This is a genomic window from Mesoaciditoga sp. (assembly GCF_054006115.1).
Map to the genome: position 1 here is coordinate 57672 of NZ_JBPNHS010000009.1, position 49909 is coordinate 107580.

Consider the following 49909-nt stretch of genomic DNA (forward strand, 5'->3'; position numbering starts at 1 on the left):
CTGGGATGAACCGTTGGCCTTTTCTTACAGAGACAAGCCCGTTGTTTTACCGAAAGATTATCCTTGTTATATAACAAGGACGAATCCCAAGACTCACGATATAATAAGAGAAAATCTGAAGTTCTCTCCCATGTACGGAGAAATCAAGCTAATCCACTCGGTAGGGCCAAGGTACTGTCCTTCAATAGAAGACAAAGTCGTAAAATTTCCTGATAGAGATTCACACCAACTTTTCGTCGAGCCGGAAGGCAAAAACACGTTGGAATATTATTTAAATGGCTTTAGCACGTCTTTACCTTACGACGCGCAAGTTGAAATGCTTCATACTTTAAAGGGATTAGAACACGCGAAAATCGTTAGGCCAGCTTACGCTGTGGAATACGATTTTGCGGATCCAACTCAATTGTTTCCAACACTTGAATCAAAAGTAATTGAGAATCTTTATTTTGCTGGACAAATTAACGGGACAAGTGGTTATGAAGAAGCGGCAGGTCAAGGAATTATGGCTGGCATAAATGCAGGACTAAAGCTACGTGGAGAAGAGCAAATAGTGTTAAAGAGGTATGAAGCTTATATTGGTGTGTTGATAGATGATATAACTTCTAAGGGTGTGGATGAACCGTATAGGATGCTAACTTCACGCGCGGAATACAGATTGTTGTTAAGAGATGATAATGCCCATTTGAGGCTTACAAAGTACGGCTATCGAGTTGGGATGATTAACAAGGATTTTTACGAAAGAACTCTGCGCATTGAGCAAGAAGTCAAAAGATCTTTGGAACGACTTGAAAAAATTCGCATGAAAGTTCCGCAAGAACTGAAGAAAAAGTTGAAGACGGATAAGAACGTTTCACTTCTTACAATGCTTCGTGCTCCGAACGTAACGTACTCAGATGTGAAAAAATACGATTCGGATGCCCTTGAAGATTTTGAGGTGATAAAGGAATTGGAAATAGAAGCGAAGTACGGCGGTTACATCCAAAAGGAATTGGAAAGCGTTAAAAAACTTCAGAAACTCGAAAGAGTAAAAATACCAGATAACTTTGATTACATGAAAGTGGTGGGCCTTTCAACTGAATCAAGGCAAAAGCTGATGAAAAATAGGCCAAAAGATTTGGGAGAGGCTTCAAAAATTCAGGGTGTAACTCCAACTGATTTGCTACTTTTAGAGGTGCATCTAAAGGGGGGAAATTAAAAACGTCTAAAGTATTGATAATAGGTCACAAAAATCCAGACACGGATAGTATTTGTAGCGCAATAGGTTATGAAGATTTTCTCAACCATTTTGAAAAAGGCAAGTACGCTGCTGCCAGGTGTGGAGAGATAAATCCAGAAACCGAGTACGCGCTTTCCTATTTTGGAATAGAAGCTCCTTTGTTTGTAGAGGATGTTGAGGCAAGGGTCTCTGATATGAAATTACCACCAGTGGTTAGTGCTTTGGAAGACGTTCCAACTGTAAACATCGTTTCCTTAATGGATGAATACGATGTGAAGAACGTTCCAATAGTAGACAAAGTAGGGACGCTTAAGGGACTCGTAAGTGAAAGGGGATTGGCCAAGGCGTACGTGCGGAGATTGAAAATAGAACCTTTGCGTGTTGCGCCGATAGAGCTCGAGATTTTGGCAAAAATTTTAAAAGCCAAGCTATTTGTGAAAGCCCATGAAAAATTGAATGGAAAGGTCTATACGGTCGTTGACGCTCTGCACGTGGCGCTTTCAAAGTTATCGCACGAAGATGTGGCGGTTGTTGGAGACAATGAACCGGCACAGCTCGCGTTGATAGGCCATGGAATAGCAGCCCTCATAGTTGCAGACGGCGCTCCGGTTGGAGAAAGGGTAATACATGAGGCGAAGCAGCATAACACTTCTCTGCTTGCCACTTCACTTGATGCGTTTGGCGTGGGAAAGATGATAAATCTTTCACTTCCAGCAAAGATGATAATGACAAGCGATGTTCCCAAACTCAACATGGAAGACACGATAAGCTATGCAAAGGAGCTGGTGTATTCGTCAAAGTTCAGGAGTGCTTGCGTCGTCGACGAAAAAAATAAACTTTTAGGTGTGGTTACAAGGACGACTCTCATGGAAGAAGTGCATAAATCCGTGATACTTTTAGATCACAACGAATTTTCTCAAGCCGTTGATGGAATTGAGGAGGCTGAAATATTGGAAATAATAGACCATCACCGCCTTGGAACCATTAACACGCTCCGTCCCGTTAAGTTTTTGAACGATCCGGTTGGCTCTACTTCTACGATAATATCCAAAAAATTCGTTGATTCTAACATAAAACCTTCCCGGAAGATCGCTGGAGCTCTTTTAAGTGGTATATTGTCCGACACTTTGGTCTTAAAACTATCGACGACTACGGATATCGATGTTAAGATGGCTAAGCATTTGGCAGATATCGCTGAGGTTGATGTTGACAATTACGGAATGAATCTTATAAACGCTGGTATGAACTTAGAAGGACTTTCCCTTGAAGAAATACTAAGCCGTGACGTTAAAAGATACGTTCTTTTTGGGAAAAACATCATGATTTCTCAAGTTATGGTTCCATCGTTTGAATACGATAGAAAAAGATCTCAAGAGATACGAAATGAAATAAAAAAGATCAGAAAGAACGCGGGATTGGATTGCTTTTTTGTCCTATTTACGAACGTCTTCGAAAATGGTAGCGATCTTTTCGTAGATGGGGATCAAGCTTGTCTTAACTCAGTGGTTTCTAGTACTCAACCCGTAACTTTAAAAAATGTCATGTCGAGGAAAAAAGACTTTCTTCCAAAAATAGGTCAAATTCTCAGAAATATGGGAACAAGGTGATCAGCAGGGAGTGTAAATGAATGAAAAGAAATATCGCGTTAAAATTTGTATTGTATTGGTTAGCGATTCCGATAGTGAGCATAACTATTGTTGATATTTACACTTCATTTCATCCTCATTATTGGTGGGGGTGGTTTCTCGTTTTATTTGGGCTATTTTGGAGTGGATTGGCAACTTCTTATTTGGTGATTGTTGGATTGGGTTTGCCATTTTTTGGAAAAAACTCTCCAAAGCTTTTGGTTACATGTGGACCTTATTCCATGTCACGCCATCCAATATATTTTGGTTACTTTGTTTACACTTTGGGATTGTCAATATCTTTTAACTTGTTGTCCCTTCCACTGATCTTATGGGAATTCATAATTTTATTCTTGATAATAATTTTTGAAGAGAAAAAACTGAAGGGTAAATTTCAAGAATTTGAGAAATACAAGAGTATGACTCCATTTTTCTTTCCAATAAAAAAATGGAGTGTTGATGAGGCAAAAGATCCTCCATTTTTATTCGTATTCCTTTACATGATAGGAAAGTTTTTAATAAAATTCTTCTACGATGTTAGAGCTTATGGTAAAGAAAATGTTCCCACTCCACCTTTTCTTGTAGTGTCAAACCACAATTGCTATTTCGATCCATTTTTCATCATGGATGCGATGAACGTGTACATGAAGGCTCCCTTAAGCTGGGCACATTACGATCGTATGAAATGGCTCATAGACAAAGTTGGAATGTTTCCAATTAAACGTTACACAGCAGATTCTTCTGCAGTTATGAAAATGTTGAGAGCCTTGAGAAAAGGTGGCGTGGTTGGAATTTTTGTGGAAAATGAAAGAAGTTGGGATGGAAGGCCATTAAAAGTAAAAAATGGCGTGGATAGGCTGGTTGAAAGTCTAAAGGTACCTGTCTTGCCCGTTAGAATAGAGAGGGCGCATTTGATGTGGCCAAGATGGGCATCTAAATTTCAAAAGGGAAACGTGGATGTTTTTATAGGAAAAGCTGTGAATTTCAGGGAGTACAAGAAGGCTTTCGATTTTATTTTAAAAGATACCGTTCCACCTTCCATAGCTTACAAAGATTATCGTGGAATAGAGAGCTACCTTTGGAGCTGTCCGGAATGTGGCAGCATTTCATCTTTGAAATCATCCAAAAAAGGGTTTTCATGTGAAAAATGTGGTAAAACGTGGATAAAACCAACTGTTAAACAGGTAAGAGAATTGCACGATTCAATTTATCCTTCAAATACTTCAAAACTTCCAGTCGAAGATGAAGCATCCGTAAATGGTAAAGAAGTTAAAATCATTTTGGATAAGGATTCTGTAAAACTTGGAAGCAACGTGTTGCCCCTTTCGGAAATAAAAGCGTTTTTGGTTGAGTCAAGACATGAATTTTATGTTTACGCAGACAGATTGTACGAAGTTCATCCCAATAAAACTTCGCCGTTGATGTGGAAAGAATGGGTTGATTTTTTGAAAAAAGACGATCCTTCGTATTGGTCTTACAGGTGAACATGAAAAAAAATAAGGTGGTTGTACAAAATACAACCACCTTTATTGTTTATTTTGACAAGTACTTCAACATTGAGTATTCGTTATGCTACGAGAGCTCAATCTTTAAGTAGTTTCTTTTTAAATGGTCCAACCCAGAGCGTTTCTACTATAACCGCAGTCAAAACTACTATAACGGTAACGCTCAATATGGTTTCGCCCCAGCTTACGAGCTGTGAATTGTGATAGAGCCTTCCAAGACTAAGTGGTAAGCTCGCAAGAGCGGCCGGCACAACACCTCTAGGGCCTTCAAAGGAGATAAAGAGGTATTCTCTCCATGACCATTTTTTCAACGGTAGAAGCGTTGTTCCGGCGAGTGGCCTCGCGACGAAAATAACTACGCCCGCTATGATAAGTCCAAGGACGAGATTCGCCCCTATGATTTTTAAATCCAAACTCGCACCCAGCAGCAAGAAAATGAAAACCGTTGAGAGGTTTGAAAGTATTTCGTTAAATTTGACTTCAAAATCCAGAGCTTGCTGAACACTTTTAGATTCACCAAATCTCTTGAAGAAAATTTTGTGGTTGCCAAGCACTATTCCAATGGTAGTTGCCACAAGGTATCCAGAAGCCTGGAAGTATTCCCCAATGAAAAATCCTCCAAATGCCAATGAAAGCGCATAAATAACAGGCGTTCTTTCCAATTTTAACCATCTTATGAGCCAATAGCCAAGTATTCCAAGCCCTATTCCAATTGCTATTGACACGCCAACTTCGTAAAGAAAGAAAAGGACGGCTGCGGGGTAAAGACCCGTGAATTTCGCAAAAGATTCCAAGAAGCGAGCGCTTTGTGCGTTTGGAAGAAGGAATGCGATTGCCAAAGTTGTCAAAACTATACCGAGAGGATCGTTGAAAATGGACTCTGTAACTATTACTGTTTTTATATCTTCGTTAACTTTGTGCTGTTTGAAAAGTGGGATCAATGTTGCTGGGTCTGTAGCGGATATGATGGCGCCGAATAAAAAGCCAACGATGAATGGAACATGAAATAACCAGGAAAAAGCGAAAGCGGCTATTACGGCCGTTATGAGTAGGCCAACGGTATCGAGCATGCCTATAGTAGCCATGTGCTTTTTTAACAATGGCCACTTCAAATCATGACCTTCGGTGAAGAGGATGATCACCAATCCAAAAACACGCACGTAATCAAAGATGTAATGAGCCATCTCTCTGTTTATTGTGCCCAAAATTGGGCCAAATATCATTCCGACAACTATCAATATTGGGATGTATGAAATGTGCATCCTTTCACCAAACAGGTACGAGATCATTCCGAGAAACATGACTATTGCCAAAGTGTAAGATAACACGTCAACATTGATCATCACGTATCACTCCTTCATGTTGTGAAATGCACCGAAATCATATTACGCTTTTTTCTATAAGCTTTTTTTAACATTTAAATTTTTTTCGATAAGTTTCTTTTAACATTTTTGGCAAGTGGAAGCAATTCTAAAAAGAAGGGAAAATCAAAGAAAAACGAAGAGAGCCTTCGCTAAAGAAGGCTCATTCTACCACGGACTCTATCCAAAGATCTTTTTCCTTTGATAAATCTACCAACACATCGTCAACTAAAACGACTGGAACCAAAAGACCAGCTCCACTTGTTCTAATAACAATCCCATTTTTCCCGTTGTTCAGTTTTACTTTTGTTCCAGTTGGATACATTCCCAGCACTTTTACAAAGGCGTTTAGTACATAAGGATCGTAATCTTTTCCTGAGCGTGATAAGATCCATTTTAACGCCTGATAAGGGCTCAAATTAAGAGCTTCTGATGTCGTTGATGTGAGAGAATCATACGCGTCTGCAACTTGCACTATTCTGGCGTAAAAGTTTATATCGTCACCTTTTTTTTCAAATGGAATCCCTGTTCCGTCGAATTTTTCATGGTGTTCCAAGACGGCATCCAGTATTTCCCTGTCTTCTATTATCCCCTTTGATGATAATATTTTGTACCCTATTGTTGTGTGCTGGAGCAATTTATCCCTATTAGATGTTCCACCGATGTCAACGTACTTTGGATCCTTGAGAAACATCAAACCTATATCATGAAAAAGTGCCGCTTTCGCAAGCGGAATTAAATGGTACCTGGACATAGAAAGTGCGCAACCTATCATGACAGATAAAATGGAAGTGTTTATTCCATGCTTGTAAAGATAACCGCTTACGTGTTTTCTGAAAAGGTTAACCACGTATTGTTCTTGAGTTATTAAATCGTCTACGACCGAACCAAGGGTCCTCTCAACCGCTTCAGTGTCAACTCTTTCTCCAACCTTAAGTTGATCGGCCAGATCTTTGAAAGAGGTGATGATGCCTCTGTACATTTCATCAGGAACTGAAAGCTTTATTCCAGGAGCTATTGGTTCTTCAACTTTTAAAAGCTCTTCGTCAAAATCTATTGAACTTTTAAGTTCTTCCAGTTCACTTTTTTTGCCCTCAATTGGAAGCCAGAGTATCTCTCTTTTTTCAAGGTTTTTAAGAATTTCTTCGTTAAGCCTCGTTCCTTTGGAAAGCAACACTTTAAAGGACGTGCCGTCGTAAAGATCTTCGGCCAACACATCCCCATCTTTTATATCTTCCAGAGGTTTCCATTCAATTGCCGCCATCAAGATTCACCTCGAATTCGTGCTTTTTTAAGCCTTCAACGTAATTTCCTTCTGGTCCAACTGCCGAAAGTGTCCATTTTTTGCAAAAAAATTCCTCAAAAGCTTTAAGAATGTCGCTTTCTTTTACCTCCTTCAAGAATTTGATGGTTTCCTCTAATTTTCTTACTCTTGAAAGGGTAAACTGATCGTCTATCATCATCAACATGGTGGAAAAGGTTGACTCGGTAGAAGTCAAAAGTTTTCCTTCAAGTCTCTTTTTACCGTAATCCATGTAATTGTGGACTTTTTTTGGGAAGTTAGACAAAACGTTTTTGATCTTGTCAACCGCCTCAAAAATCTTTTGTGGTGAGGTTGAAAAATCTATCGAAAAATATCCACTTAACCTGTTAGATTGATTGGAAGATGATATTGAATACACCAATCCGCTTTTTTCTCTAACTTCTTCGAAAAGCATAGAGCTCATTCCGCCGCCCAATATGGTGGCTATGATGGCGAGTGGATAATTTCTTGGGTCGGACTTTTCAACCGTTGGCACAGCCAAAGAAACGTTGACCTGTTTTAGATCTCTTTTTGTTGTAACGACGTTTAGCGCCTTTGCGGATTTAGGATGACTTTTTGTTTCCATCGCTTTTGAATCTTGAAGCTTTTCCATTCTTTGAACGAATTCTCCTATGTTGCATGCTTCAAGATTTCCAAGAATTGATAACGTCATTTTGAAAGGTACGTAGTGAAGAGAATGAAATTTTTTTAGATCTTGTGAATGTAAGTTTTTCACCGTTTCCACTTTTCCTATTATTGGGCGTCCGTAAGGGCTATCTTCTCCCCACAAAGCTTTGAGAAGGTTTGTGCTTGCCAAATCCATTGGATCGTCTTCGTACATCGCTATCTCTTCCAAAACCACGTTTTTCTCCATTTCAACGTCTTCTTCTAAAAAAAGAGGCGCACTCACAAGATCGTAAATCACGTTAAAAGCATCTTCAGAAGCAAAATCAGGCACTTTTGCGTAAAAAAGAGTGTATTCCCTCGAAGTGAAAGCGTTTAAAGTTCCCCCAACGCTTTCTATTTTCTTTTTCAACGTGTAACCATCGAAGTTCTTTGTTCTTTTGAACACACAATGTTCTATAAGGTGCGAAATTCCACTGTTCTCTTCCACTTCATCTGCGGCTCCAACGTTAACTCCAATCCCTAAGGTAACAGTTCTAAAAAATGGTATGTCTTTTGTAAGAAGTTTCGAACCGTTTTTTAACTCTTCTGAATGAAAATCACTTTTCATCTTTTTTGTCGTTAAGCCTCCCTCTATGTTCTTTGGAGTTGTATGTGTGATTAGAGTTATGATAAGCGTGATGGGCTTTTTCATCTTCGTTTATTATTTGACTTAGCTGTATTTTCCCAGCCGCATCTATGCCTGTAACTTTTACCTTTACACTGTCTCCGACATGGACAACGTCTTTAACATTTCTGACGTGCCTTCCCATCTTGGAAACGTGTACCAAACCTATCTTTCCAGAAAAGAGTTCGGCGAAAAATCCGTATGGTTCCACTCTGGTAACTTTCGCCAAAAATTCTTCTCCCACCTTTACTTCTCTGTTCATATCTTCGATCTCTTTCAAGGCTTCTTTGACTTTTTTGAGATCATTTCCAATGACGAGTACGCGACCATCTTCTTGGATTTGGAGCTCCACATCGTGTTTTTCAGACAAAGCTTTCACATTTCTACCACCAGGACCTATCAGCTCACCTATTTTATCGACAGGTACCCTCGTTAAGTTTATTATCGGAGCGTAAGGTGAAAGATTCTTTCTCGCTTCGGGAATGGTTTCGTACATAAGATCTAATATTTTATTTCTTGCAATTCTTGCTTTTTCTAAAGCAATTTTCATTATTTCTTCAGAAACATTTCCGACTTTAACGTCCATTTGAAAGGCGGTTATTCCCTTTCTCGTACCCGTAACTTTGAAATCCATATCGCCCAAATGATCTTCCATTCCCAATATATCGGTTAACACCACCCATTTATCCGGTTCGAAAATCAGCCCCATGGCAATTCCAGCAACGTGTGATTTTGTTGGAACCCCAGCCGCTCTCAAAGAAAGTGAGCCGGAGCAAACGGTTGCCATGGAGGATGATCCGTTTGATTCAAGAATTTCAGAAACGACTCTTATCGTGTAGGGAAATTCATCTTCTGAAGGTATCATTCTCTTTAAGGCTCTTTCGGCAAGATGACCGTGCCCTATTTCTCTTCTGCCCGGGCTGCCAAATCTTCCGGTTTCTCCAACGCTGTACGGCGGAAAGTTATAATGGAGCATAAAGCGTTTTTCGCCTTCTTCAAGCAAAGTGTCTATGACCTGCACATCCATTTGAGCTCCTAACGTTACAACTCCGAGACTTTGCGTTTCTCCACGTGTGAAAAGCGCGCTTCCATGTGCACGAGGGAGAAGATCTAATTCACAAGTTATGGGCCTAATATCGTCTGGAGTTCTTCCATCAACCCTTTTGTTTTTTTCAACTATCATTCTTCTCATGGTGTGTTTAACCATTTCCTCGAATTCATCGTAAAGAAGTGTTTTCAGGTTTTTTAAATCCTCTTCTTCATAGTTATCCTCTTCTTCAATTTCAGCCATGAGAGAATCTACCACATCGTTTTTGTACGCTTCTATTTCCTTGTCACGTGCCAATTTTCCTTGAGTAAGGAGCCTTTTTTCCAATTCATCGATATTTACCTTTTCTTCCAGTCGCTTTTTGATGTTCTCGTCAAGTGTTGGAGGTGTGAATTCAAATTTTTCAACTTCAAATTCAGAAAGTATTTCTTCTTCGAAACTTATCAATTCTTTTATGGCTTCGTGCGCTTTCATCAACGCTTCTACCATTATTTCCTCTTCTGCTTCATCGGCTTCTCCTTCAACCATGGTAATTGCATCTTTTGTTCCAGCGACGACCAGATCTATTTTTGCGTTTTCCGCTTTTTCATCGGATGGAAAGAAAACGTATTCTCCATCTATTAAAGCTATTCTAACTCCTGCAACTATTCCCTCAAAAGGAATGGAAGAAACATTTAGAGCCAACGAAGCTCCAATAATTCCAAGAATATCCGGCGGATTGTCAGGATCAACGGACAAAACTGTCGCCACTATTTGAACTGGCATTTTGAATCCTTTTGGAAAAAGAGGGCGAATAGGTCTGTCTATCATTCTCGCGGAAAGAATGGCATTTTCGCTAGGCCTTCCTTCTCTTTTTATAAAGCCACCTGGTATTTTTCCCGCAGCGTAAAATTTCTCCTGGTATTCCACAGTGAGTGGAAAGAAATCTAATCCTTCCTTTGCTTTCTTATCCATTACGGCCGTTACAAGCATTTTAGAATCGCCGTAACTTACAACAAAAGCCCCGTCCGCTTGTTTGGCCATCTTCCCATTTTCAATCATAAGTTCATTTCCATGGAATTCTTTTTTCCAAACTCTGTACATCAGATCACCTCTTGAATTCGTCATCGTGAATATCTTGTCAATTCTAGATTTTAGACTTAAAGAGCGGGACATTCCCGCTCTTTGCCGTAAAAAAATTTACCGTCTTAATTTCAATTTCGCGATCAATTCTTTGTAAACGGTTGGCTTTCTTTCTCGCAAATACCTAAGGAGTCTTCTTCTTTTACCAACCATTTTTAAAAGTCCACGTCTTGAGTGAAAATCTTTGGGGTGAGTCTTCAAGTGTTCAGTAAGATGGGAAATCCTGGAAGTTAAAAGTGCTACCTGCACCTCTACCGAACCCGTGTCTCCCTCGTGAATCCTGTAAGATTCGATGATCTTCTCTTTTTCTTGTTTATCCATTATGACACCTCCAAAATAAATATTGAACCAAGAGAGGGTGATTTATCCCGTCTCTGAGTCCAGGTCTAACCAATTCTATCACATTTTTAGCGAAATCCATTTTGCATTTAACAAAAACTACAACGATGGTTATGAAAGCGAAATGATGATAATTCCAATTCGTCTTCAACAGCTTTTTTACGTTAAATTTCTATTTCGACACTTCGATAGTGGTAGAATTTGACTGTACGATTAAGATTTGGGTGGATGAAAGGAGCGTTTAAAATGAGCATATTTGTCGCGATAGTTGGTGGAAGTGGCGCGGGGAAGACAACTGTCGCAAGGGAAATAGTAGAAAATTTTAGTGAAAAAGCCATATGTTTGAATATGGACAATTACTACAAAGATCTGGAAGACGGTGTAGATCCACGCGAAGTGAATTTCGATTCTCCAATGGCTTTTGATTTTGATCTCTTTTTCAAACATTTAAGGGAGTTAAAAAATGGAAAAGAAATAGAAGTTCCAACTTACAGTTTTGTTACCTACAGGCGGAATTCTTCTCAAACAGTGCGTATTTCCCCGAAAAAGTTGGTAGTCGTTGAAGGTATTTTGGTACTTTACAATGAAAAAATAAGAAATCTTTTTGATCTCAGCATATACGTTGATGAAGACGCTGATGAAAGGCTTATAAGAAGAATAGAAAGAGATACAAAAGAGAGAGGAAGATCGGTTGATTCCATCATATCTCAATATAGAAAATTCGTTGCGCCAGCCTTTAGAAGTTTCATTGAACCTCAGAAATATCAATGTGATATTATCTTGCCCCGCGGTGGTGAAAACAAAACTGGGCTTTCAATGATAATGGGAGCTCTTGAAAAGATGATGAATAGCGAAAAATAACAAAAAAGTTTTTAAGATGGTAAAATATCTTCAAGGCGATCCATTTTTTGTTTTCAAACGAAATGAATCAAAATAAATGGAGAAAGGAATGAAAAAAGTTGATTTCTACAATTACCATGAAATGGAATGGTTCCGCTTTGGAACTCATAGATCAAAGAAAATTACCTCATGTTGAGGAGTACGTAAGATGCCAAACTTCCGAATGCGTGGCAAAAGCCATAAAAGATATGATAGTTCGCGGCGCTCCAGCAATAGGCGCTTCAGCCGCCTTTGGATATGTTCTTGGAGCGATGGAAAATGAAAAAGATTTGAGTGTGGCAAAGATGGAAGAAGTTAAAGAAAAACTTGCCAACACACGACCAACAGCGGTTAATCTCTTTTGGGCGTTAAAAAGAATGCACTCCAAATTTCTTGAGATTCATTCTCAGTCTAAGAGTGCAAAGGAGGTTGTATCCCTTTTAAACGATGAAGCGGAGAAGATAGCACAAGAAGACATTGAGGTCAACAAAAGGATGGGAAATTACGGTCAAGAGCTTTTTCCAGAAGATGTAACTGTTATAACGCATTGTAACGCTGGAGCGCTTGCCACCGTAGATTACGGAACCGCTGTGGGCGTCATTCATGCGGCGTTAGATCACGGTAAAACCGTGCACGCTTTTGTTGACGAAACGCGCCCTTACCTGCAAGGTGCTCGTCTGACCGCGTGGGAGCTTTTAAAGCTTGGAGTTGACACAACGTTAATTTGTGATAATATGGCCGGATGGGTTATGAAAACGAGAAAAGTCGATGCGATAATAGTTGGCGCTGATAGAATAGCTGCAAATGGTGATACGGCAAATAAAATAGGAACCTACTCGTTGGCATCTTTGGCCAAAAAACACGGTGTTAAAGTGTATGTGGCCGCACCGCTTTCAACAATAGACGTAAGTATAAAAGATGGTAGCGAGATTCCCATAGAAGAGCGATCGCATGAAGAAGTAACGCACATTCAAGGCGTTAAAATAGCGCCTGATGACGTTAAAGTTTACAACCCGGCCTTTGATGTTACCGATGCAGAGATGATAGATGCAATAATAACAGAAAAGGGAGTTTTAAGATATCCTTATGTTGAATCGATAAAGAAACTTTTTGAGCAAAAATAATTTGGGAGGCAAGAAGTGCGCGTTAATCCGATGGGAAACGAACCTTCTCGCTCGGTAAAGAATAAAAAAAAGGTAAAAGGATCACACGGAAGATATTCAAAAGTTGAAAACAAAGGCTTTGCCGATTTTTTAATCGAAGAGGAAGAGAAAGATTTAAACGCTTTGATGGATGAAATAGTCCAAAGCGGAAATGATTTTTCTCGTTCGCCAACGGAAGAGAACTTTGAAAATTACAAGAAAAAAGTAAAAGAGTTCTTGAAATTAATCGAAAAAAGGCTTTACAGGACGAATGAATTGACTTCCATAGAAGAGAGAAGAGCGAAGTTGTATTTTATAGTTGAAGCCGTTGACAAAGAGCTGGAAGAGATATCAAAGAGATTATTCGAAGCCGAGCGTTCCACACTTTTTTACGCGTCTAAAATTGGAAAGATAAATGGCCTTTTAATGGACATTTACAGGTAATGAAAGATGCAGAAGATGTGAAAAGTATGAAAGCGATTGTTGAAAGGGTAAGAAAAATTGTAGAAAGCGATGGACCAACACGATTGCTTTTAAAGGCAAAAGGCACGTTGGTGAAAAGGTATTTTTTGAAAAAACTTATCGAAAGCGTTGAAGAAAAGGACGCTTCGTACGATCTTTTTTGGTTAAACCGAGATGGAGAAAAGGTAAAAGTTGAAGATGCCAGAAAAGTAGCTGATTTTTTAAGTTATTCTCCGTCAATTGCAAAACATAAGTACATCGTGTCAGAGGAATTCACGAATTCAACGCCTGAGGCGGCATCGGCTCTTCTAAAAATCACAGAAGAACCTCCAGAATATGCGGTATTCATCTTTTTTACGTCCAGTTTTTCTCAAATATTTTCCACTATCAAGAGTCGGTTTATTTCTTTGAATTTGAATATAAAAACCGAAAGCCTGATGGAAAAAGAAAAAGTCGACGCGATAAACGCAAGTGAATTGAAATTCTGGATTGACGATGTGGAACATGCGTTGTACATATCTGAAAATGTTGAAAAGCTTGATAAATTGCTTGTAAGTGCTGTTGATGTTCTATCCATTGTTGAAATTGTAAAAAGCGAAGTGCTTTCCAGTGAAGAGACACTACCTTTCGAATTGGAATTCCTCTTTGAAAAACTTTTACTCTTTTTGAGAGAAGAAGAAGTGGTTGAAGTTTACCAGGCGTTAAAAAGCATGTTAAATCCGAAAAATTCTTTAAGTGTTTTTAATGCCTTTTTGGAAGCCGCACTTGTGATCGTCGAAGATCTTGTAATTTTGAAAAAGACGAGTTACTGGCAGGCATTGAAACGTCCGAATTACGTGAACAATTACGTGGAAATGGAAGAACCAAGTATTAACGATGTGGAGTGGATTTTAAAAATAAGAGAAAAAAAGTATCGTAGCAAGGTGAACGTTGAAGTGGGAATTTTTTTGCTTTTAACGAAATTCGCCACTTTGAAAAGGAAGTGATCTTTTGAATTTGTATGGAGTTGCTTTTGATAGAGTTGGGAAAGTGCATAAATTTTCTTCTGAAGATGAATACAAACGTGGTGAAATGGTCATAGCGGAAAGCGAATTTGGTTTGGAATTGGGAGAAATAGTTAAGGTGTTTGAAGAAAGCGATGAAGAAGTGGAAAAAGCAATTTTGAGAAAAGCAACCTTCGAAGATATGGACACACAAACCCAAAATGACAAAGACGCCAAAATCGCTCTGGAAATATCGAAAGAAAAAGTTATAGAACACGCGTTGCCGATGAAAATGCTTCGTGCGAAATACGTTCTTGATCGTTCAAAACTCGTTTTTTTCTTTTCGGCGGACGGGAGAGTCGACTTTAGGGCTCTCGTCAAAGAATTGGCAACTGTCTTCAAAACAAGAATAGAACTTCGTCAGGTCGGAATAAGAGACGCGGCCAAGATGATAGGCGGAATAGGATTATGCGGAAGACAAACGTGTTGTTCTCTCTTTGAAAGAGATTTTAAGAGCATCACTTTAAAATACGCGAAAGCTCAACAGTTGATGATAAATCCTTCCAAGATCTCTGGAGCGTGTGGAAGACTTTTGTGCTGTTTGGCATTTGAGAATGATACGTATCTTGAAATACTAAAAGATATGCCTGATGTTGGAGAGAAAATAGAGTATAAGGATGAAGAATACGTTGTGAGTGAACTTAACATCTTTCATAAGACACTTAAAGCGAGAAATACCGAAGGTAAAATAATCGTTTTGCCATTTGAAGAAGTCTTAAAGCTCGCAGAAAAAAAAGTTGAAAACGGAGAAAACGAAGAATGCGATTCGAAATCTTAAAAAAAGACAAAGAAGCCAGGAAAACGATTCTACACTTAGCACATGGAGAGGTTAAAACTCCAGTTTTTATGCCCGTTGGAACAAACGGGGCTGTGAAAATGTGTCCCCACGAGTGCGTGAAAAGAGCTGGCAGCCAGATTGTTTTGGCTAACGCTTTTCATCTTTACCTTCGGCCTGGAATGGACGTGTTAGAAAAATTTGGTGGGCTCCATAAATTTGCTTCGTGGGACATTCCAATTCTTACCGATAGCGGAGGTTTTCAGGTTTTCAGCCTTTCAAAACACGTTGAAATAGATGACGATGGCGTTAATTTTCGTTCCCCTTTAGATGGTTCCACACACCGTTTTACACCTCAAAAAGTCATGCGCATTCAACAAACGATAGGTTCAGATATAGCGATGGTGTTGGATGAGTGTTTGGCTCCTGGAAATGATATGAAAGCCACCGAAATCTCTTTAAAACGGACCACCAAGTGGGCAAGAGAAGCATTAGAGTACCATACACGTCAGGATCAGGCGCTTTTTGGAATAACGCAAGGAGGCTTTTTCAGAGAAACTCGTATTGTGAGCACAAAAGAAATAACTTCTATGCCTTTTGATGGTTTTGGAATAGGTGGATTGAGCGTCGGGGAATCTTTTGAGAAAACCATTGAAATGTTAGATGTTATAATGCCTTTGATGCCGGAAAACAAGCCACGGTATTTAATGGGAGTTGGCGATCCGGTTTTGATGCTTGAAGCCATTGAAAGAGGTGTTGACATGATGGATTGTGTCTTGCCAACAAGATTGGCAAGACATGGAGCCGTTTTTACCTCTCATGGTAGATTAAACATTAAATCCGCGGCGTACGCTTTGGATGATTCACCATTGGATGATGAGTGTGATTGCGAAGTGTGTAGAAATTACTCTAAAGCTTACATTCATCATCTTTTCAAGAAAAAAGAATCGACTGCCATGATCTTTGCAACATACCATAACATATACTTTTTACACAAGTTGATGCAAAAGGCAAGGAATGCCATTGAAAATGGGGAATTTTCTGAATTCAAAAGTGATTTTTTAAAGAAGTTCAAAGGAGATTGATCGAAATTAAAGTAAGACTGAAAAAAGGTGTAAAAAAGGTTGGCTGGATCAACCCATGGATATACAAGAACGAAATATTTGAAATTTCTTCGCACAAAAATGGTGAAATATGTGATGTTTTCGATTTTTCAAACAATTACGTTGGAAGAGGTTATGTAAACGATAAATCCGTTATAGCGGTGAGACTTTTAAGCCATTCACCTAAAAAGATAGATAAAGACTTCTTTGTCGAAAAAATAAGTAAGGCGCTTGAAAATAGGAATGAATTCGATGGCGCATTTCGTCTTATTCATTCAGAAGCGGATGGTATGCCTGGCGTGGTGGCCGATCTATTTGGAAAAAATCTTGTAGTTCAATTCAACACGTTAGGTATGGAAAGAAAGAAAGAGGAAATTTTGGACGCCTTTGAAGAACTTTTAAATGTAGATGGAATATTCGAAAAGAGCGAAGGAAGGGCAAGAAAAAGAGAGGGATTAAGCGATTCAATTGGTTGGATAAGGGGAAAAGGTGAAGAACTGATTCCATTTCGTTACGATGGGATAGCTTATTTTTGTGATACTTTAGGGCAAAAAACAGGTTTCTTCTTAGATCAACGTTTCAACGCGAAGGCAATTAGGAATTTTTCGAAAGGCAGAGTATTGGACGTTTTTTCTTACACAGGCAATTTTTCCATAAATGCCATAAAAGGCGGAGCGGATTATGTGCTTTCCATCGACCGCTCTTCGAGGGTGAAATATGTATACGAAAAGATTCTTGACGCTAACAACGTAAAAAGTGGTTACGGGTTTCTTGTCGGAAATGGCTTTGATGAGTTGAGAAAGTTGGAAAAGAAGGGAGAAATTTTCGATCTTATAATTTTAGATCCTCCCGCCTTTGCCAAAAGGAAAAATGAGCTGTCTTCCGCATTGAGAGGGTACAAAGAAATAAATCTTAGGGCAATGAAGATCCTGAAAAATGGTGGATATCTGGCAACATCTTCTTGTTCAGCCGCCGTTGATAGAAACACGTTTTTAAAAGTGGTTGAAAGTGCAGCATCGGATGCCCACAAGAAATTGCAGGTGGTGCATTTTGGTTTTCAAAGTTACGATCATCCCGTTATCGTGGGAATTAAAGAAAGTGAATATTTAAAATTTTTTATCTTCAAAGTGGAGGCGATTTAAATTGAACAAAGACGAGATCATGGAAGTGCTTTCAACAATAAAGTATCCCGGCTATTCCAAAAGCATAACCGACTTTAAAGTCGTAAAAGAAGTAAAGGTGAACGATAAAACCATCGAAATACTTTTGAATCTCGGAACGGCTTCCGACGAAAAGAGAAAGATTATTTACGATGAAATAAGACAAAAATTGGCAAAAGACGGTTTTGAGGTTAAAATATCCACCGTTCAAGAAAAAGGTACAACAGTTGAGCAAAAGCATTTTGTATCAAACGCAAAAAAAAGAATAGCCGTTCTCAGTGCAAAAGGTGGAGTTGGAAAGAGCACATTTGCCGTTTCATTGGCTATTGCGCTAAATCGTAGAGGAAACAAAGTGGGCCTTTTTGACGCCGATATTCATGGTCCGGACGTTCCGAGAATGTTGGGCTTACAACAACCCGCGCGTGCGGATAAAGAAAAGAATATGATAATTCCAAATGAAAAGAATGGAATATATTCCATGTCTTTGGGATACGTCGTAGATCCAGAAACACCAGTTATTTGGAAAGGAGCCATGGTTTCAAAGGCAATTGTAGAACTACTTCAATTTACGGCTTGGCCAGAAATGGATTATTTCATAGTAGACCTTCCCCCTGGTACAGGCGACGCAGCTTTGAGTATAAACCAAAATATGGATCTGGATGCTGCTATCATAGTAACCACGCCAAACTCGTTGGCCATAATGGACGCTGCCCGCGCGACAGCTTACTACAACCAACTTGGTACCAAGGTAATAGGATTCGTAGAAAACAGTGGTTACTTTGTTTGCGATGAGTGCGGGAAGAAATCGTATCCGTTTGGAAATGCAGATCCGGTAGCTATAGAAACGCAACTGAAAGTTCCGTGCCTCGGTGTATTGCCATTTGAACCAAAAATTGAAGAAGCGTCGGATAATGGGGATCTCTTTTCAGCACTGGATACGGAATTCTTCAAAATTATGGATTCCATTGCCGAAAAAATAGAAAAAGATTAAGGGGGTAATCCTTTTGAGATGGTCACAACTTTACGCACCAACTCTTAAAGAAGTACCATCTGATGCAGATGTAAAAAGTCAAGAGCTTTTAATAAGGGCCGGTTTCATACGAAAGACCGTGGCGGGCGTTTACACTTATCTTCCTCTTGGTTTAAGAGTTTTACAAAAAATAACACAAATAGTCAGGGAAGAGATGAATGCCATTGGAGCTCAAGAACTGCTAATGCCTATAATGCAACCGGCGGAAATATGGAAAACAACCGGTCGGTGGGAGGATTACGGCCCTGAAATGATCAAATTTTTGGACAGAAACAAAAGAGAATTCACTCTGGGTCCAACTCATGAAGAGATGATCACGACTTTGGTAAAAGGTGAGTTAAAATCATACAAACAATTGCCCGTAACCCTTTATCAGATCAACACGAAGTATAGAGACGAAATAAGACCTCGCTTTGGGTTGTTGCGAGGCAGAGAATTCATAATGAAAGATGCTTACAGCTTTCATTCAGATGATAAATCCCTGGACTTAACGTATCGTGATATGTACAAAGCGTATTCCAGAATATGTGAAAGGATGGATCTCGAATATTTTGCCGTTGAGGCCGATACGGGAGCGATTGGTGGTAACAACTCTCACGAATTCACAGTTTTGGCCAAAAATGGAGAATCAAACATACTTTACTGTGAAAAGTGTGGCTACGCGGCGACGGATGAAAAGGCTGAATACAAGCCTGATTATCCGATTTCCAATGAAAAAGAAGAAGAACTTAAACTCGTCAGCACACCCGATGTCAAAAGCGTTGAAGATTTGACGAAATTTCTGGGTGTAACCGAAGAAAAAGTAGTTAAGAGTATGGTTTACATTGGGCGAAACGGCATATTTATGGCTTTGATCAGGGGAGATTTGGAAGTGAATGAAGCAAAGCTAAAAGCCCATTTTAAAGATCAAACAATTCGGAAGGCTACTCCCGAAGAAGTACAAAATGCTTTAAAAGTGCCGGTTGGCTATCTTGGTCCAGTGGGCGCTGAGGTTAAAATTTTTGCCGATTTTTCGGTAAAAGGTATGAAGAATTTTGTCGTAGGTGGAATGAAAGAAGGATTTCATTACGTAAACGCCAATTTTGACAGGGATTTCAAAGTTTCTGAGTGGATTGATATGAAAAAAGTGACGGCTGGAGACAGATGCCCTAAGTGCGGCGCTCCCTTAAAAATGAAAAAAGGCATAGAGGTTGGACAAATTTTCAAGCTTGGTTCTAAGTATTCCGAGAAACTCGAGGCCTTTTATGTGGATAAAAACGGGCAACAAAAACCTTTTGTAATGGGATGTTATGGTTGGGGAGTCAGTAGGACTATGGCCGCGGTTGTTGAACAGTATCACGATGAAAACGGTATGATCTGGCCGCGCTCAATATCTCCCTTTGAAGTGATTGTAACAGTGGTTAATTCTTCTAACGAAGAGCAAATGAACTTTGGAAAAGAACTTTACGAGTCCTTGAAAAATTCTGGTTTAGATGTACTGTTAGACGATAGAGAAGTTTCTGGAGGTTTTAAATTCAAAGACGCCGATTTAATAGGAATCCCTTTGAGAATTACCGTTGGTAGAAACTTGAAAAATGGAAAAGTTGAGATGAAATTGAGAAATTCTCAGGACAAATTTGAAATAAAGGCTGAAAAAAACATCGTGGTAAAAGAAGCTGAAAAGATGCTAAACGGTTACAAATTAAAGAAGTGATATAAGTTTATATGAAAAAAGCCTGGGCGTTTTTTAGCAAGATATCACCGGAATACTTGTTGTTGTTAACATTCGCTGCTCTCATATTCACAGGCACATTGCTGTTGATGTTGCCTTTTTCTACCACACACGGGATTAAACCGGTAGACGCTTTGTTCACTTCGACGTCTGCCGCGTGCGTAACTGGTTTAATAGTAGTTGATACTCCGCACGCTTTTACTCTTTTTGGCCAATTGGTGATATTGATTTTAATTCAAATTGGCGGGCTTGGCATAATGACATTGACAACATTTTTTGCCATGCTTTCCGGAAGAAGGATAACGTTAAGAAATAGAATATTGGTTGCCAATACTTTAAACGTAGACAGATATGGCGGCATATTAAGGTTAATAACTTTGGTGATAAAATACACCTTTATGATAGAATCCACCGGAGCGATGATCATGTTTTTCAGGTTCTACCAGGATTTTCCTAACAAGCCGTGGTACGCTTTATGGCAATCTATCTTTCACTCCGTATCGGCCTTTTGTAATGCTGGATTTTCACTTTTTTCAAACAATTTGGAAGGTTTTACTTCCGATCCACTTATCAACATAACCATAATGGCTCTCATTGTATTGGGAGGAATAGGTTTTGCCGTCATATGGGAAATAGAGATTGTTAAATTCAAATGGAGCCGTATGAGCCTTAACACAAAGCTTGTTTTATCAACAACGTTTTTCTTAATAGTCAGTGGGTTTTTGATTTTGCTGGCATTGAATTACGCCTATTTGAAGAAAAGAATGGGGTTTGGAGAGATAAGCTGGATCAGCATTTTTCAAGCCGTAACTCCGAGAACTGCGGGATTTGATACTTACCCAATTTCTCATCTTTCCACACCGGCGCAACTTGTTATAATCATGTTGATGTTCATAGGAGGTTCTCCTGGGTCGACGGCAGGAGGTATAAAGACAACCACTTTTGCCGCTATTTTGTTGAAAACGGTGGGTTTTTTCCGTGGAAAGGATGAAATGACCTTTCTTGGAAAGAACATATCTCACGCCTCTTTTAGAAAAAGCGTGGCGGTGCTTTCTTTGAGTTTATTGGCCGTTTTTACGGGAATATTTTTGTTGGGAGTAACGGATCCTTTTCTACCATTCAAAGACGAAGTCTTCGAAGTTTTTAGCGCATTTGGGACTGTCGGATTGGACCTTGGCATATCATCTGTTTTGAGTTTTTGGGGAAAGATTGTGGTTGTGCTTCTCATGTACGCCGGGAGAATGGGAATAGTCACGATCGTAGCGGCATTCATAAAGAAAAGAAATATACTTTACAATTACCCTTCTGAAGATGTGATAATTGGTTAAGGGAGGAACTTATGTCAAAACAATATGTGGTCATAGGATTAGGGGAATTTGGAAAGAACCTGGCGAAGTATCTTCAAGATATGGGGAACGAAGTTCTGGCGATAGATGGAGCAGATGAAATAGTTCAAGAGCTTTCTTCGGATTTAACGTACGTTGTCAAAGCGGACGCTACTTCTCAAGAAGCTCTGGAAGCGTTAGGCGTGAAGAATTTTGACGTTGCAATTGTAAGTGTTGGAGGAAAAGATGTGCAGGCGTCGATTCTTATTAGCCTTATTCTTAAAGATATGAAAATCCCAACCATAATAGCGAGAGCAAGTACCGAACTCCATGGACGCGTACTTGAAAAAATAGGTGTTAACTTAGTCGTTTACCCGGAAAAGGAAATGGCCTTGAGCCTTGCAAAAAAATTAACCATGCCTAACGTGGTAGAAAAAGCAACGGTTGCTGGAAATTACAAAATATACGAAGTAAAAACTCCCGCCTCTTTTGATGGAAAGAGTTTACAGGAATTGAAACTAAACAAGCGTTACGAAATGACCGTTATGCTTGTAAAGGGCGCAGACGAAAAGATAGAGTTTCCTTCTGCTCAAACCATTTTGCGAAAAGACGATACAATGATAGTTTTGAGCACTGATGAAGGAATGAAAACATTTTCGGAGGAGAACAATGGGGATATTTAATTTTTTCAAAAAGGGTTTAAAAAAGACAAAAGAAGGCTTCTTTGGAAAAGCCATTTCCATATTAAAGGGCGGTCTAAACGATGAAAAATTGGAAGAAATTGAAGAACTTTTACTTTTGGCAGATGTTGGACCTGAAACTTCGAATTACATCGTTGAAAATTTGCGGAAGAAAAAGGGAGAACCAATAGAAATATTGAAATCTACACTTCTTGAACTTTTGGGTGAAAACGAGGATATCTCCTTTTCTCAACAACCCCCAACTGTTTACACGTTGGTAGGCGTTAATGGTTCGGGAAAAACGACCACCGCTGGCAAGCTGGCGTGGAAATTCAAAAAGGAAGGAAAAAGGGTCTCTCTTGCCGCGGCGGACACGTTTCGCGCTGCAGCTATAGAACAGCTGAAAGAATGGGGGAAAAGGGCGAATGTTCCGGTTATAGCGCATCAAATGGGAGCTGATGCTGGCGCTGTGGCGTATGACGCCGTTAATCACGCTATTTCAAACAATATAGACGTTACCATAATTGACACGGCGGGAAGGCTTCACACCAAGGATAATTTAATGCGAGAATTGGAAAAAGTTCACAAAGTTATAAAGAAGCTGCGTGAGGATCAACCAACTGAGGTGTTGATGGTGCTCGACGCCACGATAGGACAAAATGCCATTCAACAGGCGCGCATATTCAACGAAAGCGTTGGAATAACCGGTATCGTGCTTACAAAATTAGATGGAACTGCCAAGGGTGGAATGGTTTTTTCAATAAAGAAAGAGCTTGGCATTCCAGTAAAACTCGTTGGAGTTGGAGAGGGAATAGAAGATCTCAAAAAATTCGACGCCAATGAGTTTGTAAACGCAATTCTTGAATGATGGATAAATTGTCGTCTATTTTAATGCAAAAGATGCTTTCTGAAGAAGGCGAAAATGCCCTTCACGTTGCTAATGTGATAAGAAGATACGGTGTCGATGGATGGAATCAAAAGAAAATGGAAAGAGCTCTTAAGATGATAAACCCAAATCTTAAAGAGCTCTCTCTTTTCTTTGATGTAATTCCATCAGATGTTGAAAAAATTTCAAAAGAAAAGAGAATTTCCCTTTCAAATTTAACCTTTGTTTGCATGGTATTAAAGCCGGCTTCTTTTTTTGTTATGAACGAAGAAACGCTTTTTCTTTCTAAAGAGCTCGGCATTCATTCAAAGAATTACAGCGAATTTTTAAATGCATGGAGAAAACTCCTTAATTCTCATAAGGAATACGTGGACGATTTTTTGGATCTTTACCTACTTTTATTTGGAAAAAATGATAAAAAAATGAGCGATAATTCCATAGTTTTAGAACTTTCAAATATCTTCAAAAACAAAGATTTTCTTTCTTTGACGCAAAAAGATGTGAACGATTTTGAGGAAATATACTCATCTTTACTTCCTTCAGATAGAGAAAAAGTCGCACGCAAGATATCGGATCCTTACGTAAAGGGCGTTCTTTTAAGAAGAGTTAACAGGGCTTTGATAGTTGATGGCAGCAACATCGCCATGGTAAATAGAACAAAAGCCGATCTGGATAACATCTTTTACGTTTTTAAAGCAATTGGGAATATGAAAAAAGTGCCATGGCCTTTTTTTATTGTATTTGATGCCAATTTTCCTTATCAGTTAAAGGCTTTTCAAAAAGTGCTTTTTGAAAGAGAATTCCAGTGCCATCCACATGTTTATCTTCATTCTCCCGCCGATGAAAAGATACTGGAAATGGCTTCTTACATGCCATCTTACGTTTTAACGAACGATAGGTACCTTGATTACCCAAAAGTTGATTTTTTGAGATTGAAATTTGATGGAAAGAAAGTTTGGGAAGATCGTAGATGAGCGTAGAAATATTCTTTGGAGGCGAAAGAGATGTTTCAAAACGTGAATGTTTTAGAAAGCGCGATGAACGTTTCGACTTTAACCGCAAAAGTGATAGCAAACAATATAGCCAACGCCAGCACACCGAATTTCAAAGCAAGCTACGTTGTACCTGTAGTGCGTGATAACCCCTTGCGCGTTGAAGCAAAAGTTGTAACCGATACCAGTAGCTCCATAAGCAATGATGGAAACAACGTTGATGTAAACGCGCAAATGGCGTTACTTTCGAAAAACACCATAAGGTATGAAGTTCTCACGCAACTTGCTTCTATGAGCTTTAAAAGGTATACGGACGTGTTAAGAGGAGTGTGATAAGCATTGTCACTTTTTAACGCTATAGACATATCTTCTTCTGGAATGACGGCTCAACAATTAAGGGTGGATATCATATCGAATAACATAGCCAATGCTGACACAACGAGAACTGCTGACGGTCAACCGTACAGGAGGGAGATACCGATTTTTGCCGAGCGTTTCAGAGAAACGATGAACGGTATGATACCCGCCGGAGTTGAAGTGGTAAAAGTGGCCAAAGACAAATCGCCATTTCGAGAGGTTTACGATCCAACGAATCCAGATGCGGATAAAAACGGTTACGTTAAAATGCCAAACGTTAACGTGCTGAGAGAAATGGTAGATCTCATAGCTGCGCAAAGGACTTATGAAGCTAATGCGACCGTTATAAGCAACGTTAAAGCCATGGCTAGTGCGGCAGTGCAAATTGGGAGGTGAAGATTTTGGTAAGCCCAATTAATCCAATAGAACCAATAAAGCCCATCTCGTCAGAAGCGAATCAAGTGGCGAATAAAGGTGGAACGGATTTCAAAAAAATCCTTGAAAGCGCCATAAATAAGGTAAATGATACCGTTAGTAACGCGGAAAAACTCTCTAACGATTTCGCTACAGGAAAAACATCAGACATCCATTCGGTTATAATAGCCGCTGAAAAGGCGGATATAATGCTTCAATTGACGAATGAAGTGAAAAACAAGATAGTAGAAGCTTATCGAGAGATCATGAGGATGCAGATTTAGGCTTTTGCCTTATTTCATGGATCATGGTTACAAAGCCAAGAAGGATGGGAAGGTAATATGTTGTCAATCTCCACATCAGGATCCCTGTCATAACTGCAGACTTGTTGCCGTATAGTGAAAGAACCGCGTAAAATCCGCCTTCCACGCCACCAGATGATCCCGGAGTGGGCACGTAATATATAACAAATGAAAGAAGAATGAAGACCGCGCTTAAGTTCAAAAAAGAAAGTTGAAAAGGCGCAGAGGCGTTTAGAGAAGAAATGGTAAGGGCGCGATAGAGAATGTAATAAAGTAAAAGAAGAACTAGCACTCCCATACTTCCATCGAATATTACGAGCCATGGCTTTTTTGTCCATATGAGTTTCATGGAAGCGTAGAAATTATCCAATTTCTTTGAAAGATCATCAAGGACGGTATCTGGATCCTTTTTAAATAGCTTTATGGACCATTTTACAATCCCCATTTTTTCGAGCCTTCTCATGAATTTCTTGCCAACTGTTGGAACCAAGAAGAAAAAAACCATTCCTAAGGAAAATATAACGCTTAAGAGAATGACAAGCCATATCATCTTGTTAAGAATCGGTATTCCAACTCGTATGTATGGAAGGTATTTGTTCATGAGAAAAAGCGAAGAAAAGGATAGAAAAATCAACATATTCGACCATCTCGTCAGAATAATGGCAGAAGAATTTTCGGCGCTCATTCCCCATTTTGAAAGATGCCATATTTGATACGGTTGCCCTCCTGCCGAAAATGGGGTTATGTACGTGAAAAAATAACCTAAAATCGAATTTCTGATAGCTACGCTCCATGTTGTTTTTTCATTTAAAAAATGGGATAAAACCAGTATTCTAATGGCATCTATTATGAATATCAAGAAAAAAAGTCCGAACTCTATTGCTATCTCCAGCGGAGGGAAATCTTTTACACTTTGAATTATGTTGCCGCTTTTGGAAAAAATCATTATAACGGCCACAACCGAAAAACTTGATAAAACCGCTATCGTAAGATTTCTTAAAAGTTTCTTGTTTTGAGAATCGTCTTTTTCTGCTACCATTTTGGATTCCTCGGATCGACAATTTTGCCTTTTACGCCTTTTATTCCATCTTCAAAACCACGAAAAGCGTAAGGCTTGGTTTCTGGAGAAACGTAAGCCCAGATATATCTGTCCACAAAAAAATAACTTTTCAACGCAGTGTGTATTAGCATGGAATCTCTCGTTGCGTTGAGAGCATTTCTGAATATGTAATAAACTTTCCACGGTGGGATAGCTGGTTTTGAAAATGGAAAACGAAATATCCTCTTTTGACGTATCCAATCTTTATGTTCTATAAGGCTTGAATGAACCCTCAAAAGTTTCAAACCATGGCGCCTTATTCGCATGGAATATTCGTAGTCATCCGCATATATGAAAAAGCCTTCATCTGGAAGCCCGACTTTTTGCACAGTTTTTGAACTAACTGTGAAACCAACAAATGTGCCAACTCTAGATAAAGAGACCTTTTCTTTTGGCGTGGCGTTTGGAATTTTTACCAATTTGCTCAAAAATGCCCCAATGCTCTCATCTTTTTTGAACTTTTCTATGTGCTTTTCCAATTCCTCAAGCGCGTTTTTGTAGGGCAACGCGTCATCATCCATCATCCAAACCCACTCTGCTCCACGTTCAATGGCTTCTTTCAATCCCCTTGAGAATCCTCCAGATCCTCCTAGATTTTCTTTTAATCTTTTCACAAAAATTCTTTTTTCTTTTTCCATTGTAGATAAAAAATCGCGCGTTGAGTCTGTACTCGCGTTGTCTACAACGAGAATTTCATCTGGAAGGCGGCTTTGATTCAAAAGCGCCTTTATATTCTTTTTCAACCATTCAACTCTATTGTAAGTAACGACAAGCGCCGTTATTTTCATAAAATATTCCTCCACCTTAAAACTTCTTTATATCGCTGAAACCTTCTCCATACGCTTTTTCAACTTCTCCAACAACTATGAAAGCCTGCGGATCTACTTTTCTTATGGTGTGCAAAAGACTCGAAAGTTCCCTTCTCCTAACTACCGTCAATATCATCTTTTTGTCTGTCTTTGTATATCCTCCAACTGCAGGAATGTAGGTAACGCCTCGCTCAAGTTTTTGCATTATATAATCGGCGATCTGATCATTCTTTTCCGAGATTATGTAAACCTGTTTAGACATCTCCATACCACGCATAAGAAAGTCTATTGCCAGTCCATTCAGTATTATGGCAAGCAACGAATACAACCCAATGTTCAGGCCAAACTTAAATCCAGCCAGTATGCCAATGGAAACATCCGCTATCAACACACCCTGTCCCAATGGAACGGCAAAAAATTTGTTCATGAATTTTGCTATTATATCCGTTCCACCAGTGCTTCCATTTTGGGAAAAAGCCAGCGCCATTCCGAAAGCGCCTATAACGTCTCCGAAAATGGTAGCAAGCATCAAATCTCCACCGTTGTAAATTGGAAAGTGCACCATTCTGTTCAAAAAATCAACAAAGAAGGAAAGCAAAAAGGTAGAATATATCGTTTTAAAGCTAAAATCCACGCCCACGAATAAGAGAGAAAGAGCTATCAAAGCGCCGTTTATAATGTACATCCATACACCAACTGGCAAGTTTATAAGGCAATGCAAAACAATTGCCAAACCGCTTGCACCACCACCAGCTATGTTGTATGGCACCAAAAAAGACACAATTGATATGGCGGTTATAAAATCTCCTATAGATATGATGCTGTACTCTTTTACAAAATTCATTACTATTTTACCGCGCACTTTCATTCCTCCTTCCCACCAATTCTAACAAAAAATACGCATTAAAGAAAGCAAAAAACTCTTACATTTTGAAGAATCTGGTTTTTTACACTCATGTTGTGTATGAACATTACGAAGGACAATTTTTTGAAGCCATGTCAGCACTAGTTTGCTCATTTTCCCATCTTGCAATCCAAACGATCCAAAATATGGGGCACTCTCAGAAACTCATTCATGAGTGTCTCACTTTCTCATCACATCCTATACCTCTCAGCCTCATATTCGTGAATCTTCAGAATGGATTTTATACGTTCTGACAAGCATTTTGAATGTATGGTTTGACCACTTTTTGAAATACTTTGTAACATTGATGGTAAACTAAGACTTCTTAACAAAAAAGGCGAAAAACCATCTTGAATCCTGCTATTTTTTATGATATACTACGTGCGAGCCCGGGATGAACTGGGGCGTTGTGAGTAGTCTTTCCGGCCGAACGGAGAGATGGCCGAGTGGTCGAAGGCGCTTGCCTGCTAAGCAAGTGTGGGATTTTCCCACCGTGGGTTCGAATCCCACTCTCTCCGCCATTTATTTGTGCCCGTAGCTCAGCTGGATAGAGCGATAGACTGCGGATCTATAGGCCGGGAGTTCAAATCTCCCCGGGCACGCCAGGTGTTGGTATATGCTTAAATTAAAGATCGATGCTTTGAAACACGAAAAAATCCTCCATGTGGAGGAACTTCTTGATTGGAAAGAACTTGAATTAAACGGCGAAAAATATCCGTACTTTAAGCCTGTGAATGTTAATCTGGAAGCCGCTTTTTCTCGGGGAAGGATAAACGTTAGTGGAACCGTGTCAACGGGAATAATACATCCATGTGATAGATGTTTGGAACCTGTTTACCTTGAAATAAATGGAAAGATAGAAGCGTTGTACCTTCCGCAGGGAAAGAAGCCAAAGTACGTGGAGAAAAGTGTTGAGCTTACGGACTTAGAAAGCACTTTTTATTACTCCGCGAGTGATGAGTACATAGATTTAGAAGAACGAGTTTTAGAAGCCATAGTCATAGAGATTCCCATAAAAGTGTTGTGCAGCGAGGATTGCAAGGGGTTATGTCCACACTGCGGAATAAATTTGAACAAGCACCCTGATCATGTATGCCCGTACCTCGAGAGAAAAGAATCTCCATTTGCCGTGTTAAAAGAAAAGTTCAAGTAAAATGGATAATTCAAAGTTTATTTGATTAAATAATTACTGAATTGAAGGGAGAGTTTACAATGGCGGTACCAAAGAAAAAACCATCGAAAGCCAGAACAAGCAGGAGAAGGGCAACGTACTACAAAGCCATAAAAGTGACAACTGTTAAGTGTCCAAATTGCGGAGAACCAATGTTGCCTCATCATGTTTGCCTCAATTGTGGTTATTACAACGGCAAACAAGTGCTTGAAGTTAAGGAGTGAGCCTTTCATTTGGCAAGGATAGCACTCGACGCATTTGGAAGTGATAACGCTCCCTACGAAGAGACGGAGGGAGCGCTTTTGTTCATTAAAAAGACAAAACATACCGTTATTTTGGTTGGAGACGAAGAAAAGCTCAAAAAGCTCGTCCCTGATGGTACGGAAAGAATAGAGTTTTTTCACGCGCCAAAACGTTTTGGAATGTCGCAAAAGCCCACAGATATTTTAAAAATGAAAGACAGTTCTCTTGCGGCAAGCGCCCAGATCGTTAAAGAAGGAAAAGCGGATGGCTTTGTCAGTGCGGGAAATACCGGCGCGATCTTGGTTTGTGGAACTTTTATTGTTGGAAGGATTAGAGGCGTTGAAAGACCTGCCATAGCCACGACAATTCCATCTGTTTTAGGTGGAACCGTGCTGATAGATTCAGGAGCGAATGCCACCCTTAAGCCTCAAAATTATCCCCAGATTGCCGTTATGGGCTTGGCGTACGCTAAATCAGTTCTCGGAAGGAAGGATCCAAAGTGTGGGCTTTTAAACGTTGGAACCGAGGAAGAAAAGGGAAACGGTACTGTAAAAGAAGCGTACGCGCTGATGCGTGAAAAACTTGGAGAATCCTTTGTAGGAAACGTTGAAGGAAGAGATATCTGCATGGGAAATGTTGACGTTGTGGTAAGCGATGGTTTTAGCGGAAACATAGCGCTCAAAACCCTTGAAGGGGTGGGGGCGTTTTTTTCTAAAAGTCTGAAAGACGCCGTTAAAAGATCGAATATTTTTCAAAAGTTAGGCGCTTTGATGATGAAGGGTACTTTCGATTCTTTTAAGGAAAGCTTCGATTACAGAAAGTACGGAGGGGCTTTCTTGCTTGGCGTTAAGGGAACGGTTGTAAAAGCGCATGGTTCGTCAGATAAATTGGCCATATACAACGCGTTAAGGGTAGCCGCCCAAGGCGTGGAAAATCATATTTTAGACAGGATAAATGAGGGGATATGAATGTGTGGGATATATGGTTTTATTGGGGACGGAAGGGTAGAAGAACTCATTGATGGTTTGAAAAAGCTTGAGTACAGGGGTTACGATTCTGCTGGTATTGCTTACACAAAAAATGGAACCTTGGTTGTGGAAAAACACACCGGAAAGGTGGATGAGCTCAGAAAATTCGTTTCTGAAGGTCTAAGAGAAAGAATAAAAGCCGGTATAGCGCATACAAGGTGGGCGACGCATGGTGCGCCAAATGACTTGAACGCCCATCCACAAACAGATTGCACTAACAAAATAGCGGTGGTCCATAACGGTATAATAGAGAATTTTTCAACTTTAAAAAGCCAACTTGAGTCGGAGGGGCATAAATTCATTTCCAAAACGGATACAGAGGTTATCGCTCATTTGGTTGAGAAGTACTTTGAAGGAGATCTGTTAGAAGCTGTTAGAAGGGCCACACTCGATTTAGAAGGCACTTATGCCATCGGTGTCATCCACGCCGATGTTGAAGACGAAATCGTCTTTGCAAGAAGAAAAAGCCCGTTGGTGCTTGCTACTAATGGGAAAAGGAGCTTTTGCGCTTCGGATGTAACGCCTTTGCTCAGTGAAAGCAGAGATGTGTTTTTTTTGGAAGATGGTCAGATCGCGCGTTTAAAAGCCGGAACATTTGAGATATTCGAAGCTTCTGGAAAAAAGGTAGAAGGCACAAAAAAGCACATTGAATGGGATGAAAAAGACGCACAAAAGGGTGGATACAAACACTTCATGCTTAAAGAGATTCACGAAGAACCTCGCGTTTTATCCGATGCTATAGTTGGAAGAATAAAAAACGATGATGTTATTTTAATGGAACTTGAAGGCTGGGAAAAATTCCTTAAAGATGTGAAGAAAATAAACGTCATAGCCTGCGGAACGAGTTATCACGCCGGTCTCATCTTTAAGTACTTTTTTGAAAGCCTAAGGCCTTTCAACGTGGAAGTTGAAGTTTCTTCGGAATTCAGATATAGGAATGTGCTTGTTGACGATAAAACCCTTACGGTTGCGATAAGCCAATCTGGCGAAACGGCTGACACACTTGAAAGTGTGCGTCTGGTTAAGTCTTTGGGTGGTAAAGTGCTTGCCATTTCAAATGTGGTTGGCTCCACGCTTACCCGCGAGGCGGATAAAACTCTGTACATAAACGCCGGACCGGAAATAAGTGTTGCCTCGACGAAAGCTTACATTGGGCAGCTTATGGTGCTTTATCTGTTGGCGTTTTATATGGAAAAAATTCGTGGCGTTCGCCATCCAAAAATGATTGAGAATATTTCTAAACTTCCAGAATTGGTGGATAATTTTTTGATCTCTTCTGCCGATAAAGTGAAAAATGTTGCCCAAAAGTACGTTGGCTATTCGAATTTCATGTACATAGGGCGTGGAATTCACTTTCCATCCGCTTTAGAAGGCGCTTTAAAGTTGAAGGAAATAAGTTATACAAATGCGGTTGGATACCAGGCTGGAGAGCTTAAACATGGACCAATAGCTTTATTGGACGAAAAATTTCCGGTAATGGCAATTGCCGTGAAGAATAAGTTGAGAGAAAAAATGCTCTCCAATATTCTTGAAACAAAGGCAAGAAATGCCCACGTTGTTGCAATATTGACCGAAGGTGATGAAAGCACTCTCAAGATGATTGACGATGCTATTTTCTTGCCAAACGTTGAAGATTACCTTTATCCTTTTTTAATAGCGACGACTTTTCAACTCTTCGCTTATTATGTGGCTGATGAAAGGAATTTAAACATAGATATGCCGAGAAATCTTGCAAAGAGCGTAACGGTGGAGTAAGCATTTTGGAAAATTTGATGCGGGGAGGCACGAACGTTGGGTATCTTAAAGAGGATATGTGAAGAAATTTCAAAAGATGAAGACGCGGATGTAACCGTTCTCAAGATGACCGAATTGAGTTACATGACCGATTATTTTGTGATTGCCACCGCTGACTCAAACACTCAGATGAAAGCGATGCGTGATAGAATCGTTGAGCTTCTAAAAGAAAATCGCCATCCCATAGTTTTTTACGATAAAGATTCGGATCATGATTGGATGATAGTTGATGCCGAAGAAGTGGTGGTTCACATTTTCACGAAAAAGGCAAGAGAGTTTTACGATTTAGAATCGTTGTGGTCTGATGCCGAAAGAGTGGATCCAGGTAAGGAGGATGAGGATTGAATGTACGATCATAAAAAAATAGACAAAAAATGGCAGGAAAGATGGGAAAAGGCTGGTATCTTTCATACACCAAAAAAGTCTGAAAAGCCAAAGTATTATTCGTTGGTGATGTTTCCTTACCCATCGGGGAGTATTCACGTCGGACACGTGAAAAATTACACCATTGGAGATGTGGTGGCTCGTTACAAAAGAATGAGAGGGTATAACGTCTTGAATCCTTTTGGTTTTGACGCCTTTGGATTGCCCGCTGAAAATGCCGCAATATCTCATGGAAACATCCATCCAGAAGAATGGACAAGAAAAAACATAGAAACGATACGTTCTCAAATAAAAAAGCTTGGTTTTAGCTACGATTGGGATAGAGAAGTTATAACCTGTGATGAAGATTATTACAAATGGACTCAATGGATATTTTTAAAATTGTACGAAAAGGGTTTGGCGTATAAAAAGACGGGGGCCGTTAACTGGTGTCCTCATTGCAAAACCGTTCTGGCGAATGAGCAGGTTGTAGATGGAAAGTGTGAAAGGTGTGGAACGCCAGTTGTTGTAAAGCAACTTGATCAATGGTATTTGAAGATCACGGATTACGCTGAAGAACTGGATGAATTTTTGGACAAACTAGATGGATGGCCAGAAAACGTGAAGACCATGCAAAGAAATTGGATAGGAAAAAGCGTTGGCGCCGAGGTGAATTTTAAGATAGCCGAGAGTGGAAAAGAGCTCAAAATTTTTACAACAAGGCCCGATACCTTGTGGGGAGTAACGTTCATGGCGATAGCGCCAGAGTCACCCCTTCTTGAAGAGCTCACGCTGGAAGATAAGAAAACAGAAGTTGAAGAATTCTTAGCCAAGATAAAAGCTGGCAAAAACAGATTTGAAAGATTTTCTGCGGATGCTCCAAAAGAAGGTGTTTTTTTGGGCACACACGCGATAAACCCGGTTAATGGCGAAAAAATACCGATATACGTTGCAAATTACATATTGTACGAATACGGTACCGGTGCCATAATGGCGGTGCCAGCTCACGATACGAGGGACTACGCTTTTGCCGTTAAATACGATCTGCCCATAAGAGAAGTTGTTTCCTCTGATGGCTGTGATTTGCCATATGATGGGGATGGAATTTTGAAGGATTCCGGGCCGTTTACGGGCCTGAACAACAGAGATGCCATAGAAAAAATATTTGAATATCTTGAAGAAAATAAGATTGGAAAGAAAGCCGTAAATTACAAGTTAAGAGATTGGCTCATTTCAAGACAAAGGTACTGGGGCGCGCCCATTCCCGTTGTTTATTGCGAAAAATGTGGAATAGTTCCCGTTAAAGAAGAAGATTTGCCGGTGAAATTGCCAAAGGACGTTAAATTCGATCCAACCGGAAAATCACCCCTTTCCATGGATGAAGAATTCCTTCACACCACCTGTCCAAAATGTGGAGGACCAGCCATTAGAGAGAGCGATACCATGGATACTTTTGTAGATTCTTCATGGTATTACTTAAGGTACGTAAATCCAAAAGATGAAGACAAACCGTTTGAAAAAGCAGATGTTGATGCGTGGCTTCCTGTGGATCAATACATAGGTGGAGTCGAACACGCGATTTTACACTTGCTCTATTCGAGATTTATAACGAAGGCACTTAGAGACGCTGGAGTGCTTTCATTTGACGAGCCATTCAAGAATCTTTTCACTCAAGGCATGATATACAAAGATGGCGCTAAAATGTCAAAATCTAAAGGAAATGTAGTTTCCCCAGATGAAATGATAGAGAAATACGGCGCGGACACCTTGCGCCTTTACATTCTCTTTATGGGACCACCAGAAAAAGATGCGGAATGGCAGGATAGCGGCATCGAGGGAGTAGACAGATTTGTCACGAAGATGTGGAATCTCTTTGAAAAGATCTTACCTCTTATTCGTGAAGCTAAGGGTAAAGTGGATGAAGAAAAATTGGACGATACAGAACATGAATTGAGGTTAAAGCTTCATTCAATGATAAAAAAGATCACTCAAGATATAGAAGGAGCTTTCAGATTCAACACCGTTGTGAGCGGATTTATGGAACTTGTAAATACTTTTACACTGTACGTGAATTCAACCGATGAAAAGAGTTTAAACGTTGATCTTTTAAGGGAATTTGCTGAAAAATTCGTTCCAGCGCTTTCTCCATTTGCCCCACACATTGCCGAGGAATTGTGGGAAAGAATGGGAAAAGAGCCGTTTGTCACAAACGCTTCCTGGCCAACTTACGATGAAAATGCCTTGAAAGCGAGAAGGGTAAAGATGGCAGTTATGGTTAACGGAAAGGTTAGAGCTCACGTAGAAGTCAATCCGGATTTGTCAGATGATGAAATTGTGAAGATCGCGTTGGAAAATGAAAAAATAAAAAACGCTTTGAATGGCAAAGAGCCTAAAAAAACTTTTGTTGTCAAAGGCAAGCTTGTGAACATAGTTTCGTGATTTTACTAGCGAGGTGAAATAATTATGGAATCGAATAAAAAAATACCATCACCGGTGGCGAAAAGGTTGGCGCTTTATCATAGGTGTGTTGAAACTTTGTTAAGAGCCGGAAAAGAAATGGTCTCTTCCAAGGAACTTGGAGATAGGCTTTCCATAAAATCCAGTCAAATAAGAAAGGATCTTTCTTATTTTGGAGGCTTTGGGAAAAGAGGAACCGGTTACAACCTTCATTCTCTTAAAGACGCCCTGGAAAATATAATGGGCATAAACAGAACGTGGAATATAGGCGTTGTTGGAGCAGGTAACATAGGAACAGCGCTGGCAAATTATGAGGGATTGCTGAAAGATGGATACAAAGTTGTCGCACTCTTTGATAAAAATGAAAAGAAGGTTGGAAAAGTTGTTGGAACACGCAGAGTCCCGATTTATCACGTCAATGAGTTATGTGAAAAAATAAAGGAACTTTCAATAGAAATAGGCGTCATAGCGGTACCAGCGGAGTACGCCCAATCAGTAGCAGATAAGTTAACAAATTGTGCTGGAATAAAGGGGCTTGTGAATTTTGCTCCAGTGAAGATATACACGCATCGTGTGGAACTTGAAGATGTTGATATATCCGTTTCGTTCAAGTCGTTAACGTTTAAAATTTGGGGTGGATTTCTTGGAAGAAAGTGAAAAACTCATAAATAGAATCGTCGATGAACTTGGGAATAAGGCAATTCCCAAGCTTATTTCGTTTCTTTTTGACTCGGATGCTAAAACCGCGGAATTAGCGGCAGAAGTTTTAAAAAATCTTGAAAGCTGTGAGGAAGTAAAAGATGAGCTCAGTAAAAGAATTCAAAACGAAGAAAAGAGCGTGGGAATGTTTTACGCTGCCGATCTTCTTGCTGACATGAATTGCAAGGGTTCGGTGAGTGTTCTTTACCGTTTGCTTGATATGGTTGAAGATGAAAAAGAGGCGATAATCGTTTACTCTGCCTTGCTGAAATTGGGGGAAAAAGAGGCAGAAAAGTACCTCCTTTACGAATTTGAAGAAGATCCGTATATGAGAAAGTCCCTTTTTGATCTTGCGATAGCGTTAGAACCTTCTGATAATCCAGAAGTTTTCAAAGCAATATTGGAAAAAGCAAAAGAGGATGAAGAATTGGTTGAGGTGCTTCAATCAATGTGTAACAGGCATCCAGCCTTTTTTCAGCTTCTACCGGATGATATGAAAGACAGGTTTAGAGAATGAAAAATTTTGCCTTGTATCTAAATGGAATAAATGGCTTTTCTTTGCTTGGGGCGGCCATACTGAATGAACTTGAAAGTGAAAAACTCATACCGTATAGGATATATGCGTGTGGAATTGGAGCGTTGTTTGCTAACGATTTTGCAGCCATGGATGGAAAATTTGAAGAGCGTGTTATATACCGTTTTCCCCATCTTTCAAAAAGTTTTCGACTTTTCATAAATACAGGTGAATCTCTATTTTCAAAGTTCACGAATATGTACAAATTGGCCACAAGTATGACTTCTAAACACATAAAAGGTATGGTGAGAGAAAAAGTGATGCTTTCCAGACTTGAAAACACTTCCAGGCCTCAAATGGATGTTTTCTTTTCCTCGGTGAATATTTTGAAAGCGAAAGAAGTGTTGATAACTTCTCGAGAATGGAAAGCTGGCCTGAAAGCCGCAATGTCAGTTACGCCCATTTTTGTTCCCGCCGATTACAGAAACCAAAAACTCGTTTCTACCACAAGCGTGACAGGTGTTCCTGGATTCTCAACTTTGGATGAGGAAGAGAGCATCAAGATATTTGTGAACACCATGCCTTTGCCGGGGGAGAAAAAAACAACGAGAACATGGGAGATAATGATGAGGGCAGATTACATGAGAACCATTGCCTTGATGGAACATTATTCAAAGAAATTTGACGTTGTTTTCAACTTTTCAAATCTTCCAATCTCAATGTCAGATTTCTCTTTGGATTCATGGACACGAGCGAAAAAGATCGCTAAAGAGGTGCTCAAAGAAAAAGAAATTTCAAAGCTTCTTACTCTTTAACCGCTCCTTGGGTTAAACCCGCGACTATGTACCTTTGCGCAAATGCGAAGACGATTATTGTTGGAAGCAGGGCCACTATTAAACCAGCGCTCATAACATTCCACTGAATGCCAGCTTTTGAAATAAAGGAATTCAACGCTACAGGCACCGTCATCTTTGAGTTGCTATTTATGAATAAAACCGCTGTGAACAGTTCATTCCATGTGTTAACGAAAGAAAAGCTGAATATGGCCGCTATTCCTGGTAAAGACAATGGTAATGTAACACGAAATATGGCCCCTATCCTTGATGTGCCATCCATCATAGCCGCCTCTTCTAGAGAACGCGGTATTCTCGAGAAAAATCCTCTGGCCATTATCGTGCTGAATGAAGCCGCGATGTTCACGTATACGATGACCAATGCCCACAGATTATTTATCATGCCTAACTTTGAAAACATGGTGTATTGAGGAATCATTAAAAGGTAAGCGGGAATCATCTGTGCCAGAAAGAGCGTTATTATCAGGAATTTTTTAAATCTGAATTTGTACCTTGCCATTATGTATCCGCTCAAAATGGAAAAGCTCATCGCCAAAAAAGAGGCCGTTATGGAAACAAAAAGGCTATTTTTGAAGTATTGGGCAAAGTTTGCAAAGCCAAATAGAAATTTGTAACTTTCAAATGAAATATGCTTTGGCCAGTATACTATTGGATAAGCGTAAACTTCTTGAGGAGATTTTACAGACGTTAAAAAGATCCAATAAAGCGGTACAATTGCGGCAATCAAATAAAGCGAAAGAAAGAAAAATCTTAAAACTTTCGATATCTTTTTTTCTTTTCTCATCAAATCTCACCCAATTCGTATGACGATGTGAATTTCAAGTACGTCAAAGCGTAAGCCGTTAAGATGCTGATTATTATAAGGCCAACCGCGGAAGCTTTGCTGTAATCCGACTCAAAATAGACTATGTTTATCATGTAAGTTGCCAATATATTTGTAGAGCCAGCGGGACCTCCTTTTGTCATACCATATATTATGTCAGGAAAGTTCATAACCCATATAACTCTAAGCAAAAGTGTGCTGACAACTGTTGGCTTTATGTAAGGTAACGTTACGTTGAAAAACTTCGAAACGCTACCGGCACCGTCTATTTCGGCTGCTTCGTACAGGGAGTTTGGTATTGATTGCAAAGCTGCAAGTATCATTATGGCAAAAAAAGGAATGCCGTACCACACGTTTACGGCTATTACCGAGATAAAAGCGTAAGACGGGTTTGAAAGAAAATCTATTCCATGATGTATAAGGTGAAGCTTCATGAGAATGTCGTTTATAAGACCAAATTGACCATTCAAAAGCCATGACCATAAAATTCCAAGTGCGAATCCAGAAAGAGCCCACGGGTAGAAAACTATACCTGCGTAGACGCCCCTTCCCTTAAAGGGTTTCCTCATTAAGAGTGCCAGAGCGAATCCTAACACGAATTGAAACGCAACCGATAAGGCTATCCACCATATCGTATTCCACAACGCTATGAAAAAGTTGGGATCGGAAAAGATAGTTTCAAAATTTTGCAATCCAACGAATTGAATATTTTGAAAAGTGAAAACGGTGTAATTTTCAAATGCCAGCAATATGCCCTTTATCGTTGGGTAGTAAGTTAAAACTGCAACTATTGTAAAAGTGGGAAAGAGCATCCAGAAGATGAATTTTTTTAAATTTCGGTGTGCTTTACTTCTTTTCATTTTCACTCCCTATTTTTCACGTTTACAAAATGACGAAATGGCGGCCTCAGCCGCCATTTCATAGCTTTTTACATTCCGAATGCTTTTTTCCAGAAGTTGTACCATTTTGTTGTAAGTTGATCCAAAGTTATCCTTCCAAGAAGCGCTTGCTGCATGGTATCCTGTTGATACTTTGTCCATCTTGTCCAGGCCGGGTTTGCCAGTGGATATGACGTGAAGACGTATTTTTGAGGATCGGCAAACATTTTCTTCCATCCTTCAAAAACACCAGAGCTGAAATATGGATCGTCTTCGTAAACGGATTTTAAGACTGGCAGCGCGCCGTACTCCTTACAGAAATAAGCGGATATCATTGGCGTGGTGAAGAATTTTATGAATTCCCACGCGAGTTCTTTATGTTTGGAGTAATTTGGAATTCCCCATCCTCCAAATCCGTAGCTCGGGTAGACTTTTCCGGAGGGACCTACGGGAAGTGGAGCCGTTTTGTATTGACCTTTTTTGAGCATACTATTTAAAAGACCTGTTGTATCCGGATCCTGAAAGAGAAATGGTGTTGTTCCGGCAACGAACGCGTTTACTTGCGCGTCGAATCCCCAGTTTATGGAATCTTTTGGCGCGGTGTTTTTGTAGAATTTCAAGTACAATTTTAAACCTTCTAAAGCCCGAGGATCCTTGAACCAGAGTTTTCCATTTTTAAGCTTGTACATGTTTGAAGGATCTATGTTATCCAAGTAAGATGTTGTTATTATGTCTATGAAATTGGTGGGAAGTCCAGTTCCTCTGAAATCAAAACCGTATTGATTTTTTGCGGGATTTGTGATCTTCAAGCAGTCGTTGTAAAGCTCTTTCATGGTTGCCGGAGGCTGAGTTATGCCGTACTTTGCAAGTATATCTGGCCTGTAGAAAAGGGCTTTTGCGTAAACACCGTTTGGTATTATGTAAGCTTTTCCTCCAGTTACCCTAACGGCTTTTAAAAGGCCGGGTATTAAATCTTTGGCTCCGGACCACTTGGCAATGTAGGGCTCAAGATTTTCCATTTTCCCGAGTTGAACCACACCTTCAAGTGACCAATCACCAACCTCGACTATGTCCAACGGTTGATTTGTGCTGAGCATGAGATAAACTTTTTGATACGCGCTTTCGTAAGGAGGAGAAATTAGATTTATGTGGACATTCGGATGAAGGGCTTCGAATTCTTTTATAATAGTTTCTAAAACATGAGTTCTTTGGGGACTGGTAAACACTTGAATCATGTTAAGAGTTACCGTGTTGGCGGCAAAACTCATCGCAAACAGCGCAATTACCAAAACGAAAAGCACCACTAAAATTTTCACTTTCACACCCTGTCACCTCCTGATTTTCGATAAATTATTTTAACATGTTTTAAACGAAATTATCAATTTAAAGAATCCTTCTTTTTGCACTTGACAAAACAATTTCTAAATAGTAGAATTGAATAAACATTTTTTCTTTTGAGAAAAAGGAGAGAAACATGAAAGAAATTTTATTGGCAAAAGACAATTACGCTTACTATTACTATTATCACCACCCCCCGTTTGTGAGGTGAGGTAGTTTTCTTTTACCAAAAATTTGCTCACAAATCGGGGATTCTGAAAAAGAATCCCCGATTTTTTATTTGGAATAAAAGGAGATGATGATCATGATAATCGTTTTGAAACCACATGTTTCCGAAGAAGATGTTAAAAAAGTGGTAAACCTTGCTAAGAATTTTGGCTTTGACGTCAACCTATCCAGAGGCGCTGAAAAGACGATCGTTGGAATAATAGGTGAAAATGTTTACGAAAGGCGAGAAAATTTTGAAGCTTTAGATTGTGTGGAAGAGATTATAGCCGTTCTTAAGCCTTTCAAGCTGACTTCAAGGGAGTTCCATCCTGATGACACGATCATAGACATTAACGGAGTAAAAATTGGAGGGAAGCACTTCGAATTTTTCGCAGGGCCTTGCGCGGTGGAATCTATGGAACAGATGGATGAGGAAGCAAGTTTTTTGTCATCACTTGGAGTGAAAATATTGCGCGGAGGTGCCTTCAAGCCAAGAACATCACCGTACTCCTTTCAAGGTTTGGGCTTAGAAGGTTTAAAGATCCTTAGAAAAGTCGGAGATAAGTACGGTATGAAAGTTATAAGCGAGATGATGTCGGTGGATGACTTCGATATCTTTGAAGAATACGTGGATATAATTCAAATAGGTGCCAGAAATATGCAAAATTTCAGGCTTCTTGAGAAGCTTGGAAATTCCAGTAAACCCATCTTCTTGAAAAGGGGATTCATGTCAACAATAGAAGAATGGTTATTGGCGGCTGAATATCTGTTTCATCACGGCAATGAAAATGTTATCCTGTGTGAAAGGGGAATAAGGACTTTCGAGAAATACACGAGAAACACGTTGGATATGTCTGCTGTCCCTCTTGTGAAAATTCTTTCTCATTTGCCAATCGTGGTTGATTTAAGTCATTCTACGGGTAGGAGGGATCTTATACCATCTTTGGCAAAAGCCGTCGTTGCCGTGGGTGCAAATGGAGCCATGATAGAAGTGCATCCCAACCCTGAAAAAGCGCTTTCGGATGGGCAACAAAGTTTGAATTTTGCGGAATTTGAGGAAACGTATAAGAACAGCATGAAGATCTTAAAAGCCTTAGAGGTGACGGCATGAAAATACCTTCATCTTCAAAGATAAGGGGACAAATAGTACCTCCACCAGACAAATCCATAAGCCATAGGATGCTTTTGTTTTCCTCCATTTCCACAGGAAAGTGCACGGTGCATAACTTGCTTCGTTCGGAAGATACGCTTAGAACCATGAATTTCATAAAAAGCATTGGGGCATTTGTAAAAGATGAAGGGGAAAGGATCGTTATCATACCCCCGGTAAAGCTTCAAGAACCTTCTTTCCCAATCGATTGCGGGAATTCCGGAACAACGTCTAGAATTGGAATGGGGCTGTTGGCAAGGGAGAACTTTTTTTCAGTGCTTTATGGTGATGAATCTCTTTCTAAAAGACCGATGAAAAGGGTTGTGAAGCCGCTTAGTGCATTGGGAGCAAAATTTGATGGCAGAAACAACGCTTCAAATTTGCCTCTTTCCATTAGAGGTGGGAACTTACACTCCACACGCTACGTTTCTGAACTTTCAAGCGCGCAAGTTAAATCCGCTTTTATCTTTGCAGCGCTTAGTGCAGAGGGAGAATCTATTTACGTTGAAAATGTTCAAAGCCGAGATCACACGGAAAAGTTCTTGTCCCAATTCGATTTGATAAAAAAAGATGGAAATGAATTGAAGATAATACCAGGAGATATCCCCGCGTTTACTTTTGAAGTTGTTGGGGATTTTTCTTCGGCCGCTTTCTTTTTAGTACTTTCAATTATACATTCAAACGCGCGTTTAAAAATAAACAGGGTAGGATTGAATCCAACGCGCACGGGATTGCTAAAAGTTTTAAAAAGAATGGGAGGAAATATTGAGATAGAGAAGGAAGAAGGTGTTGAACCAGTTGGAAATATAGTGGTGGAAAGTTCAAAATTGAAAGGAACGGAAGTTCTTCCGGAAGAAATACCTTCAATGGTCGATGAAGTGCCTTTAATAGCGCTTTTAGGAGCTTTTGCTGAAGGTGAAACGGTAGTGCACGGCGCCTCAGAGCTACGCAAAAAGGAAAGCGACAGAATAGAGGCAACGGTTAACATTTTAAAAAAGATAGGTGCGAATATAGAAGGTTTAGAAGACGGCTTTCGTGTTCGTGGAAAAACTCCTCTTCATGGTGCGAAAGTAAAATCATTTGGCGATCATAGGATGGCAATGCTTGCGAGCATCGCCGGTGTATGTTCTGATGGCGTAGAAATAGAAGACGCTGAATGTGTATCGATAAGCTATCCCGCTTTCTTCTCAGATTTAAAAGGGGTGATGGAATGATAAAGATTTTGACATCCGGTGATTCTCACGGATACGGACTTTTTGGGATCGTGGAAGGGTTTCCAGCCCATTTCAAGGTGAATATCGAACGAATAAACAGGGCTTTGTTTTCACGACAACATGTTTATGGGCGTGGTCAAAGGATGAAATTAGAAAGTGATCACATACAAATCCTTTCCGGTTTGTGGGAAGGTGAAACCACTGGTGCACCGTTAACTTTTTTCATAAAAAACAGATCTACCACTCCACCGAATGGTAAATCAACGGCTCCAAGACCGGGCCATGCTGACTTTGCGGGAATGATCAAATACGATTTTGAAGATGCGCGCGTTACAACAGAGCGTTCCAGCTCCAGAAGGACGGCAATGGATGTGGCGATTGGTGAATTTTTCAGGCAGGCTCTTGAAGAGTTGGGAGTGAAGATATGGGCATATACACAATCCATAGGGAAAATTGAATCTAAGGCTGAAAGTGTTCGAGAATTATCTTCACAAGCGCATCCCCTTCTTTGCCCAGATAATGAGGCGGAAAAGATGATGATGAGTGAAATAGACGGAGCTTCTGAAAACGGCTACACTTTGGGAGGAAAAGTGAAAGCACTTGCGCAGGGACTTCCAGTGGGATTGGGAACTTTTAATTCGTATGAAAATCGCCTTACCAGCCTCATAGCCAAATCACTTTTTGACATTCCTTCTGTCAAGGGAATCGTATATGGAGACATAGACAAAACGTATAAGCTTAACGGCATGCAAGCTTTGGATGAGATAGGCATCGATGGTCAAAGAAAAACAAATCATGCTGGGGGCATAGAAGGTGGCATGTCAAACGGAGAAAAGGTCGAGATAACCCTTTTCGTAAAGCCCGTCCCAACCCAACGTAAGGGTTTGAAAACCGTTGATTTTAAAAGTGGTGAAGCCGTTCAGACCTCTTACGTGAGATCGGATACGTGCGTTGTTGGGGCTGTTTCCATCATAGCGCAAGCTAAGCTTTCAACCGTCATATTCAAAGAGATGATGAATGAATTTGGTGGATCGACTTTTCAAGAAATGAAGGAAAGGGTGGAAAATTACAGAGCTTCAAGGAAATGGGGGATTTTCCGTGAGAAGAAATAGAGTGGCCCTTATCGGGATGATGGGTTCTGGGAAAAGTAAAGTAGGAGAAAAATTGGCCGGCATATTAGGATTCAAATGGATTGACATGGATGAAGAATTCGAAAAAGAAAACGGCTCTATTTCTGATTTTTTCAAAAAGCACGGAGAAAGTGAATTTAGAAAAAAAGAAAAGGAACTTCTCAAAAGAGTGGCAAAATTGGAAGATATCGTTATTTCCACAGGCGGCGGAATAGTAAAAAACGCTGAAAACAGGGAAATCCTCTCTTCCATGCAAACTTTTTACCTTCATTGTCCAGTAGAAATTCTGTGGAAGAGGGTAAAAGAAAGCGGTAGGCCGTTGGCTGAAAGCGAAAAAAAATTCTTTTCTCTTTTCGAAAAAAGGAAACCGTTTTATGAGAGATTCAAAAAAGTTCAAACTTCCGATTTAAACGAATGGGAAGTAGCCGCGAAGATCGCGAAAGAGATGATAGTTCCATCGTGTGTGAAAATTCCAAGTTCGTTCCAAAAATTGGTTATTTGTGATGATTTTAATTTTCCTCCTTCGGACTTAACAATGGTTTCGGAAAATGTAAAAAGAATATGGGAAATCGAAGGAATAGGTGTGGAAGACGGAGAGACTTTGAAAAGTATTTCCAGCGTGAGTGAGATATGGAAGATGTTTTTAAAGCATAATTTAACGAGAAAATCCGTTGTGAACGCCATAGGTGGTGGAACGGTAACGGACGCGGTGGGTTTCGCCGCCCAAACATTTATGCGCGGAATGAATTTTAACCTTCTTCCAACGACGCTTCTGGGAATGGTTGATGCTGCCGTAGGTGGAAAATTTGCCTTTAATTTTGAAGGTATTAAAAATGTTGTGGGTGTTTTTGGAACACCGGACGTTTTTATAAATCCAATTTTCTCTTTGAGTTTAAAAGAGGAAAGATTCAAAGAGGGAATAGTTGAAGCTTTAAAACTGGGAATAGTTCACGACAAGGAACTTTTCGATCACATAGAAATGAATTTCGATAGCATAATTAAAAGGGAATATGAAAGCGTGAAAAAGCTCATCTTCCTTGCCACAAAGGATAAACTGGAAATAGTTGAAAAAGATCCCTATGATGATAATTACAGGCATGTCTTGAATTTCGGGCACACCATCGCCCACGCCATAGAAAGTGAAAGTGAAAACGCAATTTCTCATGGTCATGCTGTGGCCATCGGAATGAAAGTGGAATCCAAAATGTTCAGCCCACAAATGGCTCAAAAAATAGAAAGCGTCGTTCAAAGGCTGAATTTCCCAAATATAGGGCTCGCCTCAATTAAACGATGGATAGATAAAGATAAAAAACGTGAAGGAAAGTACATCGTTGTCCCGATAATCGACGAGATCGGAAAATCTCACATTGAAAAAATAAAAATTGAAGATATTTTGAACTATTTAATCCCTTGAATGATTTTCATTCTTTTGTGCCTCTATTTTGTTTGCCATTTTTAGAATTTCATTCGCAACTTCTCGAAGCACCTTTGCCGTATTTACACCATTGTACGTGATAAAAACATCTGCAAGCTTTGGATCTTGTTTTGAAAGCCTTGTCATGGACTCATAACCAGGTCCCGCAAATTTTTCATGATTTTTTCCGACCCTTTTCACCGCGATGGAAACGAAATAAGGCGCATGACTTGTATGAGCAAGCGATACATCGTGCTCTTTTGCGGTTGTCCATATTGGATTTGATCCTAAAAGTTTGGCAAATTCTTCGACTGTTTTTTTATCTTCAGAATTGCCATTCGCCTCGACAAGGGCAAATGGCTTTCCTTCAAAGAGATGTGCATCCCATGAATCAGGTCCCACACGTTCGTTTCCGGCAATAGGGTGCCCACCTATGAATCTCAAGCCGGCTTTTTTTGCCATTTCAACCACCTGAGATTTTACGGATGCCGTATCAAGATAAAGGTTATCTTTTGGCAATTCGTTCATGATTTTCAAAAGAACTGGAATGTGAAGAGCTAAAACGATCAAATCATAACCCTTGCCGTCAAAGTTCTTGCAATTCGCATTCAACAAAGAACAGATTTTTGGATCGACATCGAAAAGATCCGCTTTCACTCCAACTTCGCGCAACTTCAACGCCATTGAGCCACCTATTTGTCCCAATCCTACTATGGCTATTTTCATTTTTACTTACCTTCCAAAATTTTAAGTACTTCGTTTGCGAATTCTTCAAGTGAAACGTTGTAAATTTCGCTCGCTTTTGAATCCATGGCGGTTGGGCCTCCATTAACTATGACCAATTCCCCACCATTTCTTAAAACGATTTCCGGGAACATGCCCACCGGGTAAATCGCCAAAGTTGTTCCCATTGCAACCACCAAAGTTGAGCTTTCCAACCACTCGTAAGCTAAACTTACATCCCGTTCTGGTAAGGATTCACCAAAAAAGACTATGTCAGGTTTTATCAAGCCGCCACAGTCACAGTGCGCAACCTTGTCTTTTGAGCTCATTGCCCGCCTTTCCATTTCTTGTAAAGAATATTCTTTTCCACAGCTAAGACAATGGCCCGTTTTCATGCTGCCATGGGCATTTGCGATTTTCTTTGAGCCGGCTTTTTCATGTAGCATATCTATATTTTGCGTTACTATTCCTCTTATCAGGCCAAGATCTTCCAACTTTTTCAGCATAAAATGCACGGAATTTGGCTTGGCATTTTTCATGGTGAAAAGATATTCCAAAGCGAAGGTGTAGAAATACGAGGGGTTTCTTATGAAGTTATTCAAACCGAAAAGTTCCTCTGGATCGTATTTTGAATATATGCCAGTTGGAGAGCGAAAATCCGGTATACCGCTTGGAGTACTTATTCCCGCGCCCGTCAAAACCGTCGTCTTGCCGTTGTGGGATTTCAACTTCTCAAAAAATCTCAGGGCTTTTTCATCTTCCACTTTATCACCTTCTTAGAGATCTCGTTTCCCCTTATGTTAGCATATATCACTTGGTTCAAATTATGCAAATTTAATTTGCACGTCCTGTGCCTCTCAACCTCATATAGGATTCATTTTCTTTTCTCTTTAGCCTCGTATCAATACTATGCCCCCTTTGTCGGCTTCGCAGACACTTCCCCCGCAAGCGGGGGCAGACTTCTTATAGAAATGATTTCATCGTACTTCCTTTGCACATGGGGACAAATTTATATAAAAATGACTCCATCGACATTTCCAATTTAGAGACAGAGTTAATTTCATGTTATCTTCTTTTTAGTCCCCTCCCGCAGAACGGGAGGGGTGGCAACGTTAGTTGACAGGGAGGGTTGATCGAAATGCTCTCAAACCTCAGAAAATTAAGTGTCATATGAAAACATCGTTGTCTTACTGCGGATGATTCTCTATGCGCATCAAGAGCAAATGATGATATACTCCTAAAAACATCGGAGGTGGGAATTTGAAAGCCATAAGAGGCGCCACATTTGTAAAAGAAGATTCTTACGAAGAGATCGAAAGGGCCACGTTAGATCTCACGGAAAAAATCTTTTCGCGGAACGGTTTGAAAGATGATGAAGTTGTAAGCGTCATTTTTAGCGTGACAAAAGATCTTAAATCGATGAACCCGGCAACGATTTTCAGAAAAAGTGGGCATGATGTGCCTTTGATGTGTTTGCAAGAGGCGGATTTTACCGGGGCGGCTCAAAAAGTTTTGAGGGTGTTAATCATAACGGATAGGGACAAAACCACAGACGTTGTGAACGTTTACGATGGCGCTCAATCCCTGAAAAGCTGGAGGTGGGAAAGATGAAAATTCACGTGATAAACGGCCCAAATCTTAACATGCTTTCAAAACGCGATCCAAACATTTACGGAACAACCGGATACGAAGAAATGGTAAAACGGATAAAAAATTGGTGCGATGAAAATGATGTTGACGTTGATTTTTTTCAATCGAATCATGAAGGAGATATCATAGATTACATTCAAAAACTGCCAAACGATGATGCCATCGTGATAAACCCCGGAGCCTTCGCCCATTACAGCTACGCTATCCGCGATGCGCTCGAAATATTCAAAGGAATAAAAGTGGAAGTTCATATTTCAAACGTATTCAAAAGGGAAGAATTCCGCACTCACAGCGTAACAGCACCGGTATGTAATGGCGTCATCTCCGGTTTAGGAATTGAAGGCTACATTCTCGCAGCTCAGTTCATTCTTTCACCAAATTGAATGATCGTCCCTCTTTTTAACTTGACACTCACCTTCCAACAACGCCTTAAATAAGGGGTATGTGATATACTTGTAACAAACTTGGGTCTTCTTTCTTAGCCATTAGGAGGTCAATAACTTGAAAAAAAGAAAATTCACTCATCTTGGCCACACACCTGACGATCTTGAGTATGTACAGTTTGTGATGAAAGAGATCGTTAATGGCACAAAAATAGACGAAATAAAAAGAAAATTCGTAGAGGAAAACCCCTTAGGAATTAAAACTGAGAGCACAAGGAAGGGATACATAAATTGGATTATAAGCGGATACGTTAAAGGCTTTAAACAAAAAGAGCTTGAAATATTTGCAAAGGTCATTTCAGACGAAAGAGTTCATCCCCAAACAAAAAAGGAAATCATGTTTTGGAAGAACTGCAGATCTGACGATCTGGTGCGAAAGATCACTCTCGATTTCACATTCAAAAAATTCCATAACGCGAAATATTTCGAAAGAAAAGAACTTTTCAATTTTGTATCGCAAGAAGTTTCTAACCCCAGCACTGTAAATAAACACGTAAGCGGATACCTTGCACTCTTGCGTGGAATGGGGGTAATTTCTTCAGAAAAAAATTTTCATGAATTCAGATTTTATCGCCCAAACATCGAATCGATGATATTTTTACTTTTCCACCTTTTAAATTCAAAACAAACACCATCTCAAATCCTCAAAGCCGATGATTTTAAATACCTTTTGGTATCGGAAAGAGAGCTAATTTCTATGCTTAAAGAAATACAATTCAGAGGTCTTATTTCATTTGCAATGTCTGGTGATATCATCAAATTAGAACCAAAGATCGATTTTGAGGCGGTGCCCAATGCTATCAGATCCTGACATCAGCCTGAAGGAAAAGATGTCGATACTCGAAGATTTGCTTAAAAGGCCGAATGAAATTAAAGGCAGAACAGAAGGATCAAAAGTCATAATTCTAACCGTTCCCCCGGCAGAAGAGACTAATGCCGTTAAAGACCTAAAAAAAGCCCTGAATGATCAAGCAGCGTACTTAGATAGCTCCGAAATACTTTTGAGAACGCTGGATGAGTATGGCCTGGAAAATCTGAAAGAAGATAAAGAATTCTATGGGAAGGATTACAAAGAAAGCTTTCTGAGAATGCTTCTTAGTTCCATAACGGAAGAAATAGTGAAAAAATCCTCAGAAAAAACCGTTGTAATTCATAGAATAGGCATACTCAACGGTCTTTTAAGGCTCAATCAAGTGATAGAATCCATAACTGAAAATATGAAATTTCCATTGATAGTCGTTTATCCTGGAAAGAGAAAAGACGAAAGTCTTTATTTTCTGAACGCTCGACACGTCACGTCTATTTACCGTGCCGAAATAATATGAACATTTTTAGGGAGTGATAAGATGCCAAAGTTAAGAGAGCTTTTCGCTCTGGATGTTGAGAAAGAGATAAATCTGGTTATCAAGGCGGATGAACAAGATCCCGCTCAAGTTGAGAAAGACATCTCAGAGTACATAGTTACCGATCAAATAGAAGAGCTTCTTGAAACTTTTCTTGAAGATTACACGCTCAATTCCACCAAAAATATTGGAGTGTGGATATCCGGTTTTTTCGGATCGGGAAAATCCTACTTTGCAAAGATTCTTGGCTATCTTATCGCAAACACCAAGCTTGGAAATGGATTAACGGCACATGATAGATTTAGAGAAAGGCTTAATTCGTCCGATAAAAAAGATTTCATAGACGGAAAGATATCCACGTTGGAAAAAATTCCAGCAGAAGTCGTGATATTTGAAATCATAAAAGATATCTCCCTAAGTGAAAACAACACGATACAAAGGGTCATGTTGAAGAAGCTTTTTGAAAAACTCGGGTATTCTAAGGATCTTAACGTCTCATCGATGGAATTTGAGCTTGAAAAACAAGGCTATTATGAAGGGTTTAAAAATTATCTCATCCAAAACAGCCTCGATATCAACAACGTACGAGA

Annotated in this window: 50 protein-coding genes and 2 tRNA genes (1 of these 52 running past the window's edge); 39 read left to right on the plus strand and 13 right to left on the minus strand. The window is 39.8% G+C overall.

What is annotated here, in order from left to right; genetic code table 11:
- The 3 genes in view from mnmG to ACXJIN_RS01600 are tightly spaced (at most 20 nt apart) and all read left to right on the plus strand, a layout consistent with a single transcriptional unit that may run on beyond the window.
- Nucleotides 1-1195, plus strand: partial view of a tRNA uridine-5-carboxymethylaminomethyl(34) synthesis enzyme MnmG gene (gene mnmG, locus ACXJIN_RS01590; protein ID WP_456398957.1) — the 3' portion only. Its footprint begins 650 nt before the window's first position; the window shows 1195 of its 1845 coding nt (coding positions 651-1845); its start codon lies beyond the left edge, outside the window; the stop codon is at nt 1193-1195.
- A gap of 14 nt (nt 1196-1209) precedes the next feature.
- Nucleotides 1210-2823: a putative manganese-dependent inorganic diphosphatase gene (locus ACXJIN_RS01595; protein WP_456398959.1), complete on the plus strand. Its 1614-nt coding sequence runs from the start codon at nt 1210-1212 to the stop codon at nt 2821-2823.
- A 20-nt stretch (nt 2824-2843) separates the two neighbouring features.
- Nucleotides 2844-4325: a 1-acyl-sn-glycerol-3-phosphate acyltransferase gene (locus ACXJIN_RS01600; protein WP_456398960.1), complete on the plus strand. Its 1482-nt coding sequence runs from the start codon at nt 2844-2846 to the stop codon at nt 4323-4325.
- Between the two features lie 98 nt (nt 4326-4423).
- On the opposite strand, the gene ACXJIN_RS01605 is transcribed toward ACXJIN_RS01600, so the two are convergent.
- The 5 genes from ACXJIN_RS01605 to rpsO all read right to left on the minus strand — a co-directional run bounded on the left by ACXJIN_RS01605 (nt 4424) and on the right by rpsO (nt 10792).
- Nucleotides 4424-5689, minus strand: coding sequence for a cation:proton antiporter (locus ACXJIN_RS01605; protein WP_456398962.1), 1266 nt, complete (start codon nt 5687-5689; stop codon nt 4424-4426).
- A 181-nt stretch (nt 5690-5870) separates the two neighbouring features.
- Complete coding sequence (locus ACXJIN_RS01610) at nt 5871-6971, minus strand: HD-GYP domain-containing protein (RefSeq protein WP_456398964.1); 1101 nt, start codon at nt 6969-6971, stop codon at nt 5871-5873.
- Nucleotides 6958-8244, minus strand: coding sequence for a M16 family metallopeptidase (locus tag ACXJIN_RS01615; protein ID WP_456398966.1), 1287 nt, complete (start codon nt 8242-8244; stop codon nt 6958-6960). The genes ACXJIN_RS01610 and ACXJIN_RS01615 overlap by 14 nt, the downstream gene beginning before the upstream one ends.
- The gene (locus ACXJIN_RS01620; protein WP_456398968.1) at nt 8234-10432 is read right to left on the minus strand and encodes a polyribonucleotide nucleotidyltransferase; all 2199 of its coding nucleotides are present in this window, start codon (nt 10430-10432) and stop codon (nt 8234-8236) included. Before ACXJIN_RS01620 ends, ACXJIN_RS01615 begins: the two co-directional genes overlap by 11 nt.
- A gap of 96 nt (nt 10433-10528) precedes the next feature.
- A complete protein-coding gene (gene rpsO, locus ACXJIN_RS01625; RefSeq protein WP_456398969.1) occupies nt 10529-10792 on the minus strand; it encodes a 30S ribosomal protein S15 in 264 nt (87 codons plus the stop codon).
- Nucleotides 10793-11056: 264 nt separating this feature from the next.
- Between rpsO and udk the strand changes: the two genes are divergently transcribed.
- The 16 genes from udk to fliE all read left to right on the plus strand — a co-directional run bounded on the left by udk (nt 11057) and on the right by fliE (nt 25053).
- Nucleotides 11057-11671: a uridine kinase gene (gene udk, locus ACXJIN_RS01630; RefSeq protein ID WP_456398971.1), complete on the plus strand. Its 615-nt coding sequence runs from the start codon at nt 11057-11059 to the stop codon at nt 11669-11671.
- 116 nt (nt 11672-11787) lie between these two features.
- Entirely contained in the window at nt 11788-12813 is a 1026-nt protein-coding gene (gene mtnA, locus ACXJIN_RS01635) for an S-methyl-5-thioribose-1-phosphate isomerase (protein WP_456399091.1), read from the plus strand.
- A gap of 15 nt (nt 12814-12828) precedes the next feature.
- On the plus strand, nt 12829-13275 hold the full coding sequence (locus tag ACXJIN_RS01640) for a YaaR family protein (RefSeq protein ID WP_456398973.1): 447 nt from the start codon (nt 12829-12831) through the stop codon (nt 13273-13275).
- Nucleotides 13275-14279 carry a DNA polymerase III delta subunit-related protein gene (locus tag ACXJIN_RS01645; protein ID WP_456398974.1) on the plus strand — a complete coding sequence of 335 codons (1005 nt, stop codon included), beginning with the start codon at nt 13275-13277 and terminating at the stop codon, nt 14277-14279. The genes ACXJIN_RS01640 and ACXJIN_RS01645 overlap by 1 nt, the downstream gene beginning before the upstream one ends.
- A 4-nt stretch (nt 14280-14283) precedes the next feature.
- On the plus strand, nt 14284-15114 hold the full coding sequence (locus ACXJIN_RS01650) for a PSP1 domain-containing protein (protein ID WP_456398976.1): 831 nt from the start codon (nt 14284-14286) through the stop codon (nt 15112-15114).
- The gene (gene tgt / locus ACXJIN_RS01655; RefSeq protein ID WP_456398977.1) at nt 15096-16196 is read left to right on the plus strand and encodes a tRNA guanosine(34) transglycosylase Tgt; all 1101 of its coding nucleotides are present in this window, start codon (nt 15096-15098) and stop codon (nt 16194-16196) included. The genes ACXJIN_RS01650 and tgt overlap by 19 nt, the downstream gene beginning before the upstream one ends.
- On the plus strand, nt 16193-17356 hold the full coding sequence (locus tag ACXJIN_RS01660; protein WP_456398979.1) for a class I SAM-dependent rRNA methyltransferase: 1164 nt from the start codon (nt 16193-16195) through the stop codon (nt 17354-17356). The genes tgt and ACXJIN_RS01660 overlap by 4 nt, the downstream gene beginning before the upstream one ends.
- A gap of 1 nt (nt 17357) precedes the next feature.
- Nucleotides 17358-18365: an Mrp/NBP35 family ATP-binding protein gene (locus tag ACXJIN_RS01665; protein ID WP_456398980.1), complete on the plus strand. Its 1008-nt coding sequence runs from the start codon at nt 17358-17360 to the stop codon at nt 18363-18365.
- A 13-nt stretch (nt 18366-18378) separates the two neighbouring features.
- Nucleotides 18379-20097, plus strand: coding sequence for a proline--tRNA ligase (locus ACXJIN_RS01670; protein WP_456398981.1), 1719 nt, complete (start codon nt 18379-18381; stop codon nt 20095-20097).
- Nucleotides 20098-20108: 11 nt separating this feature from the next.
- The gene (locus ACXJIN_RS01675; protein ID WP_456398982.1) at nt 20109-21443 is read left to right on the plus strand and encodes a TrkH family potassium uptake protein; all 1335 of its coding nucleotides are present in this window, start codon (nt 20109-20111) and stop codon (nt 21441-21443) included.
- Nucleotides 21444-21454: 11 nt separating this feature from the next.
- Nucleotides 21455-22123: a potassium channel family protein gene (locus tag ACXJIN_RS01680; RefSeq protein WP_456398984.1), complete on the plus strand. Its 669-nt coding sequence runs from the start codon at nt 21455-21457 to the stop codon at nt 22121-22123.
- Entirely contained in the window at nt 22110-22988 is an 879-nt protein-coding gene (gene ftsY, locus ACXJIN_RS01685) for a signal recognition particle-docking protein FtsY (protein WP_456398985.1), read from the plus strand. Before ACXJIN_RS01680 ends, ftsY begins: the two co-directional genes overlap by 14 nt.
- On the plus strand, nt 22985-23980 hold the full coding sequence (locus tag ACXJIN_RS01690) for a hypothetical protein (protein ID WP_456398987.1): 996 nt from the start codon (nt 22985-22987) through the stop codon (nt 23978-23980). The genes ftsY and ACXJIN_RS01690 overlap by 4 nt, the downstream gene beginning before the upstream one ends.
- Nucleotides 23981-24010: 30 nt before the next feature.
- Nucleotides 24011-24331: a flagellar basal body rod protein FlgB gene (locus ACXJIN_RS01695; protein WP_456398989.1), complete on the plus strand. Its 321-nt coding sequence runs from the start codon at nt 24011-24013 to the stop codon at nt 24329-24331.
- Between the two features lie 6 nt (nt 24332-24337).
- Nucleotides 24338-24751 carry a flagellar basal body rod protein FlgC gene (flgC, locus tag ACXJIN_RS01700; protein WP_456398991.1) on the plus strand — a complete coding sequence of 138 codons (414 nt, stop codon included), beginning with the start codon at nt 24338-24340 and terminating at the stop codon, nt 24749-24751.
- A gap of 65 nt (nt 24752-24816) precedes the next feature.
- On the plus strand, nt 24817-25053 hold the full coding sequence (gene fliE / locus ACXJIN_RS01705; protein ID WP_456399093.1) for a flagellar hook-basal body complex protein FliE: 237 nt from the start codon (nt 24817-24819) through the stop codon (nt 25051-25053).
- On the opposite strand, the gene ACXJIN_RS01710 is transcribed toward fliE, so the two are convergent.
- The 3 genes from ACXJIN_RS01710 to ACXJIN_RS01720 are packed head-to-tail and all read right to left on the minus strand — an operon-like array spanning nt 25034 to nt 27847.
- Nucleotides 25034-26110, minus strand: coding sequence for a lysylphosphatidylglycerol synthase transmembrane domain-containing protein (locus ACXJIN_RS01710; protein ID WP_456398993.1), 1077 nt, complete (start codon nt 26108-26110; stop codon nt 25034-25036). The genes fliE and ACXJIN_RS01710 overlap by 20 nt on opposite strands.
- Nucleotides 26104-26958 (minus strand): glycosyltransferase family 2 protein, encoded by an 855-nt coding sequence (locus tag ACXJIN_RS01715; RefSeq protein ID WP_456398994.1) that lies wholly within the window; start codon nt 26956-26958, stop codon nt 26104-26106. The genes ACXJIN_RS01710 and ACXJIN_RS01715 overlap by 7 nt, the downstream gene beginning before the upstream one ends.
- A 16-nt stretch (nt 26959-26974) precedes the next feature.
- The gene (locus ACXJIN_RS01720; RefSeq protein ID WP_456398995.1) at nt 26975-27847 is read right to left on the minus strand and encodes a YitT family protein; all 873 of its coding nucleotides are present in this window, start codon (nt 27845-27847) and stop codon (nt 26975-26977) included.
- 468 nt (nt 27848-28315) lie between these two features.
- Here ACXJIN_RS01720 and ACXJIN_RS01725 point away from each other — a divergent pair.
- From ACXJIN_RS01725 to ACXJIN_RS01775, 11 genes are all read left to right on the plus strand, one after another.
- Nucleotides 28316-28404 (plus strand) — tRNA-Ser (locus ACXJIN_RS01725).
- Nucleotides 28405-28411: 7 nt separating this feature from the next.
- Nucleotides 28412-28488, plus strand: a tRNA-Arg gene (locus ACXJIN_RS01730).
- 11 nt (nt 28489-28499) lie between these two features.
- Nucleotides 28500-29036 carry a YceD family protein gene (locus tag ACXJIN_RS01735; RefSeq protein WP_456398997.1) on the plus strand — a complete coding sequence of 179 codons (537 nt, stop codon included), beginning with the start codon at nt 28500-28502 and terminating at the stop codon, nt 29034-29036.
- Nucleotides 29037-29095: 59 nt separating this feature from the next.
- On the plus strand, nt 29096-29278 hold the full coding sequence (gene rpmF, locus ACXJIN_RS01740; RefSeq protein WP_456398999.1) for a 50S ribosomal protein L32: 183 nt from the start codon (nt 29096-29098) through the stop codon (nt 29276-29278).
- 9 nt (nt 29279-29287) lie between these two features.
- Entirely contained in the window at nt 29288-30265 is a 978-nt protein-coding gene (plsX, locus tag ACXJIN_RS01745; protein ID WP_456399001.1) for a phosphate acyltransferase PlsX, read from the plus strand.
- A complete protein-coding gene (gene glmS, locus ACXJIN_RS01750) occupies nt 30266-32080 on the plus strand; it encodes a glutamine--fructose-6-phosphate transaminase (isomerizing) (protein WP_456399003.1) in 1815 nt (604 codons plus the stop codon). It begins immediately after the preceding gene.
- A gap of 36 nt (nt 32081-32116) precedes the next feature.
- Nucleotides 32117-32464 (plus strand): ribosome silencing factor, encoded by a 348-nt coding sequence (rsfS, locus tag ACXJIN_RS01755; protein WP_456399005.1) that lies wholly within the window; start codon nt 32117-32119, stop codon nt 32462-32464.
- The gene (gene leuS, locus ACXJIN_RS01760; protein ID WP_456399007.1) at nt 32465-34921 is read left to right on the plus strand and encodes a leucine--tRNA ligase; all 2457 of its coding nucleotides are present in this window, start codon (nt 32465-32467) and stop codon (nt 34919-34921) included. It abuts the gene before it with no gap.
- Nucleotides 34922-34945: 24 nt separating this feature from the next.
- On the plus strand, nt 34946-35596 hold the full coding sequence (locus tag ACXJIN_RS01765) for a redox-sensing transcriptional repressor Rex (RefSeq protein ID WP_456399008.1): 651 nt from the start codon (nt 34946-34948) through the stop codon (nt 35594-35596).
- Entirely contained in the window at nt 35583-36155 is a 573-nt protein-coding gene (locus tag ACXJIN_RS01770) for a HEAT repeat domain-containing protein (protein WP_456399010.1), read from the plus strand. Before ACXJIN_RS01765 ends, ACXJIN_RS01770 begins: the two co-directional genes overlap by 14 nt.
- Nucleotides 36152-36967: a hypothetical protein gene (locus ACXJIN_RS01775; protein WP_456399011.1), complete on the plus strand. Its 816-nt coding sequence runs from the start codon at nt 36152-36154 to the stop codon at nt 36965-36967. The genes ACXJIN_RS01770 and ACXJIN_RS01775 overlap by 4 nt, the downstream gene beginning before the upstream one ends.
- Here ACXJIN_RS01775 and ACXJIN_RS01780 read toward each other — a convergent pair.
- From ACXJIN_RS01780 to ACXJIN_RS01790, 3 genes are all read right to left on the minus strand, one after another.
- Complete coding sequence (locus ACXJIN_RS01780; RefSeq protein ID WP_456399013.1) at nt 36957-37790, minus strand: carbohydrate ABC transporter permease; 834 nt, start codon at nt 37788-37790, stop codon at nt 36957-36959. The genes ACXJIN_RS01775 and ACXJIN_RS01780 overlap by 11 nt on opposite strands.
- Nucleotides 37790-38689 carry a carbohydrate ABC transporter permease gene (locus tag ACXJIN_RS01785; RefSeq protein ID WP_456399015.1) on the minus strand — a complete coding sequence of 300 codons (900 nt, stop codon included), beginning with the start codon at nt 38687-38689 and terminating at the stop codon, nt 37790-37792. Before ACXJIN_RS01785 ends, ACXJIN_RS01780 begins: the two co-directional genes overlap by 1 nt.
- A gap of 68 nt (nt 38690-38757) precedes the next feature.
- Nucleotides 38758-40029, minus strand: a complete 1272-nt coding sequence (locus ACXJIN_RS01790) for an ABC transporter substrate-binding protein (RefSeq protein WP_456399017.1) — start codon at nt 40027-40029, stop codon at nt 38758-38760.
- A 320-nt stretch (nt 40030-40349) separates the two neighbouring features.
- Here ACXJIN_RS01790 and ACXJIN_RS01795 point away from each other — a divergent pair, with 320 nt between their 5' ends.
- The 4 genes from ACXJIN_RS01795 to ACXJIN_RS01810 are packed head-to-tail and all read left to right on the plus strand — an operon-like array spanning nt 40350 to nt 45160.
- On the plus strand, nt 40350-41363 hold the full coding sequence (locus ACXJIN_RS01795) for a bifunctional 3-deoxy-7-phosphoheptulonate synthase/chorismate mutase (protein ID WP_456399019.1): 1014 nt from the start codon (nt 40350-40352) through the stop codon (nt 41361-41363).
- Nucleotides 41360-42616 (plus strand): 3-phosphoshikimate 1-carboxyvinyltransferase, encoded by a 1257-nt coding sequence (gene aroA / locus ACXJIN_RS01800; RefSeq protein WP_456399021.1) that lies wholly within the window; start codon nt 41360-41362, stop codon nt 42614-42616. The genes ACXJIN_RS01795 and aroA overlap by 4 nt, the downstream gene beginning before the upstream one ends.
- The gene (gene aroC / locus ACXJIN_RS01805) at nt 42613-43728 is read left to right on the plus strand and encodes a chorismate synthase (RefSeq protein ID WP_456399023.1); all 1116 of its coding nucleotides are present in this window, start codon (nt 42613-42615) and stop codon (nt 43726-43728) included. The genes aroA and aroC overlap by 4 nt, the downstream gene beginning before the upstream one ends.
- Nucleotides 43715-45160 (plus strand): shikimate kinase, encoded by a 1446-nt coding sequence (locus tag ACXJIN_RS01810; RefSeq protein ID WP_456399024.1) that lies wholly within the window; start codon nt 43715-43717, stop codon nt 45158-45160. The genes aroC and ACXJIN_RS01810 overlap by 14 nt, the downstream gene beginning before the upstream one ends.
- Here the strand turns inward: ACXJIN_RS01810 and ACXJIN_RS01815 are convergent.
- Nucleotides 45149-45886 carry a prephenate dehydrogenase gene (locus ACXJIN_RS01815; RefSeq protein WP_456399026.1) on the minus strand — a complete coding sequence of 246 codons (738 nt, stop codon included), beginning with the start codon at nt 45884-45886 and terminating at the stop codon, nt 45149-45151. The genes ACXJIN_RS01810 and ACXJIN_RS01815 overlap by 12 nt on opposite strands.
- Nucleotides 45887-45888: 2 nt before the next feature.
- On the minus strand, nt 45889-46647 hold the full coding sequence (locus ACXJIN_RS01820; protein WP_456399028.1) for a Sir2 family NAD-dependent protein deacetylase: 759 nt from the start codon (nt 46645-46647) through the stop codon (nt 45889-45891).
- Nucleotides 46648-47143: 496 nt separating this feature from the next.
- Here ACXJIN_RS01820 and aroH point away from each other — a divergent pair, with 496 nt between their 5' ends.
- The 5 genes from aroH to ACXJIN_RS01845 form a co-directional block, all read left to right on the plus strand.
- Entirely contained in the window at nt 47144-47494 is a 351-nt protein-coding gene (gene aroH, locus ACXJIN_RS01825) for a chorismate mutase (protein ID WP_456399029.1), read from the plus strand.
- Nucleotides 47491-47916, plus strand: coding sequence for a type II 3-dehydroquinate dehydratase (gene aroQ, locus ACXJIN_RS01830; RefSeq protein WP_456399031.1), 426 nt, complete (start codon nt 47491-47493; stop codon nt 47914-47916). The genes aroH and aroQ overlap by 4 nt, the downstream gene beginning before the upstream one ends.
- A gap of 118 nt (nt 47917-48034) precedes the next feature.
- Nucleotides 48035-48787 (plus strand): hypothetical protein, encoded by a 753-nt coding sequence (locus ACXJIN_RS01835; RefSeq protein WP_456399058.1) that lies wholly within the window; start codon nt 48035-48037, stop codon nt 48785-48787.
- Nucleotides 48771-49301 carry a BREX protein BrxB domain-containing protein gene (locus ACXJIN_RS01840; protein ID WP_456399088.1) on the plus strand — a complete coding sequence of 177 codons (531 nt, stop codon included), beginning with the start codon at nt 48771-48773 and terminating at the stop codon, nt 49299-49301. Before ACXJIN_RS01835 ends, ACXJIN_RS01840 begins: the two co-directional genes overlap by 17 nt.
- A 21-nt stretch (nt 49302-49322) precedes the next feature.
- Nucleotides 49323-49909: DUF6079 family protein (locus ACXJIN_RS01845; RefSeq protein WP_498043494.1), on the plus strand; the 587-nt coding region annotated here is incomplete at its 3' end.

Coding starts and splice junctions, on each gene's coding strand:
- ACXJIN_RS01600 (WP_456398960.1), top strand. CDS start 2,844: ATGAAAAGAAATATCGCGTTAAAATTTGTATTGTATTGGTTAGCGATT.
- ACXJIN_RS01605 (WP_456398962.1), bottom strand. CDS start 5,689: ATGATCAATGTTGACGTGTTATCTTACACTTTGGCAATAGTCATGTTT.
- ACXJIN_RS01610 (WP_456398964.1), bottom strand. CDS start 6,971: ATGGCGGCAATTGAATGGAAACCTCTGGAAGATATAAAAGATGGGGAT.
- ACXJIN_RS01615 (WP_456398966.1), bottom strand. CDS start 8,244: ATGAAAAGTGATTTTCATTCAGAAGAGTTAAAAAACGGTTCGAAACTT.
- ACXJIN_RS01620 (WP_456398968.1), bottom strand. CDS start 10,432: ATGTACAGAGTTTGGAAAAAAGAATTCCATGGAAATGAACTTATGATT.
- rpsO (WP_456398969.1), bottom strand. CDS start 10,792: ATGGATAAACAAGAAAAAGAGAAGATCATCGAATCTTACAGGATTCAC.
- udk (WP_456398971.1), top strand. CDS start 11,057: ATGAGCATATTTGTCGCGATAGTTGGTGGAAGTGGCGCGGGGAAGACA.
- mtnA (WP_456399091.1), top strand. CDS start 11,788: ATGAAATGGAATGGTTCCGCTTTGGAACTCATAGATCAAAGAAAATTA.
- ACXJIN_RS01645 (WP_456398974.1), top strand. CDS start 13,275: ATGAAAGATGCAGAAGATGTGAAAAGTATGAAAGCGATTGTTGAAAGG.
- tgt (WP_456398977.1), top strand. CDS start 15,096: ATGCGATTCGAAATCTTAAAAAAAGACAAAGAAGCCAGGAAAACGATT.
- ACXJIN_RS01675 (WP_456398982.1), top strand. CDS start 20,109: ATGAAAAAAGCCTGGGCGTTTTTTAGCAAGATATCACCGGAATACTTG.
- ACXJIN_RS01680 (WP_456398984.1), top strand. CDS start 21,455: ATGTCAAAACAATATGTGGTCATAGGATTAGGGGAATTTGGAAAGAAC.
- ftsY (WP_456398985.1), top strand. CDS start 22,110: ATGGGGATATTTAATTTTTTCAAAAAGGGTTTAAAAAAGACAAAAGAA.
- ACXJIN_RS01690 (WP_456398987.1), top strand. CDS start 22,985: ATGATGGATAAATTGTCGTCTATTTTAATGCAAAAGATGCTTTCTGAA.
- ACXJIN_RS01695 (WP_456398989.1), top strand. CDS start 24,011: ATGTTTCAAAACGTGAATGTTTTAGAAAGCGCGATGAACGTTTCGACT.
- ACXJIN_RS01710 (WP_456398993.1), bottom strand. CDS start 26,110: ATGGTAGCAGAAAAAGACGATTCTCAAAACAAGAAACTTTTAAGAAAT.
- ACXJIN_RS01715 (WP_456398994.1), bottom strand. CDS start 26,958: ATGAAAATAACGGCGCTTGTCGTTACTTACAATAGAGTTGAATGGTTG.
- ACXJIN_RS01720 (WP_456398995.1), bottom strand. CDS start 27,847: ATGAAAGTGCGCGGTAAAATAGTAATGAATTTTGTAAAAGAGTACAGC.
- ACXJIN_RS01735 (WP_456398997.1), top strand. CDS start 28,500: ATGCTTAAATTAAAGATCGATGCTTTGAAACACGAAAAAATCCTCCAT.
- rpmF (WP_456398999.1), top strand. CDS start 29,096: ATGGCGGTACCAAAGAAAAAACCATCGAAAGCCAGAACAAGCAGGAGA.
- glmS (WP_456399003.1), top strand. CDS start 30,266: ATGTGTGGGATATATGGTTTTATTGGGGACGGAAGGGTAGAAGAACTC.
- leuS (WP_456399007.1), top strand. CDS start 32,465: ATGTACGATCATAAAAAAATAGACAAAAAATGGCAGGAAAGATGGGAA.
- ACXJIN_RS01765 (WP_456399008.1), top strand. CDS start 34,946: ATGGAATCGAATAAAAAAATACCATCACCGGTGGCGAAAAGGTTGGCG.
- ACXJIN_RS01775 (WP_456399011.1), top strand. CDS start 36,152: ATGAAAAATTTTGCCTTGTATCTAAATGGAATAAATGGCTTTTCTTTG.
- ACXJIN_RS01780 (WP_456399013.1), bottom strand. CDS start 37,790: ATGAGAAAAGAAAAAAAGATATCGAAAGTTTTAAGATTTTTCTTTCTT.
- ACXJIN_RS01785 (WP_456399015.1), bottom strand. CDS start 38,689: ATGAAAAGAAGTAAAGCACACCGAAATTTAAAAAAATTCATCTTCTGG.
- ACXJIN_RS01795 (WP_456399019.1), top strand. CDS start 40,350: ATGATAATCGTTTTGAAACCACATGTTTCCGAAGAAGATGTTAAAAAA.
- aroA (WP_456399021.1), top strand. CDS start 41,360: ATGAAAATACCTTCATCTTCAAAGATAAGGGGACAAATAGTACCTCCA.
- aroC (WP_456399023.1), top strand. CDS start 42,613: ATGATAAAGATTTTGACATCCGGTGATTCTCACGGATACGGACTTTTT.
- ACXJIN_RS01815 (WP_456399026.1), bottom strand. CDS start 45,886: ATGAAAATAGCCATAGTAGGATTGGGACAAATAGGTGGCTCAATGGCG.
- aroQ (WP_456399031.1), top strand. CDS start 47,491: ATGAAAATTCACGTGATAAACGGCCCAAATCTTAACATGCTTTCAAAA.
- ACXJIN_RS01840 (WP_456399088.1), top strand. CDS start 48,771: ATGCTATCAGATCCTGACATCAGCCTGAAGGAAAAGATGTCGATACTC.